Below are 54,486 nucleotides of genomic sequence, written 5' to 3'. Positions count from 1 at the left end.
GAACTGCCGCCGGGGCGAGCGGCGGCGCCGCACCCGCCTCGCCCGCCCCCGAAGCGCCCCGCCCCGAAGCGCCCCGCCCCGAACCTTCCGGCAGGACCCCCGACGGCACCCTGCTGGTCGCCGACTTCGGAGCCGACACCGTCACGTTCGTCGACCCGGACGCGGGACCGGTCGACTCGGTGAAGGTCGGCGAGGCACCCTACGGCCTCGTCGTGGGCGAGGACGGCCGCGCCTGGGTCGCCACCGCGGAGGGCGTCGCCGTCGTCGACACCCACCGCCGCGAACGCCTCGACCTCGTCCCGTACGAGACGGCGGGCCTCGGCCCGGTCACCGGCGGCGAGTACCGGGGCGGCGGCATGGGCATCGCCCTCGCCCCCGACGGCCGGCACGTGTACGTCGGGGTCAACGTGCCCTCCGGCAACGGGACCCTGGAGACCATCGACACCGGGACCCGCGAGGTCACCGCCACGACCGCCGTGGGCCGCCGCCCCTTCGACGTGGACGTCTCGCGGGACGGCCGCGAGGTCTACGCGACCGGCCACGACTCCTTCGACGTCACCGTCGTCGACACGCGCACCCAGGACACCCGCCGTATCGAGGTCGCGCCGTACGGGACCGAGGGCGGTCTCGGCTCGTGGCTGAAACCGCACTACGCGGCCGTCCGGCCCTCGGACGGCAGGCTGCTGCTGCCGTTCGAGGGGGAGAGGCTCGTCGTGCTCGACCCGGAGACCGGCCGGTCGGCCGTCGAGCGGATGACGGCCGACACCCACCAGCACGGCGTCACCGCCACCCCCGACGGCACCCTGCTGGTCGTCGGCACCGGCCCGATCGACCCCTCCGAGGACGCGGGGCCGTCGCTGACCGTCCGCACGAAGGACGGGCAGGAGAGGGTGATCCCGCTGGACGGGCCGCACGAGGACGTCGCCGTCTCCCCGGACGGGCGCACCGCCTATGTCACCGGCGGCTTCACGCGTGACGGCTACTGGAACGGCATCAGCGTCGTGGACCTCGCCACCGGTGACACCCGGCGGCTCCCCGCCGGGGAACGGCCGCTGGGCGTCGCCGTGCTCCGCTCGCCGTAGCGCGTGCCTCAGGCAAGGCCCAGCTTCCGGAACTCCTCGCGTACCACCGGGGCCAGCGCCCGGGCGTAGGACTCCGCCACATGGCTCTCGTCGCGGTAGACGAAGGTGTCCGCGACGACCGTGGGGCATCCGCCCCGGGGCGGGCACAGCCAAGGCCGCGGGTCGATAACCTCGGCGCCGGCCCGGCGGGCCGCCGTCTCGCCGGCCTTCCGGAGGGTGGGCGACCTGATCGCGTCCCGCTGGTCGGCCTCGCACTCGCCCAGCCGCATTGGATGCCGCGCCGCGCACTCCACGGCGTCGCCCTTGGGCCACGGACTGTCGAGCAGCACCGCGACCGCGCCCGCGTCACGGGCCAGCCGCCGGTACACGCGCTCGTATCCCCGCGTCCACTCCCGCGACGGGTCCGACATCCGGTGCATCGGCTCCGCCGCCTCGGAGGAGGCGGCCACCACGAGCATCGGCCGCAGCTCCATGATCCGCCGCAGCGCCTCCTCCCGCCAGGTGTCGCAGGACGTGTACGCGCTGCCGCCGGAGCGGGTCGTGATGTCGGCGGTCTTGCACGACGCCTTCGTCAGCGACACCAGTTTCCACCCGTTGTCGCGGCTCACCCGGTCGAGTGCCGGGAACCACTGCGCCGCGTGCGAGTCGCCGAAAAGGACGACGACCTCCCGGGAGGTCGGGTCCCCGTAGACGCAGTCGGGCGAGCGGGTGGCACCGTAACCGACGTGGCAGCCGTCCCGGTAGACCGCCGACCGCTGCTTCTTGACGTCCGGCAGCGCCGGGGACAGGTTGGCGGGCAACCGGGTCCCGGCCGTGGAGACCAGCCGGGCGAGCCGGTCACCGGGATCGCGCGCCGCCGCGAGGCTCTCGGCCAGCGCCGGGGAGCGCACCCCGGAGCTGATCGTCGGCGGGAAGGACGCCGCGACCAGGCAGAAGCACACGACGCCGGAGGTCAGACCGAGGCCGAGCCCCAGCGCCGCCCCGGGCCTGTCCCGCAGCGACGTGCGAAAGCGCACCGGATTCTCCACCAGACGCAGCGACGCCCAGGCCGGCAGCAGCGCCACCGCGCTCACTTGGAGGGACAGGGGGAGTGTGGCCGTGCGGTTCAGCGCGGCGGGGACGAGCACCAGCAGCGGCCAGTGCCACAGGTACCAGCCGTACGAGACGTCTCCCACCCAGGTCGCGGGACGCAGCCCGAGCAGCCGTGAGGCACCGGACGGAGACGGCCGGCAGCCGCCCGCGATCACCAGCAGGGCGCCGAGGACGGGCAGGCCGGCGGCGTGGCCGGGGAACGGTGTGTCGGCGTCGTACACCACGGCCGACGCGAGGATCGCGGACAGCCCGAGCCACGACCCGGCCGCGGCGACGGCACGCGGCAGCCGGGCCGGCGCCGCGGCACACAGGGCCAGCAGGCCACCGGCGCCCAGCTCCCACAGCCGGGTGTGCAGGCCGAAGTACGCCCAGGACGGCGAGACGGCGGTCGTCCGCACGCTCAGGACGTACGACACGAGACAGAGCACGGCCGGCGGCAGCACCCTCAGCCACGGGCGCCGCACCGCCTTCCAGGTCACCAGGAGGAGCGCGGGCCACAGCAGGTAGAACTGCTCCTCCACGGACAGCGACCACAAGTGCTGGAACGGCGAGGGCGCGCCGCCCTCCTGGAGGTAGTCGGTCCCCGAGACCGCCAGGTCCACGTTCATGGCGTACAGGCCGCCCGCCAGCGCGTCGTGCAGGAACTCCTCGTAGCGGATCTTCGAGGCGAAGAGCCGGCAGCCGACCAGGGTGCAGACGCAGACCAGGGACGCCGCCGGGAGGATGCGCAGCGCGCGTGCGGCGTAGAACCGCCGCAAGGACGCGGAACCGTTCCGCTCGGCCTCCCGCAGCAGGCCGGAGGTGATGACGAAGCCGGAGATGACGAAGAAGACGTCGACACCGACGTAGCCGCCGGCGAGCCAGGGCAGTCCGGCGTGCCCGAGCACCACGAGGGTGACGGCCAGACCGCGCAGCCCCTGGATGTCACGTCGGTGCGGGCGGAGCGTCGGGACGGGCCGCTTCGGTGCCGCCGCCCGTATCGGGCGGGAGAGGTCGGAGGTGCGTGTCACACTCCGGACTGTCCGCACACCCGGGGCGATTACCGTGTCCCCGGTCACATGACGGGTCGGCATCCTCCGGCCACCGAACGGTATGACGCACGTCACTGACACGCCTCCCGTCCCGCGGACAGTCACAGACGTGGAGCACTCACTGCGCGACCGTGTCCGAGCCGGGGACCCCGAGGCCTTCGGGCGACTCTTCGACACCTTCGCCCCGACCGTCCACCGGCACGCCGTACGGGTCACGGGCAACTGGTCGACGGCCGAGGACGTCGTGTCGCTGACCTTCCTCGAGGCCTGGCGGCTGCGTGAGCGGGTGCTGGCGGAGGGGGAGAGTCTGCGTCCGTGGCTGCTCGGCATAGCGACGAACGTCATGCGCAACATGACGCGCGCGGCCCGCCGGCACCGGGACGCCCTCGCCCGGCTCCCTCCCGCCGCACCGGTCCCGGACTTCGCCGACGAGGTGACCCAGCGGCTGGCCGACCAGGAGGAACTGGTCGCCGCCCAGCGGGCGTTGAGCGGAATGCGGCGCGCCGAGCGGGAGGTCTTCACCCTGTGTGTCTGGGAGGGGCTCGACACCGCCGAGGCCGCGGAGGCCCTGGGGGTGACGGCCGGGACGGTGCGGGTGCGGCTCTCACGGGCCAGGAAGCGACTGCGGGCGCTGACCGACGCGGAGCGCGCGCGGATGCCCGCGGCGGCCCGGCACCCGTCGGTCGGCGTGCCGACGCTCGCACGGCACACCGGAGAGGACCGGTGCGCAGTGGACCAGTGCGCGGAGGAGAGAAGACGATGATCCCGGAGCGGCCCCGCGGGACCGAGTACGACGAACTGGCCGAGTTGCTGCCCGCCCCCGGCGATCCGGCGCTGAACCCGGAGCGGCGCCGGGTGCTCAGACAGCACCTGCTGCGGGAGATAGGGAGGAAGCGGGCGGCCGCATCCGGGTCTCCGCGCGGCCGGCGCCTGGTCGTCTGGGCGGCGGCACCGCTGGCCCTGGCGGCCACCGTGGTGACGGGGACGGTCGTCGTCACCGGGCTGCGCGGCGGGCACGAGGTCGTGCAGAGCCCGGGCGCGGTCGCGACGACGGTCGGCAGGCCGCCGGTGATCGAGATGAAGGACGGCCAGTTCCTGTACGAACGCCGCGTGATGACGGGGGAGTACACGGCCTACCGCGGTGACACGAGGGTGGTCCAGCGCGAGGACTGGCTCGCCGTGGCCGGCAGCCGGGAGGGGCTCGCCCTCACCGGGCCGCGACCCGCCGCCGCGGCCCGTCTCGACCCGGAGGCACCGACCACGGAGCACATGGCCATGTCCGGCGGCGCGGACCACCGCGAACTGCGGGAACTGCCCACCGACCCGCGGCAACTGCTCGCGCACCTCTACCGGGAGACGGAAGGACAGGGACCGACCCACGAGGAGGCGGTGTTCGAGTACATCTCCGGCGTGCTGGAACCGGCCGTCCTGGTCCCCGGCCTCAGCGAGGCCCTCTACCGGGCCGCGCGCCGGATACCCGGCGTCGTCGTCGAGACCGGGGTCCGGGACCGGATCGGGCGGACGGGCACCGGGCTGGCACTGTCGACGTCCGGCACGACGCGCCCCGCCCTGGTGTTCGACGCGTCGAGCTTCGTCTTCCTCGGCGTGGAGGGCACGACCGCGCTGCTGGAGATCGGCGTGGCCGACCGGGCCGGTGAGCCGCCGGTCGACTCCTGGAACCTCGGCACCGGATGACGCGGGCCGGACGGCGGCGCCGTCCGGCCCGTTAATTCGCTGGCACGGTCTCCGGGGGCGTGGTTACTCTGGCGATGCTCCGTCGACCTGCTCTGGGCGCAACAGCGCCCTGGAAAAGAGATGTTTATGCCCCGGCCCGCGCTGAGCGCGCCTCGCCGTACCGCCTGACCGTCCGACCCCGCGCCGCTCCCGGCCGGACCGGACGCGTTCCGGGCTGTTCCGCTCCTGCCCCTCACCGTCGTGCCCGCATGCGTGCCGCGGCCGGGGCGGGTCCGTTCGCCGAGGCCGCTCGGCCTGCTCTTGCTGTCCTCACAGACCGACTCAGCAAGGAGCACACCGGGTGTCCCACCCCAAGAAGGCTCACCCCAGCACGTCCCACACCGTCCTCACCGGCACCTTCGTCTGCGCGTGGTGCGGCCTGACCGTGTCCGCCGCCGCCGGCGACGGTACCCGGCGCAATCACTGCCCGTCCTGCCTGCACTCGCAGCACGTCCTCGACCACGTCGAGGGCGGACCGAGCGACTGCCACGGCCGGATGTCGCCGATCTCCATCGCCGTACTGCGCACCGGCGACTGGATGGTCGTCCACCGCTGTGTGCGCTGCGACGAACTGACCTCCAACCCCGTCTGCGCGGACGACAACCAGCTCATCCTGATGCGCATGGCCGTGCGGCCCCTGGCCCAACCGCCCTTCCCGCTCGAAGTGTTCGGCGAGCTGTGAGCCGGGGGAGGAGAGCGACCATGCCCGGACGAGGCAGACCGAACAGACGGACCCGGTCCACCCGACGGCCGCAGCGGAGCAAGGACGTCCTGCACGGTCGGGGAGGGCACGGGGCGAACGCCTTCCGGTGCGTGGGCTGCCGGACGGAGGTGTCACCGGAGGCGCCCGGCACCACGCACCGCAATCACTGCCCGAACTGTCTGTCCAGCCTGCACGTCGACCGACGGGTCCCGGGCGACCGGGCCGCGGACTGCCGGGGCCGGATGGAGGCGCTGAGCATGTCGGTACGGCCCGACGGTGAATGGATGATCATCCACCACTGTGTGGCCTGCGGCGAGCTGAGCGCCAACCGGATCGCGGGCGACGACAACGCGCTGGTGCTCGTGCGCCTCGCGCTCAAGCCCTTGAGGGACACCAGCATCGCCCATCGGGTGCTGCTGACCCTGTGACGGCGAACGGCACCTTCACGCCGGCCGGGCCGGCTCGGCCACGAGTTCCCGCAACTCGTGGCCGAGCCGCGCCGAGCGGAAACCGCCCGCAGCTCGAAGAGCGGAGCCAAGCGGTCGCCGCCGCCGCTGATGACATAAAAAACTGTCGAGACGGGCATGTGACAGCTAATCTTGTCGCATGAGCGATGAGAACGGAATTCCGACCCCCGACCAGAACGACGGGCATTTCTGGGCCACCGTCACCACGCTGGTCGAGCCGCCCTGGAACGAGCCCACCACGGAGGACTCGTTCGCCATGGACGACAGGGTCCATGAAGCGGCCCGTGCCCTCGCCGAACGGATCTCGACCCGGGCGCTCGCCTACCGCGCTGCGGGCAAGCCCCTCGACCCCGCGCTCATGGCCGCCCCCGACCTGCAGTTGGCGCTGCTCCGGGCGCTGTACGAGACCAAGCAGTCCGTCGACCGGCTGGCGGAGAGCGCCGCCACCGTCGCCGGCCGCGGCGGGGCCAGCTACGCCCAACTCGGGGCCGCCTGGGGCGGTATCAAGCGTCAGTCCGCCCGTCTCAAGTGGCCCCACGCGGTCGTCGGGAGGTCCACCCGGGAATCCATCCCGCTGCACTACGCGGGCGGCAGCGCCGTCGTCCACCACGACGCGGATGCCGACGCCTGGTGGTACAGCGCCACCGCCGCGGACCAGGAGGAGAAGGAGTCCGAGGCCGTCCACGGCACCTACGCCGAGGCGATCGCGGGCGCCACCGAGTTCCTCCTGGCGCACGCCCTGCCCGACCGGGACGAGCCCGCGTGACCCGGCTGCGCCCGGGGGACCGCGCGCTTCCTACGCGGCCGACGGGAGCAGAGCCGAGGAGTCCGGTTCCGGGCCGGTGCCGAAGCCGCCGATGACGGAGAAGCGGTCGAGGTCGACCACGGCGACGGAGTCGGTGTCCAGTTGGGACACATAGGCGAGGGGCCGGCGGGGGTGGAAGGAGACGGCGGCCGGGATGCCCTCCAGCCGCAGCGAACGGATGCGGCGCAGCGTCGTGCTGTACAGGGTGAGGGTGCGGCCGACGATGTCCGTCACCAGCAGTCGGTCGTCGTCGACGGTGTACACCCGCAGCGGGTCCCCGTCCACCGTCCGGCTCCGCACCACCTTCATCGTGCGCGCATCGACGGCGACGAGGGCGGAACTCCTGCGGGCTCCGACGTACAGGGTCCTCTCGTCACGGCTGAGGCAACTGCTCTCGGGCAGTTGGCCGGGGGTCACCACCAGCGGAGGTACGGAGGCGTCGTGAGGGCGCACGAGGCTGACCGAGTGCGACAGCAGGCCCGTGACGAAGGCCCGTTCACCGTCCCGGCTGAGCGCGAACAGGTGGGTCTTGAGCCCGTGTGCGGGCACCGCCCTCGTCGGGGCCTGATCGGTGGCGGGCGTGTCGAAGCCGAGCAGCACCGCCTTCTCCTCGCTCAGGGCGTAGAGCCGGTCGCGGTCGTCGATGCCCATGCCGTGGATGCGGTTGAACGGCCGCGTGTCGATCGTCCGGACCAGGGAACGCTCGGCGAGGTCGATGACGAAGACGGCCGAGCCGCCCTCACCGACGCTCGCGGACATGCGTACTCCGTAGTGCCCGACGTAGGCGAAGCGCCTGCGGGAGTCGACGACCATCTCGTGCGGGTACTGCGGCAGTGCCACCCGCCGCGACAGCCGGCCTGACGACACGTCGTAGAAACCGACCGCGTGACCGCTCTTCTCCACGACCACCAGCACGTCCGAACCGGCGGCCCCGGCGGTGCCGGAGGCCGTCGCCGTGAGGCCGGACGTCAACGGTCCGGCGCCGGCGGCCATGAGCACGGTGCGTCGTGTCACCACTGTCCCTCACCTCGGTCTCGCGGTCGTCCGTCGTCTCCTGCGCGAGGTGGCACGGTCGCCTCACGTCCACTCCCGAGACTCATGCCTGTCCGTGGGGCCCGGCAAACCGGCGCGCCCGCGCGCGGTGTCCGGGACGGCGGGCCTCCGGCATCCACCGGGCGGGACGGCCGGTGATGCGCCATCATGCAGCGGTAGCGACGGCATCGTCGGAATGGGGGGAATGCCGATGGGCGGGGCGACTCTGGCGCTGGTGGCGGCCGTGGTCGGTGGCCTGGTCTCGCTGGTCTCGGTGTGGTTCACGCAGCGCTCCGCACGGCGGATGCGCGAGTTGGAGTTGGCGCACACCGAGCGTCACCGGCAGGAGGACCGGGAACAGGCTCGGCGGGACCGGCTGTTCGCGGAACGGCACGCCGGTTACATCCGGTTCAGCGCGGCCACCCGGGCGGTCCGGGACGTACTGGCCGCCTGTCTGCACGACTTCCGGCGTGACGGGGCGCTCACGGAGGCGCGGCGTTCGGACCTCGCCGAGCGCTGGAACGCGTACGTCGTCCAGCACGCGGAGGCGCACATCATCGTCTCCAACGAGGTTCTGGAGGCAGTGGGCAGGGTCAACGGCGCGCTGCGGCGGACCTACGGGCTGGTGCAGCGGCTGGACGCCGGTCCCGCGGGCCCGGACGTGACGACGGAGGCGTTGCGGAGGCGGCTGGACGATCTCTGGGAGCCGCTGGAGTACCTGCGGGAGACGATGCGGGGAGACCTCGGGCTCGACGAGCCCGCCCTGCCGGCGGCGGTGACCGATGACTCCCGCACCTCCGGCGCCCGCGCGCCCGACGCCTGAGCGCCGACCGCGCGAGTGGACTTCGTCGGACGCGGGTCGGCGGGCCGGTCACGAGACGCGGGGCTGCGGCTTCGGACGGGCCGTCAGGACGCGGGGCGGGGACCGCCGGGCCGGAACCGCTCCACCCCGACGATGTGCCGCACCTTCACCGGACGCACGATCACCGCGACCCGCTGCTCCCCCGGCATGGTCCACTCGAACCGTTCGCTGCCCAGGTACTTGTGGGCCAGCCGGTCCATCCGGTCGTGCGCCTCCGGTCCCTCGATGAAGCGGGTCACCACTCCGCTGATCTGCACGCGGTCGAAGGGGTCGGTGGCGTCCGCGTGCGAGAGGTAGACACGGGGATCGCGACGCAGGTTCTCCTCCTTCACCCGCCCCACCGACGTGTTGAACGACAGCTCGTGCTCTCCTTCCAGATCCACCCACATGGGGCTGACCTGCGGGGCTCCGTCGGCGAACACGGTACCGACGTACCAGATGTGGGGGGCTCGCAGGCGGGCACGGACGGCATCGTCGAAGGTCGCAGTCATCCCGCGAGGCTACCAACCATGATCGACGGTAGTTCTCGGCCCCATGAGACCCCATGACACCCATGAGATCCCATGAGAGGTGATGCGCCGAAAGGCGCGCCCGCTCTCCATGCCGCAACGGGGCTCCGGGGCGCCGCCCACCGGCGCCCCGGAGTCCCGGCGCCTCAACTCGTGGGGAACTGGTCGGCGGTGCTGATACGGCTCTTGATCAGCGCGCCGGACTCGGTCAGCACGCCACTGCTGCTGTAGTCGGTGCCGCCGCAGGTGCCGGGCCTGAACGCCGCGCTGCCCTCGGGGGCGTCGGAGTACGTCCAGTTGGCATAGCTGATCTTCAACCGGTCGAGCAGATCCAGCCACGCGACGCTGCTCGTCCGGTCCACCGCACCGCCGCCGGTGGCACTGACCGTCCCGAACTCGGAGACGAAGAGCGGCAGTCGCGCCGCCGCCCGGCTCAGCGTGGCACGGTAGTTGTCCTTGTGGGTCGCCGCGTAGAAGTGGAACGCGTACATGATGTTCGTCGCGTTCACCGGATCGGCGACCACCTCGCTCTCGTCGGAGCCGTCCGAGACGCCGAGCGAGGACCAGCCGCGGGTACCGACGATGACGACCGCGTCCGGGTCGGCGGCCCGGATCACCGGGATGACCTGCTCGGCGTAGCTCTTGATGGCCGCCCAGCTCACCCCGTTGGGTTCGTTGGCGATCTCGTAGATCACGTTCTTCTTGTCCGCGTTGCGGGCGGCGACGGAGGAGAAGAAGGTCTTGGCGCGGTCCAGGTTGAAGTTCGGGTCGCCCGGCGTCAGCGTGTGGAAGTCGATGATCGCGTACATGCCGCGCTTCTCGGCCATGTCGACCAGGCTGTTCACCCGGCCGGTGAAGCCCGCCGGGTCGGTCTCGTAACCCTCTTCCTGCACGTACATGGCGACGCGGAACAGGTCCGACTTCCAGTCGTTTGCCAGCGCGTCCAGGGACGCGTCGTCGTAGCACTGGCCGAACCACTGGATGCCGTGCGTGCTCATGCCGCGCAGCTGGACGGGGCGGTCGTACTGGTTGCACAGATGCACACCGCAGACGCGCAGTTGCCCGTTGACGGCGACCGGGGTGCCGGTCGCGGGCGGATCGGTCGGAGGGTCGGTCGGCGGATCGGTGACGGACCCCGTACAGGTCACGCCATTGAGCGTGAAGGACGTGGGTGCCGGGTTGGCTCCGGTGAAGGAGCCCACGAAGCCCAGGTCGGCGGAGGCGCCGGTGGCCAGGGTGCGGTTCCAGTCGACGCCGCGCGCGGTGACCGTGGAACCGGCCTGCGACCAGGTCGCGTTCCAGCCCTGGACGACCTTCTGTCCGGCGTCCGGCATCGTGAACCCGAGCGTCCAACCGTCCACGGCGTCACCCAGGTTCGTGATCTTCACGCCGGCCTGGAAGCCGCCCTCCCACTGGCTGGTGACGCGGTATTCGGCCCTGCAGCCCGTCGCCGCCTGGGCCGGGGGCCCGGCGAGCGCTGTCAGGCCGACGGTCGATGCGCCGGCCACGAGCAAGGCCAAGAGGCGTTTCAATGCGTTCCTCCTCGAACGAAGCGGACACGACACAATGGGAGCGCTCCCAAAGCCCATCGGCCCGAGACCGTACACCCGTGTGCCGCCGCGCGACAGATGTCGGACGGCCGATCCGCGCCCGGTTCACCGTCGCCGTGGAAGCCGCAGTGAGGCGACGGACCGGGTGCCTCCTTGCCCGAGGAGGACGGCTCCTGCCGGCGTCACATGCCGTCGGCGGGCGCGTGACGGTCCAGCTCGGTGGCCAGCCGTCGCATGACCGTGCGGTTGGCCCGCCGCATCGTCGCCCGGACGACGGGGGCCAGCAGCCGGTCGGCGAGCGGGGCGCGCTCCCAGGCGTACGTGAAGGAGACGCGGGCCCCGCCGGCGGGCAGCGGTTCGACGGTGTAGGTCCCGTGGGCCAGGCGCCGCCCGCCCGCGCTGACGTTGCGCTCGACGATGCGGCGCGGGGCGTCCGCCTCGACGACCTCGATGGCGACGCCGGTCTTCGTGCCGCCCAGCGCCGCGGTGACGGTGGCGCGCGCGCCGACGCCGCGGGCGGGGCCGCCGCGACGCCAGTCGGACAGGTAGTGGTCGGTGAATCGCTCGTGGTGCGCCATGACGTCGAGGAAGTCGTAGACCTGCTCGGGCGTCTGCGGTACGCCGATCGACACGGTGACGGGCTTCATGTACCGAACGGTACATGGGGGTTGTACCGATTGGTACAGTCGCGGCATGACGGCGACGGGCGATGCGCGGCGGGCGTCGGTTCCGCCCGGGGGACGCCGGGAGGACCGGCGCGCACAGCTGGTGGAGGCGGCCGTCGACCATGTCGCGGCCCACGGCATCGCGGACCTGAGCCTGCGTCGTCTGGGTGCCGCGACAGGCGTGAGTCACCGCATGCTGATCCACTACTTCGGCACCAAGGAACAGCTGCTCGTCGAGATCGTCCGGACGTCGGAGCGGCGCCGGCGCGCGTCGCTGTCCCGGCTTCGCGCGGAGCCCGGCCGCTCGCCCGCCGATGTCGCGCGGCTGCTGTGGCGGCAGCTGGCCGATCCCGGTGCCGCCGGTGAGGAGCGGCTCTTCTTCGAGATCTGCGGACACGCGCTGCGGGGGCGCCCCGAAGCGGCACCGGTGCTCGAAGGGCTGGTGGAGGACTGGCTCGAGCCACTGGTGGCCGCCGAGATCGAGGCCGGGGCGACACCCGCCGAGGCCCGCAACCGGGCCAGGGTCGGCCTCGCCACCGTCCGCGGGCTGCTGCTCGACCTGCTCGCCACCGGTGACCGTGCCGGCGTCGACGCGGCGATGGAGGAGTTCCTCCGGCTCTACTTCGGCTCCGAGTGACCCAGTCGCCGCGTGCTCGCGGCGGGCGAGCGACGGCCGGCTGCGCGGTTCACTCGAATGCCACGTACCCGCGGATGTGAAGAACCGTTACTCCGATCGTGACCAAGAACAGCGGCGAAACGGTTCCCGGGCCCCGCGGGACCCCCGCCCCGCGGGGCGGAGAGCGCCCCTTGCGACTGCCACGACGGACCACCACAGACCACAGGGCCGGGTAATCCACTCCCTCATGCACCGTGAACCGAGCACACCCCACGCACACCACGGCCAGGGGCCGTTCGACCGGCGACCGGGTCCGGACGGCACGGGCCGGCACCGGGCACCCGACGCGGAGTTCCTCCTGCCCGCCGATGTCTTCGGCGTCCCCTACGCCCCTGACACGGTCGGCGAACTGCTGACGCCGCCACCACCCGACTGGGACCCCGCCGAAGAGCTGGCCTCCTACCTCCACGAGGCGTGGGGCGACCCCGCCGCCGTCCACGAGGAGGAGCACCGCGCACCGGCGCCGGTGACGGGGACGCCACCGCCGGATCCCCGGCAGCTGACCGCGGACGAGCCTCCGCCGCGCCCCCGGCGCCGCTCCCGCCGCCGGAACCGCCGGCAGCCCATCGGCGGACTGCGGGCCGTCAGCCTGGGCATCGCCGCCTCGGCGGCCCTCATCGCGGCGTCCGTGAGCCTCTTCAGCGGGGTGGCCGCCTACGAGCCGCTGCGGCTGACGGCCGACCCCAGGTCCTCGCCGGGCGTCCTGGCCTGGTGGCCGCTCCTGGTGTACGGCCCGTGGCTGGTGGCATCGCTGTCCGTGCTGCGGGCGGCACTGCACCGGCGCCGCGCGGTGCACTCGTGGGCCGTCGTCCTGCTGTTCTCGCACATCGCGATGGTGCTGTGCGTCATGCAGGCACCCAGAACGCTGACGGACGCCGCGGCGGCCGCACTGCCCGGCCTGGCGTCGCTGATCTGCTTCCAGCAGGTCGTCCGGCAGATCACACTCAGCCGGCCGCCCCGGCGTGCCGAGCCCCGCCACCGCCAGGCTCCGGAGGCCCGACCGGACACCACGGGCGGTGCCGCCACTCGGGTGCGCGGGAGCGGGACGGCACCCGCGCACCCGTCCCGCACGCCGACGTCGGCCCCGGAGCGCGATGCTCGTGGCGGCGCCCCGAACCGGGCTTTGCGGGAAGTACGCCCGCCCCGCCAGGCCACACCCGCTCCCGGGGCGGCGGTCAGGAGAAGTCCGGGGCGGTGATGCCGACGGGCGCCCCGGGGAGGTCGTCGGCCCGCCCTGTCCGACAGCGGTCGGGGTCGGTGAGCCCCGAGTCAGGCGGTCTCTTCGGGGCGGCGCACCCGGTAGCGGAGGTGGGTGACGTCGCGGTCGGCGAGGCGTCGGACGAGGTCGAGTTCGATGTGGTCGGCCCCGAGGTGGTCGAACAGCCGTCTGCCCTCGCCGAGGAGCACCGGAACGAGGTGGATCTCCATCTCGTCCATGAGCCCGGCGCGCAGGAGCGCCTGGGCCGCGCCCGCGCCGTGGACCATGACCGGGCGGCCCCCGGCGGCCGCCCGTGCCTGCCGGGCACACTCCTCGACGTCGGTGACGAACCGCGCGTGACCGGGGGGCACGTCCCCGTCGTCCACCCGGTGGGTGAGGACGAAGATCGGCACCCCGTCGTGGTGATCGCCCTGCCAGCGCCCGGCGAGTTCGAAGGTCCGACGGCCGGAGATCACCGCGCCGGTCGCCAGCGCCTCGCGGTAGACCTGGCCGCTCGGGCCGTCGGACTCCCGGTCGTCGAGCCAACGGAAGAGCCGGCCACCGGCGCGTCCGAGCTCCTGCCCCGGCCGGTCGTCGGGACCGGCGACGAAACCGTCGAGCGACATCGACATGTACAGCCGAATCGGATTCTCCATGCCGGCCTCCTGGTCCGCTGCGGGCGGGAACATCACAGGGGTGACTTCCGGCGGCCGGCGAATTCATCGGTCCGCGGGTGTTTCGCCGGTCGGCGATGAGTTCCCCGGTCGCGTGCAGTCGACATGAAGGAGACCCGGCGAGCACGAGGAGACCCGTGATGGGCAAGGTGTTCACCCATATGACGATGTCGCTGGACGGCTTCGTCGCGGATCCGCATGACCGGATCGGGGAACTGTTCGAGTGGTACGAGGCGGGGGAGGTGACCGTGCCGAACCCGAACGAGACCGTGGAGTTCCGGGTCGACGCCGCCGGCGCGCGGGTGCTGCGGGAACTGACCGAGAACTGCGGCGCGGTCGTCGCCGGCCGGCGTCTGTTCGACATCGCGGACGGCTGGGGCGACAAGCACCCGGCGGGCGCCCCCGTCGTCGTGGTCACCCACCGGGCACCCGAGGGCGCCGCCGAGAGGTGGCCGACGACGACGTTCGTCAGTGGGGTCGAAGCCGCGATCACCCGGGCCCGTGGGATCGCCGGCGATCAGGACGTCTCCCTCGCGAGCAGCACCATCGCCCAGCAGGCGCTCGATCTCGGACTGGTGGACGAGGTGTGCGTCAGCCTCGTGCCCGTGCTGTTCGGCGAGGGCGTTCCCTACTTCACGAAGCCGGCGGCAGGGCACCTGCTCCTGGACGATCCGATCGTCGTCCAAGGGCGCCGTGCCCTCCACCTGCGCTATCCGGTGAGGCGCTAGTCCCGCGCCGTCGGCAGCGTCGCCAGCTCCCCGAGGACCCGGGCCGCCGGTGCCGGGTCGACCAGCCACTTCAGGTGGCTGCCGCCGAGGGTGCGGACGTCGTACGGGTTGTCCGGCGTGAGCGCGTCGCCCTCGCGGATCAGCCGGTCCTGCATGGCGAGGGGCATGCTCGCGTCGTCGGTGAGCCGTACGAAGGTCTTCGGGACGGTGCCCCAGGTCGCCGCCTGCGCCCGGTCGGCGGAGGTGCCCACGTCGAGGTTCTCGTCCGGCTGGAAGGTGTTGAGGAAGGTCAGGAACTCCTCCTCCGTGCCGTCGGCGAGGAAGGCTGCCTTGAACGCGGCGAGGGCGTCACGGTCGGCGGTGCGGAAGTTGACGCGCAGCAGACCGAGTTCGGCCGGGTTCCCGGCCATCGCCAGGCCCAGGGAAGCGGCGTCTACGGTGGCCATCTCCGGCTCGGCGTAGTAGTCGTTGACGTCCAGGTCGACGGGGCACCAGGCGGCGACGTAGACGATGCGGTCGATGAGGTCCGGGCGGGCGTTGGCCGTGGCGGTGGCCGTGAAGCCGCCGCGGCTGTGCGCGACGAGGATCACCGGCCCGTTCTCCTTGGCCCGTTCCAGGATGCCGACGAGGTGTGCGACGTTGTCGGCGAGCGTGACTCCCTTGATCGAGCCCGGAGCGGTGGCGAGCCCATCGAGGTCCTGCGGTGCCTGGTAGGCGCGCGTGTAGGTCGCCCCGAACCCGTGGCCCGGGAGGTCGACGGCGACCGAGCGGTGTCCGAGAAGGCCGAGTTCGGCCTGGAGCGGCGCGAAGGAGAAGGAGTTCGCGAAAGCTCCGTGTACCAGTACGAACGTCGGCTGCATGTGTCTGCTCACTCCCTGGCCCCCGTGGGCGCCGAACGGCTGCCCGATACGCGAGGGAGCGTACGTAGCCGGAGATCATCGGTGCAACCGTTTCCGGGGAATCGGCGTCCAGCCCGAGGGACGTGATGGGGGTGTCGTGGAATCTGCCGATGGTGCGTGGTGGGTGATCATCGTCGTGGCCGCCGTGGTGACCGTGGTCCTGGGCCTGATCCTGGTGTCCGTGGTGGCCGCGGTCGCCCTCGGGGCGGGTCGGGTGAAGCGTCGGCGCGCGGCCCGGAGGGCGGAGTGCGATCAGGAACTTCCACGGGGATGAGGCTGCGGTGATGCGGGAATCGGCACGGGTGCGCTTCGTCGAGCTGTCCGGCGGGGTGATGTCCGCTCTGTTGGCCGGTGACCTGTCCGGAGCGGGCAGGGCGGCCGGGGTTTCCCTGACCGAGTACTTCACGACGGACGCGGCGCGGTGGCTGTGGCGGTTCCGGCTCGACCAGATGGCCGCCGACCCGGAGCGTGCGCGATGGATGGTGCGGCAGGCGGTCGTCGGCGAAGAGGGTCAGGTCGTCGGACACGCCGGATTCCACGGACCGCCCGACGACGTCGGCATGGTGGAGATCGGCTACTCCGTCGACCCCGCCTTCCGTCGTCGGGGATACGCCAGAGCCACGCTGACCGAGTTGCTCCGCCGGGCGGCCGCGGAACCGGGGGTCACCACCGTGCGGGCGGCGATCGGCCCGGACAACGTGGCCTCCCTCGCCACGATCGCGGGCTTCGGTTTCGTACAGGTCGGGGAGCAGTGGGACGAGGAGGACGGCCTCGAACTCGTCTTCGAGGTCCCGGTGGACCCTGCCCGCTGACGCGGTGGTCCCCGGCCGGTACGTCGAAGCGGCACCGTGCCCCGCTACGGCTAGTGTCGATGACATGAGCGCACACTCGGAACGTTCCGTCGTCGTGGAACGCACCAGCAGCGGCCAGTTCGTAGCGACCAACGCCCGTGGCGGATCGATCAGTTTCGGTACGGCCTCGGAGGGCGACCAGGCCACCGGCTTCACTCCCGTCGAGCTGTTCCTGGCCGCGATCGGCGGCTGCTCGGCCGTGGACGTCGACATCGCCACCGGGCGTCACGCGGAGCCCACCCGGTTCTCCGTCACGGTCACCGGAGACAAGGTCAGCGACGACCTCGGCAACCGCCTGACGAACCTCAAGGCCACCTTCACCGTGGAGTTCCCGGACGACGAAGGAGCGGAGCGCGCCCGCGCGATCCTGCCCCGGGCGGTCCAGGCGTCCCACGACCGTCTCTGCACGGTCAGCAGAACCGTCGAGGTCGGCACACCCGTGGCGACGACCGTCAGCGACACCTGACCGGGGGCCTGGGCAGGCGTCTGACCCGACCGCCCGGTCAGACGCCTGACCACGGCGTCCAGCCTCCCCGGACCGTGCGAGGGGGGTACGGATAATGTGCGGGCATGGCGACGACGGGGAAGCGACGGGTCCTGTACCGGCAGGGCAGCGGGTTCTGGCGGATGACGGCGAAGTGGGCCGTGGTCTTCGGGGCCCTCTACCTGCTGGACGGCGGCCTGGTGCGGTCGTGGGGCGACGCTCTGGTCTGGCCGCTGATCGGGGTGCTGCTGTGGGTGCCGTTCGGGGTCGGCGTGGTCTGGTACCCGAGGAAGGACCAGCGCGTCGAGCTGACGACGCGTGAACTGCGGGTGCGCCGCAAGCGGTTGCCGATGGAGACGGTGAACCTGCTGTATGCGGCCCGTCTGTGGCTGGACGGGCGCTCGACCGCCGACGACCGGCCGGTGCGGGAGTGGCCCCGGAGCGAACGGGTGGTCTGGGTGCCGCTGCGGGACGGCCGGGCGTTCGGAGTGGAGTTCCGCGATCCGGCGGCGTTCGCGCGGGTCTTCGGCGCGTTCGCGGTCGAAGCGTGCGGCGGGCCCGACATCGTCCGCGCGAGGGCCGCGACGGAGAGCTGTCCGGAACCGCTCCCGATGCGGTCCCGCCCCGCCGCCGACGGCGGCTCGGCGCTGGACGTCCTCGACATCTTCGACTGACCGTCCGCACGGCAAGCGGTCGGGCAGCGCGGCGCCGGTGTGACCGGGGTCCGCACGGGCGGCCGGACCGCCGCACCGCCCCACGGTGTCGGGCAGTGACCCGCTCACCACCATCGGTCCGGCCGACCGGCACCGAGGGCGCCGAACACCCCGCACCGCCGTCCGTGCTCCGCACCCAGCGGCTCGCCGATCCGGCCGATCGACACGCTCACGATCAGGCGGTGTCCCCGAACATCGCGGAGGCCGATGCCTCCGGCCGAGAGGGGTCCGGTAAGTTGCCCGTATGCCTGATCTCAGTTGGTCCTCGCCCGCCGAGGCATACGCCGCACTGCTGCAAGGGAACGAGCGCTTCGTCCGGGGTGACCGGCTGCACCCCAACCAGGATGCCGACCGCCGCGCGGAGCTGGCACCGCGCCAGCGCCCGTTCGCCGTGCTCTTCGGATGTTCGGACTCCCGGCTCGCGGCCGAGATCATCTTCGACCGGGGCCTGGGTGACTTCTTCGTCGTCCGCACCGCCGGCCACGTCTCCAGCGCCGAGGTGCTCGGCAGCGTCGAGTACGGGGTCAACGTGTTGGGCGCCCCGCTCGTGGTGGTGCTCGGACACGACTCCTGCGGCGCCGTCACCGCCGCGTCCGAAGCCGAGCGCAAGGGCGTGGCGCCGGCCGGTTACATCGGAGACGTGGTGGAGCGGGTGATGCCGAGCGTGCTCGCGGCGCGCAGCCAGGGGTACACCGAGGTCGACGAGTTCGTGGACGAGCACATCCGGCGCACCGTCGACGCGCTGGTGGGGCGCTCCGCGACCCTGGCCGACGAGGTGTCCGCCGGCCGGTGCGCGGTCGTCGGTCTGTCCTACCGACTCGCCGACGGAACCGTGAACCAAGTGGCCGCCCTCGGACTCGGCGACTAGAGGTCGACGGAGACCACACCCACGACGCGGAGCCCTGCCCCGGCAGGGAACACCGCCGGGTCCGGTGACGATCGTCCGGCGATCGCCAGAAGTCGTGCCACTGCCGATCCGACCTCATCGGCCCGCAACGCGCGCGGCCGGGTCCCGCACGCGCCGATGTACGCGAGCCTTTTCTCAACATCTCCGGAGAGCGTCCGGGGCCCCGCGCGGGCCTGCCGGCCACCCCCTCCCGAATGACGGAGCCCACCGACCGGCCGCTGTGAGCGGCCGGTCGACGTCTGCTCGTCGCGGCGGGATCGTATTTCGGCCTTTCCCGGTGAGACGGCCCGTAGCGCGCCGCCGGCCCGCCGGGACGACCCTATGCTTCTACTCGTTTGTAGAAACAAGCCTCGGGGTGGTCCGGGCCGGTGCGGAAGCGGACGCCACCCCCTGGAAGGCACGCACATACAAGGAGTGGACGCCACGATGGTGTTCAAGCGACTTCTGGGCTCGCTCGGTGTGGGCGCCCCCACGATCGACACGGTCCTGGAACCGGCGCCGGTGGTACCCGGCGGCGCACTCGGCGGGCAGGTGCATCTCAAGGGCGGACAGGCCGACTTCGACATCGAGCACATCACGCTCGACCTCGTGGCCCGGGTCGAGGCCGAGCACGCGGAAGGGGAGAGCGAGGGCACCGTCGTCTTCGACCGGTTCACCGTCGGCGGCGGGTTCCGGCTGGCCGCCGGGGAATCACGCAGCGTGCCGTTCGGCGTCACCCTGCCCTGGGAGACACCCGTCACCGAGCTGTACGGCCAGCCGCTGGGCATCGTGCTCGGCGTGCGCACCGAGGTCGCGGTCGCCGGAGCGAAGGACCAGGGCGACCTGGACCCGCTCACCGTCACTCCGCTGCCCGCGCAGGAAGCGATCCTGGAGGCCTTCGGGCAGCTCGGCTTCGGCTTCAAGTCCGCCGACCTGGAGTACGGGCACATCGGTGGCACGGGGCAGCGTCTGCCCTTCTACCAGGAGATCGAGCTGCACCCCGCGCCCCAGTACGCGCACCAGGTCAACGAGGTCGAGCTGACCTTCCTGGCCGGCCCCGGGGGACTGGAGGTGGTCCTGGAGGCCGACAAGCGCGGCGGCCTCCTCTCCTCCGGCCATGACACGCTCACCCGTGTCACCGTCGGCCACCACGACACCCGCGACTGGACCACGGAGGTCGACGGTTGGATCCGCCGGCTCCTGGAGAACCGGTCGAAGTACGGGGCACCCGCGTACGGGCACGCCGCCCCGTACGCGAACCACGAGCACCACGGTTCCGGCGAGCACCGTCACCACGAGGAGCACCACCGCTCCGGCCCCGGCGTGGGCACGGCCATCGCGGCCGGCGCGGCCGGGCTGGCGGTCGGTGTCGTCGGCGGCATGGTCGCCGCCGAAGTCGTCGACGAGGTGGGGGACTTCTTCGAGGGCGACGAGGACGAGGGCTGAGCGGTACGGTCCCTGACCGGCGATGGACCGGGGCCACCCGCCGGGGCAGGATCTGTGGTCATGGAGTTCTTCTGCTACCACCGAGACCGCCCCGGCTCCCTCGCGCTGCGCGAGGAGTTGCTGGAGGAGCACTGGTCCTACATGGACCGGTACACCAAGGAACTGATCGCCCGCGGCCCGACCTTCGCCGACGACGGTGAGACACCCACCGGCAGCGTGCACATCGTCGACCTGCCCGACCCGGCCGCCGCCCGCGCGTTCGCCTTCGACGAGCCCACCTACCAGGCCGGGGCCTACCGGGACGTGCTGGTGCGGCGGTGGCGCAACCTGCTGGGACGCTCCATGTGGGACTACCCCGGCGGGCGGACCGGTGGGAACCGGTATCTGGTGCTCGGTTTCGGCGAGGGGCCGGCCGCCGACCTCGCCCTGCCGTCCGACCGGGACCGACTGATCGCGTACGGGCCGCTGCTGTCCGACGACGCGACCACCTGGCTGGGTACGGCGGCGCTGATCGAGGCCCCCGATCCGGACGCCGCACGTGCCGTCCTGGACGCGGACCGCTACGCGGACATCGAGGTCCACGACTGGGAGTTCGGCGGCCGCCGGTGAGCCACGCGGGCGTCGGCCGCACCGGGTCCCGCCCCGCGCGTTCCCCGTCCCTGTCGGACCCGGCACCTACGCTGTCCCCACCAGAGCTGATCAAGGAGCGGGACAGTGCGGACAGAGCGTCATCAGGTGGGTGCGGCCGTCGTGTCGGCCGCGCGCGAGGACTTCACGAACCGGATCGGGGGACTGGTGCGGTCGATGTCGCGGGCCGGCCGGATGACCACCTACGAGTGGCAGTCGATAGCCGGGGAGTTCATCGACTACCTGGGCGCCCTCTCGGTCGACACGCCCGGCCTCGACACGTCGGAGGCCAGAGCGGCGCTGAAGGACGCCGCCGAGGCCGCGGCCGGCGCCGTCGCCTACGCCGCGTACCACCCGCACTGCAGCTTCCAGGTCTTCCTGGAGTACGTGAACTTCGGCATGAGCTACGACCCGGGCGACGACGCCCCGCAGGAGAGCGTCACACCGGGGGAGTGGATCGACGCGCTGTGCCTGAACGCCCTCCGGGACCGGGCCAAGTGGCACGGCGAGGCGTTCCACTTCGCCCGGCAGAAGTTCGCCGAGCGGGCACAGGGGACGCCGGTCGGCGAACTGGCCACAGGACTGACGGCCGTGGTCCTGGACGACACCGGCGACGACGAGGAGTACCCGCCGAGCGCGCAGGCCAGGCTCGCCGCCGTCGACGCGGCCCTGGACCGGATCCGCGTCCGCGCCGAGGAGACCGGCGAGCCGCTGCTGGACCGGCCGCACAGCGCGGCACTGCGCACGCTGCGCGCCCTGGCCGCCGAGGACCGGGACGCCTTCGACGCCGGATTGTCCGACCTCCTGGTCAGACACTCCGCCCTCCAGGGCCCCTCGGCCTCCCCGAGCAGCCTGATCCCGCTGGTTCCCCTCGCTCTCGCCGCGCTCGCGTACCGGACCCTGGGCTGGGCGCCCGCCGTCCGCACCGACTACCTCCCGCACGCCCTGGTCACCGGCTACGAGAGCCGGGGCCCCAGGGTCCGGGGGTTCGGCCGGAACCGGCGACCGGACGCGGTCGCCGCACTCACCGCCGGGCCGCTGACGGTGGAGCGGCCGGACGGCGAGTGGACCGTGCACCCCCAAACCGAGGCCATGTACGAGGAGGATCTCCGCGAGGCGATCACCCCCACCGACGGGAAGCCCCTCGACCTTTCGCGGCTGGAGTGGGCCATGGGCGATCAGGAGCGCCTGTTCAAGTGGCGCGCGGGCGACCCCGGCGGCGTCTCGGAGCCCCTGCTCACCCACCTCCGGCTGGCCTCCCGGATGGGCGCGGCCCTGTTCCGCGTGGCCCTGGCGCAGCCGGGCACCGAGGCCGAGGTGACGATCGACGGCCGCACGCTGCGCTACCGCGCCGAGCGGGGCGAGGCGGCCGGCGCCCACAACTGGCACACGGCCACCCTCCTGGCCCTGATCACAGGCGTCCCCGAGGACCTGGCTCCGCTGGTCCTCACCGGGCCCGCCTTCGCCCGCCCGGACGGCTCCGCCTTCGCCCCCTACCGCGAGGCCCTGCACGCCTACTTGGCGGGTACCGACCCGGAGTCGGCCGCCCGGCGGGCACTGGAGCAGGACGAGAAGGCGAAGGACTGGGGCTTCGCCATGCCGCCGGCGGTGCTGCTGTCGCAACTGGTGGAGGGCGACGAGGAGAGTTTCAATCTGGCCCTCGCCGACGCGCTCGAAGCCCACCGCGCCCACTACGAGGTCGCCGACCGCGCGAGCGACGCGGACGCCGCCCTCAACCTCGACGCGCTCGCCCTCGCGTGCCACGCCCGCCGCCGGGGCTGGGCCGTGCGCGTCGTCTCCCCCTACCTCCCGCAGGGCCTCCTCCAGGCGGCCGAGCCCTTCTAGCGCCGGTCAGGACGGCTGGACCTGGTCGAAGAGGGCGAGCGCTTCGGCCGGGTCCGCACTCACCAGGCGTTCGAGGCCGGCCGTCGTGAGCTGCGCCCACCTGCCGGCCCGCGCCCACATCCGTTCCTCGAAGGCGCGGACGGCGTCGTCCGGATCCGCGGGACCGGCGACGACGGCCTCGGCGAGTTCGGCGCCCTCCAGCAGCGCGAGGTTCGCGCCGGCCCCCAGCGGGGGCATCAGATGGGCGGCGTCGCCCAGGAGGGTCACCCCGCGTACATGGGGCCAGGTGTGGGAGACGGGCAGGACGTGGAGCGGGCGCCGGACGAAAGCGGTGCCGCGGCGGAGGAGGTCGAGGACCGGATCGGCCCAGCCGTCGAAGAGGGCCAGCAGACCCGATCGCACGGTCTCGACGTCGGCCGGGGCCGCCGTCGCCTGCCGGTCCAGCGGCGCGCGGAACTGCGCGTACACCTTGAGGTGGCCGCCGCTGCTGCGCTGGGCGACGAGAGCGCGGTTCACGCCGTACACGGCCAGGGAACCGTCACCGACCAGCCGGGCGAGGTCGGGGTGGGCCGTGTCGACGTCGTCGAGCGAGGTCTCGACCATGGTGACGCCGGTGTAGCGCGGCGACACCGGTGACACCGCCGGGCGGACCCGGGACCAGGCGCCGTCCGCGCCGACCACGAGGTCGAACGTCTCCTGCCGCCCGTCCGCGCAGTGGACCCGTACGCCGTCCCGGTTCCCCGGCACCACCTGCGTCACCTCCCGGCCCCACTGGACGTCGAGCGGGCCCAGGAGCAGGTCACGGAGCTGTCCGCGGTCGATCTCGGGATTGGCGCGGTCGTCCGGGCGGGGCCGCCAGTCGCGCAGGACGGTCCCGTCCGGGTCCAGGATGCGCATCGCCTGCCCCTCCGGGCGGGACAGGGCCCGGAACTCCGCCAGCAGCCCCGCCTTGTCCAACGCGCGCTGTCCCAGACCCTCGTGCAGGTCCAGCGTGCCGCCCTGGGAGCGGGCGTCGGGGGCGGTGTCGCGTTCGAGGACGGTGACCGGGTGGCCGTGGCGGTGCAGAACGCGGGCGAAGGCGAGGCCGGCGGGGCCGCTCCCCACCACGGCGATACGACGTCTCATGGCGATACACTGTATTGCCACGCTACGGTGTATCACAAGGATGGTGTGCTCATGACCGTGTGGGACCGGCCGGAACCACCGGCTCGCCCGGTGCCGCTCGACCGGGAACGGATCGTCGCCACCGCCGTCGCGCTGGCCGACGAGGGCGGCCTGGAGGCGGTGTCGTTGCGCAAGGTCGCCGCCCGGCTGAACGCCGGCCCGATGCGGCTGTACGGATACATCGCCACCAAGGAGGAGCTGTTCGACCTCATGGTGGACGAGGTACAGGCGGAGATCCTTCCCGAGGAGCCGGCCGACGACTGGCGGGAGGCGCTGAGCGGCCTGGCCCACCGCACCAGGCGGACCGCTCTCCGGCACGAATGGCTGGCCGACCTGCTGGGCGGCCGACCGGCCCTGGGCCCGAACGGCCTCGCCGTGTCCGAGTCCACACTGGCCGCCCTCGACGGCGTCGCCGACGTCGACACCGCCATGCGCGCCGTGGAGACCGTCAGCGCCTACTTCATCGGCGCGATCCGGCGCGAGATCGCGAACCTGCGGGCCGAGCGCGCCACGGGCCTGACCGAGCAGGACTGGCAGCGCGCCCGCGGGCCGTACCTCACGGGGATGCTGGCCACGGGCCGCTACCCGGCGCTGGCCAAGGCCGTGCACGAGGGCACGCACGTGGACGCCGACACGTCCTTCGCGACCGGTCTGGACTGGGTCCTCGACGCCGTGGCCGTCAGGTTCACCCGGCCGCCGGTGTGACACCGGCTCCGCGATCCGCTCGGCGACCGTCCGCGCCGCCCTCGTAGGATGCACGGATGCCGAAGCCCTTACCGTCCGGCCGCCGCGCACGGTTCGCCGTGTGGGCGGTGCTGTGCGCGGCCGGTGCCGCCGCCGTCGCCGCACTGAACGTGAACGCCTCCCCGGCCCCCGGCCCCCGGCCGGAAGAGCGCGAAAGGCCCGTCAGCGCCGAGTGTGCCGCGTACATCGCGGACATCGAGGCACAGTTGGCGGAGGCCGGGGCGGAGCACGAGGACGGCGGCGTGCTGTCCTTCACCCGCAGGGGGATCGGCGCGGAGGACTGCGGCGACGAGGTCCTCGACCACTTCGGCGGCGACCGGTCGACCGCACCGCCGCGGGTCTACTCCTCGTGCCTGGCGGTCGACACCGAGCCGGTGCCCGCGGGCGGCGACCCGTGCGGCGGTCCTTGAGCGGCACGGTGGCCGCCGACTGCCGACGGTCAGGCCGCGGGCTCCCGCCCGGGGCCGGCGGCATCGAGGCGGGAACGGAGGGTGGCGGCGAAGTCCTCGGCGCGGGACAGCTGGACGCGCAGTTCCTCGATCTTGCGGGCGGCGTCCTGCTCGTAGGCCCTCACCCGCTCCAGGAGGGCGTCGCGCTCCGCTGCGTCGGCCGACTCGGCGTCGTCCAGTCGGTCGGTGGCGTCGAGCAGGTCGCGCATCTGGTCCAGGGAGAACCCGAGGGGCTTCATACGGCGGATGACCATGAGCCGCTGCACGTCGGACTCCGTGTAGAGGCGGAATCCTCCCTGGGAACGGGCTGACGGGATGACCAGACCCGTCTCCTCGTAGTGCCGGATGGTGCGCAGGGACAGCTCCGTCCGCGCGGCGACCTCGCCGATCTGCATGTGCTTGTCGTCCACGCCGCTTGTCCAGGCCCTTCTCTTCCCGAGGCGGGCCGCGTCCGCTGCGACCTCGCCGTCTCTACTCTAACGTTAGGGTAGAGTTGTGGACGGTGAGGGTGGCTCGGCCTCCCCTCCGCTGCCGTTTCCGGGGCCGACGACGCCCCCGGCGAGGATCCGATTTCCGCAGGAGAGAGCGTGCGCGAGCCCATGTCGCCGACCGCCGCTGCCTGCCCGCCGTGACCCTTCGCCTCCGGGTGTGAGCCGCGGGGCCGTCCGTGCACGTCCCGTCTCGCGCCCCCTTCGGACTTCCGGCCCGCCTCGCGGGCCGTCGCGCGGGAGCCGGCCCGGCCCCCGCGTGTCCTTCCCGCACGCCCCGGCCCGCCGACCGGGCGTGCCCGAGCACGACAGGTACGCATCTCCTTGTCCTCCGCCGCTGTGACTCCCGCCGCGCGCCTGCGTGGCCTCAAGCCCGACTGGCTGCACGACCCCAAGGTCTGGCGCACCGAGATCCTGGGTGGTCTGGTCGTCGCCCTGGCCCTGATCCCCGAGGCCATCTCCTTCTCGATCATCGCCGGTGTCGACCCGGCGGTCGGCCTGTTCGCCTCGTTCACCATGGCCGTGGTCATCTCGATCGTCGGCGGCCGACGGGCGATGATCTCCGCCGCCACCGGCGCCGTCGCCCTCGTCATCGCCCCGCTGAACCGTGAGCACGGCCTCGGTCATCTGGTCGCCGCGGTCATCCTGGCAGGCGTCTTCCAGATCGTCCTCGGTGCCCTCGGAGTGGCGAAGCTGATGCGCTTCGTGCCGCGCTCGGTGATGGTCGGCTTCGTCAACGCCCTGGCCATCCTGATCTTCATGGCCCAGGTGCCCGAGATGCGCGACGTGCCCTGGGCGGTGTACCCCCTGATCATCGGCGGCCTCGCGCTCATGGTGTTCTTCCCGAAGCTCACCAAGGTGATCCCGGCCCCGCTGGTCTCGATCGTCGTCCTCACCGTCATCACGGTCGCGGCCGGCATCGCGGTGCCGACCGTGGGGGACAAGGGCGCCCTGCCGTCGTCCCTGCCGGTCCCCGGCCTGCCGGACGTGCCGTTCACCCTGGACACCTTGACGACGATCGCCCCGTACGCGTTCGCGATGGCGCTGGTCGGCCTGATGGAGTCGCTGATGACCGCCAAGCTGGTCGACGACATCACCGACACCCACTCCTCCAAGACCCGTGAGTCCATCGGTCAGGGCGTCGCCAACATCGTCACCGGCTTCTTCGGCGGCATGGGCGGCTGCGCCATGATCGGCCAGACCATGATCAACGTGAAGGTGTCCGGCGCCCGCACCCGCCTGTCCACCTTCCTCGCCGGCGGCTTCCTGATGGTCCTGTGCATCGTCTTCGGCCCGGTCGTCTCCGACATCCCCATGGCCGCCCTGGTCGCCGTCATGGTCATGGTGTCCTTCGCGACCTTCGACTGGCACTCCATCGCGCCCAAGACCCTGAAGCGGATGCCCGCCGGGGAGATCACCGTCATGGTCGTCACCGTGACCGTGGTGGTCGCCACCCACAACCTCGCCATCGGCGTCGTCGTCGGCACCCTCACCGCCATGGTCGTCTTCGCCAAGCGCGTCGCCCACCTCGCGCAGGTCACCGCCGTCACCGATCCCGACGGCCGCACCGTGGTCTACCGGGTCAGCGGCGAGCTGTTCTTCGCCTCCTCCAACGACCTCGTCGGCCAGTTCGACTACGCGGGCGACCCGGAGAAGGTCGTCATCGACCTCTCCTCCGCCCACGTCTGGGACGCCTCGTCCGTCGCCGCCCTCGACGCGATCGAGACCAAGTACGCGCAGCGCGGCAAGCGCGTCGAGATCACGGGCCTGAACGACCCCAGCGCAGACCTCCACGGCAAGCTCACCGGCGAACTCTCCGGCAGCCACTGACTTCCGCGCCCGCCGACCCGTACCGCGGCGACGGCGAAGGGGCGGCGTCGCGACGTCAGCGCTTCATCAGCGCGAAGACCCCCCAGCCGAGGTACTCACGCCCGTAGCGGGCGTAGCGGGCGGGTTCGGTGGAGAGTTCCTCCCTCACCCGGGGCGCCAGTTCGTCGTCCGGGTGCGCGTCGAGCCAGCGGCGCATGCCGAGCCACTGGGCCGCCGTGTAGCGGTCCCAGCTGTCCTGGTCGGCCAGTGTCATCTCCACCACGTCGCACCCGAGATCCTGGAACTGCCCGATCAGTTCCGGGAGGAGCAGGAAGTCGCCGGCGGAGGTGGCGTGGCAGGCCTTGACGGTCTCCTCGTCCGGAGGGGGCTGCCGCCAGTACGGTTCGCCGATCAGCATCAGACCTCCGGGGCGGAGGCTGCGGTCGAGCAACTCGACCGTTCCGGCTACGCCGTTGCCGATCCAGGTGGCACCGACGCAGGCGGCCAGGTCGACCGGCTCGTCCGCGACATGGCCGACGGCGTCGCCGTGGACGAACTGCACCCGGTCGGCGACGCCGAGTGCGCGGGCGCGGGCCCGGGCCCGCTCGGTGAAGACGGTGCTGATGTCCACTCCGGTGCCCGTGAAGCCCAGGTCGCGTGCCCAGGTGCACAGCATCTCGCCCGAGCCGCTGGCGAGATCGAGCACCCGTGTCCCGGGGGCGAGACGGAGCGACGCGCCGAGGGCGGCGAGTTTGGCCTCGGTCAGCGGGTTGTGGATGCGGTGGTCGCCCTCGCGGATGGTGAAGATGCGGGGGAGGTCCATGGCCGGGTTCCTTTCCGTCATGCCTGGAAGGCGGGGGAGTGCTCGAGGGCGCGTCGGCTCCGTGTGCATCGGTTCCCGCAGCCGTTCCTCGGTCCAGTCCGGCTCGGCCCCCGGGCGGCGAGCGGTTCACCGCCGCCCACCCGTGAGGAACCGGGGCACTTCGAGGATCCCGGCCCACCGGGCCTCACCCGGTCGGCAGGTGCGACGCGGATCGATCCGCCCCGGTGCCCGGGTCGGTGCTGGCCCGCACGACCAGGCGGTGCGGGACGGTCAGGTCCAGGGCGGGCACCTGGTTCTCGGGGCTGTAGATCCGGTCGGCCAGGCACTGCAGGGCGCGTTCGGCGATCTGCCCCTTGTCGGGGGAGACGGTGGTCAGCGTCGGGTGGCTGAAGCACCCGTCCTCGATGTCGTCGAAGCCGACGAGCGCGAGGTCCTCGGGGACGCGCACGCCACGCGTGTGCGCCATGTGCAGTGCGCCCAGCGCCAGTTCGTCGGTGAACGCGAACACCGCGTCCGGGCGGGACTCGCCGTCGAGCAGTTCGGCCATGGCCCGTGCGCCGTCCTGCCGGTGCAGCGAGGCGACCGGGCGTTCCCACCGAGGGCTCGGCGTGATCCCCGCTCGCCGCAGCGCCCTCCGGTACCCTTCGGCGCGCTGCTCCGCCGTGCCGTTGTGCAGATGCGGTTGCAGGCCGATCGCGGCGACGCGGCGGCGCCCGAGTGCCAGCAGGTGGCTGGTCGCGTCGTCCGCCGCCGCCACGTTGTCCACGGCCACCCGGTCCGCCAGGCCCTGTGGGCTGCGCTCGCCGAGCAGCACCACGGGCAACGGGCGCGCCGTGGACGCCACCTCCTGCGCCTCCAGTGCCCACGGGCTGATGATGAGCCCGTCCATGGCCCGGCCGCTGTCACCGGTCAGCAGCCGCCGCTCCGCCTCCGCGTCCCCGTGCGTCTGGTCGATGACCACCGTCCACGACCGCCGGCGAGCCGCGTCGACCAGCAGGCCGGCGAGTTCGCCGAAGTAGGGCGAGTGCAGTTCCGGGATGGCCAGACCGATGACTCCGGTGCGGCCCGCCCGCAGGTTGCGGGCAGCGAGATTGGGGCGGTACCCCAGCTCGTCGATCGCCTCCTGGACCCGCTGCCGGGTCTGTGCGGACACCCGGGCGGAACCGTTGACCACGTTCGACACGGTGCGCGCCGAGACCCCGGCGCGGGCGGCTACGTCTTTCAGGCTGCTGCTCACCCGCACATCGTGGCATGCCGTGGACAGCCCCGAGCAAGATCCCTCCCGACAGCTATTGCCACGTTGAATTCAACGATGCAACATGAGGCGGACCGTTCCACCGCAGATGTGCGAGGAGGCACATATGAGTCCGCACGCCTACCCCGGCGTCTCCACGGCCGACCTGGACCTGGACGTGACGGCCGACGTCGAAGCCCTGTACGCGGACGGGATCACCGCCCGCAAGGGGGCCTTCACCCCGGCCTGGGCCGACCGGCTCCGCGAGGACATCGACGCGGCCTTCCGGGAGGCGCTGGCCCGGCCCGGCGGCGCCGTCGGACGCGGACCCCACCGCTACTACGTGGAGATCCACCCCGAGCAGCTGCGTGGCTTCGTCGACCTGGTCGACCACCCCTGGGTGCGGTCCGTCTGCACGGCCGTCCTCGGTCCGGAGTACCGCATCGTCGAGCTGGGCTTCGACGTGCCGCTGGAAGGGGCCGTCAACCAGCCCTGGCACCGGGACTTCCCCATGCCGGAGGAGACGCGGACCGAGCGGCGGCTGACCTCCCTGGCCTTCAACGTGACCGCCGTCGACACGGAGGAGGACATGGGCCCCTTCGAGATCGCGCCGGGCACCCAGTGGGACGACAGCCCGGAGTTCGGGCACGGCATGTTCCCGCCCCGCCCGCACTACCCGCGCTACGAGGAGCGGGCCGTGCGCAAGTACCCGCGACGGGGTGACATCTCGGCGCGCACGGCGCTGACCATCCACCGCGGTACGAAGAACGACTCCGCGAAATCCCGTCCGGTGCTGGTCCTGGGCGTAGACGGCCCCGAGGCCACCAACAGCGAGCGGCACGACACGGCGGTGACCCGCCCCTACTGGGAGTCCCTGCCCGAGCGGGTCCGGCGCCACCTCGACTGCCCGATCGTCGACGAACTGCGGCCGATCACGCAGAAGCACACCATCGAGGGTCTGGTCATGGGCGATGCCTGAGCTGACCGCCGCGACCGGGAGCACCGGCACACCCGCCGGAGAGCGGCACGGGGCCCCGGCCATGGTCTACGCGGTCGCGGGCGTGTCCGCCCTGGGCGGCCTGCTGTTCGGCTACGACACCGGCATCATCTCCGGCGCGCTGCTGCACCTGCGGGACGACATGGACCTGTCCTCCCGAGAGCAGGAGGTGGTCGTCAGCGTGATCCTGCTCGGCGCGATGGCCGGGGCCCTGCTCGCGGGGCGCCTGGCCGTGCGGCACGGACGCCGCAAGGTCGTCATCGCGGTCGCCGTGGTCTTCGCCCTCGGGGCCGCGGCCGCCGCGGCGGCCCCCGGGGTGGGCGCTCTGATCGCCGCGCGCTTCGTGCTCGGACTGGCCGTCGGCGGGGCCTCCAACATGGTGCCGGTCTACATCGCCGAGGCCGCTCCCGCCGGGATCCGCGGGCGGCTCATGGTGCTGTTCCAACTGATGGTCGCCTGCGGACAGCTCATCGCCTACCTGTGCGGCTGGGCGCTGTCCGAGGGCGGTGACTGGCGCACGATGTTCGCCCTGGCGGTGCTTCCCGCCGTGGCCCTGGGCGTCGGCATGCTGTTCCTGCCCGAGAGTCCGCGCTGGCTCGTCGAGCGGGGCCGGCGGGAGGCGGCGGCGGGGGTACTGGCCCGGCTCCGGCCGGCGGGCACCGATGTGCACCGGGAGATCGACGAGATCGCCGAGGTCGCCGCCGCCACCCCGGTGGGGGGCTGGCGCGACCTGCGACAGCGATGGATGCGCCCCGCCCTGCTGATCGCCGTCGGCATCGCGGCCTTCTCCCAGCTCACCGGCATCAACGCGGTCGTCTACTACGCACCGACGATCCTCGTCGACGCAGGGTTCGGGGACTCCGCCGCCCTGCTCACCGGGGTCGGTATCGGCGTGATGCTGGTGGTCGCCGGGGTGGTCGGCGCCCTCGCCGTGGACCGGGTGGGCCGTCGTCGGACGATGCTGTGGTTCCTGCCGGGGTCCGGCATCGCCATGGCGGTCATGGCGCTGGCCTTCCTCGGCCCGGAGGGCTCGGCTGCGCAGCGGTGGACGGTCATCGTGGCGCTGTTCGCGTACATCCTGTTCAACGGGATCGGCATCCAGGCGGTGGTCTGGCTCATCGGCCCGGAGATCGTGCCGTTGAGCGTGCGGGGCCCGGCGACCAGCCTGGCCACGGTCACCCTCTGGGGAGTGGACCTGCTGATCGCGGTGACCGCCCTGACCGCGATCCAGGCGATCGGCCGTTCCGGCACGTTCTTCTTCTACGCGTTGATGAACGGCGTGTGCGTCGCCTTCGTGGTGGCCAAAGTGCCGGAGACGCGGGGCCGCTCGCTGGAGAGCATCGAGCGTGCCCTGCACCGCGGCGGTTCCTTCCGGAAGGCGCTGCAGAAGTCCTGAACGGCCCGTCGGCGGCGAGCCGGTCCGTCGTGTCGGCATGAAGTCGAGCGAAGACGGCGACGGCGGGCGCCGACCGGTGACGAGGCGGTCCGCCCCGCGGCATCACCGGTCAGCGAAGAGAGGTGCCCCACCCCCGGGCCGCGCGGAGCCGATTCCACTGCCCGGGGGTAGGGGTGAGGACGCGCGGTGCCCTGGCATCGACGGCGGGAGAGGTCCCCAGGCCCCCGGTGCGTCTTCGCATCGACGGTCTCACCGTCACCGCGCTCGCGCAGTCCCCCTCGCGGGTGATCTCCGCGTCGGCGGCGATCACATCACGTATGTGCCACGAATTGCACACACTGTGTTCACAAGTGGCACGGCGGCTTCACAATGACGCGTGCGCCATCACTGTCCTTGGGGGGATCATGCACACCAGAGCCACCGCCGTCGCCGCTGTCGTCGCCGCCGTCCTCACGGCCACCCTCAGCGCCTGCGGATCGGACGAGTCGAAGCAGGGCACGGCGGAACGCGCCACCGCGGCCGCCGAGAGCGCGCCGGCCTCCAGCACACCCGACTGCGGGGACGGTGATCTCTCGCAGGCCGACTGGATGGAGGACTGCGCCGACGACGGCCCGGAGAAGGGGGACCAGCCCGAGACCGAACTGGCGGTGGGTGACACCTTCGCCTACACCGACGGGCTCAAGGTGAAGGTGGACAGCATCACCACCATCACCGAGTGGGGGGAGTACGACACCGAGCCGGAGGCCGGCCAGACTCCGTTCCGCGTCACCTGGACCCTCACCAACGGCACGAAGAAGCCGTACGACCTGGACGAGTTCGGCTACCAGGCGCAGGGGGCCACCACCGGAGGCGAGACCGAGAGCCTCGACGTGGAACTCGGCTCGAAGCAGATGACCGGCCGCCTCGCCGCCGGCCGCAGCGGCACCTTCACCTCCGAGTACTCCCTGGCGAAGACCGACGGCAAGGACGTCCTGTTCACCATGACCCGCATGGACGAACAGTGGCTGGAGGACGGCAGCTTCCTCGGCGAGGACCCCCACTGGACCGGCACCATCAAGTAGCCGACAGCTTCCGACACCGGCTCACAGCCGCCTGGACGAGGGGAAGTGCCTGCCGCGCTCTGATGGGCTGTGGGATCGTCGGGTGCCGAGCGAGGCACCGGGCGTCCCGGTGTGTCGCCGGGACAGTCGATCGACAGGCGAAGGACACCAGGGAACATGGCCGAGGTTCTGCTCTACCATCACGTCCAGGGTTTGACCGACGGGGTCCGGGCGTTCGCCGACGACCTGCGGCAGTCGGGTCACACCGTGCACACTCCGGATCTGTTCGAGGGCCGCACCTTCGGCAGTCTCGAGCAGGGCATGGCGTACGTGCGGGAGACCGGGTTCGACGTCCTCGGGGAACGCGGTGCGGCAGCGGTCGGGGACCTGCGCCCGGAGCTGGTCCACGTCGGTCTGTCGTTCGGTGTCACGATCGCCCAGAAGCTGGCGCAGACACGGCCCGGCGCACGCGGAGCGCTGCTGTTGCACGCCTGCATCCCCGTCACCGAGTACGGGGAGTCCTGGCCCGAGAGCGTGCCGGTGCAGATCCACGGCAAGGAAGACGACGAGTACTTCGACGAAGACCTGCCCGCCGCGCGCGAACTGGCCGCGTCCGCACGGTCCGCGGAGCTGTTCCTCTACCCCGGCGACCAGCACCTGTTCACCGACTCCTCTCTCGACGCCTTCGACGCCGAGGCGACCGAGCTGCTGCTTGAGCGCGTGCGGACGTTCCTCGCCGCGGTCGGCTGAGCGGGGAGATCGGCGGCACCCGCCTCTCCGGCACCCGCCTCTCCGGCACCCGCCTCTCCGGCACCCGCCCTGTTCCCGCCGAAGCCCTTGCCGCGTGCGCTGCGGTCGGTGCGCGGCGACGGCCACAGCGTGATCACCTCCGTGGGTGGTGACTGCTCCGGTGGATACTGGAGGAGGCAGGGTGGAGGCGAACATGCTGACGGAACTGCGCGGGCACCTGGGTCAGTCCCTGTTCGAGCGGGTGGCGGGCCCGGACGGAGCCGCCAACCGGGCGCGTATCCACGACACACCCGGGCCGCGCTGGTTCGGTCCGGACCGTCCCATACGCAGGGTCCACGGCGATGCCTCGATGTTCATCGGCGGCATCAGCGCCCTGCTGCTGCAGTCCTTGCACCCCCTGGCGATGGCGGCCGTCGCCGCCCACTCCGGCTACCGCGGGGACCCGTGGGGCCGACTCCAGCGCACCAGCACCTTCCTCGCGGTGACCACCTACGGGACCGCCGAGGACGCCCAGCGCGCCGTCGACCAGGTCCGTGCCATCCACCAGGGGATCCGGGGCAGGACGGCGGAGGGCCTGACCTACCACGCGGCCGATCCGCACCTGCTCGGGTGGGTCCACGCCGCCGAGACCGACAGCTTCCTCCGCGCGCATCAGCGCTACGGGGCACATCCGCTCGACGCCGCCGGCTGCGACGCCTACGTCGCCGACACCGCCCGGGTCGCCGAGGCGCTGGGAGTGATCGATCCGCCCCGCGACCGTCGCGCCCTCTCCCGGCGCCTGTCCGCCTACCGGCCCGAACTGCGTGCCACGGCCGAGGCCGCCGCCGCGGCACGCTTTCTGCTGTTGCAGCCGCCGATTCCCCTCGTGGCACGCCCCTTCTACGCCGGGCTCGCGGCGAACGGCGTGGCCGTGCTGCCGTACTGGGCCCGGGCCCTGCTGAGGCTGCCACGGCTGCCGGTCGTCGAGGACGTCGCCGTGCGGCCGGCGGGCCGCGCACTGACCCATGTCATCCGCTGGGCCATGAGTCCGTGACCTCATGAGTCCGTGAGTCCGTGGCTCCGTGAGCCCGCCACGGGGAGGAGTGCTCCGTTCCGTGCGCCGGACGCCCTCATGCCGTACCGCGGCCCTCGCTCACGGGGCAACTGCCGGGCAGGGGGCGAGAGTTTGCTGACGTTCGGCACATGTGATTCGGCCGCGCCGGGCAACTGGATGGAGAGCGAAGGAGTACAAGGCGCAGAACTTCGACTCTTCTGGAGAAACCATGTCGACCTACAGCAGAACGGGTGCGCGGAACTCGAGCAAGACCAACGGGCTGGCGATCGCGGGGCTGGTCTGTGGAATCGTCGGCCTGCTCTTCCTGCCCATCATCCTCGGCCCGTTGGCGATCATCTTCGGTGCCGTGTCGCTGCGGCAGACCGGCTCCGCGATGGCCAAGTGGGCGATCGGTCTGGGCATCGTCGACATCCTGCTCATGATCCTGCTGTTCGCGCTCGCCGCCAACAATGGCGGCAGCTTCACCTGGCACTTCGGCTGACCGTTTCGGTCCGGGCCGTGCACGGCGCCCGCGTGGCGGAACCTCGCCCGCGCGGGCGCCGACCTGTGCCGCCCGCCGCTCGGGGCGGGCGGCCTGTCCAACCCGAGCGGCCAGGTGCCGCCCTGTGACCCGCCCCTCCGGCGTCAGCCCGCCGTGCCAGGCGCGGGCGGGATGTGAACCGTCATGATCAGGTGGCACGTCCCGGTCCCCGAACCCCGGTACGTGTGGGGGACGTCCCCGTCGAAGGCGGCGGTCTGGCCGGCCTCGACCGGATGCTCGGCGCCGTCGACGACGAGGACCATCTGCCCGGCCGTGACGTTGACCGTCTCGACGACACCGCTCTGATGCGGGTGGCTGCGGTACTCCTCGCCGGGTTCCAGCTTCCAGCGCCAGACCTCGACGGGGGCCGGTCCCGAGGTGGTCAGCACGAGCCGGGCTTCGCCGCCCTGCTCCCCGGACCACAAGGGCATGACGGCGTCGGCGGACACGACCCGCACGCGTCCTTCCGACGGCCCTTCCAGCAGCGCGGACACCGAGACCCCGAGCGTGTCGGCGAGGCGGACCAGGGTGGCGAAATTGGGGTTGCCCTGTGCCTTCTCCAGGGCGACCAGGGCGCCCTTGCTGACTTTGGCGCGCCGGCCGAGTTCGTCCAGGGACAGTCCGGCGCGGGTGCGGGCCGTACGGACGTTGTGCGCGAGCGTGCGCAACGCCGCCTCGGTCTCGGCCATCGCTATCACCCCTTGGGGTACGGGTCGGTGCACTGGACCGGGCGGTCGTTCGGTTGACGATCGGTGGTCGGTGCGTTGTACGGTGTGGTCGTTCTGTTGATGGTAAGGGATGGGCACCACCTGTGATCGCTCCGTCCGCTGTCGGCCGCTGGGCGGCTCACGCCGTCGCCGTGATCACCGCCCGGTACGCGGCCGGCGGCATCCTCGCTACCAACTGACCGCCCGCCCAACCGCCTTCCTCGAAACGGACTGTCCGATGCCGCTGTTCCGCATCAGCCCCGCCGTCGCCGACGCCTTCCCCGACACCCTCATCGCCGTCGTCACCGCCTCCGGTCTGCGCGGTGACGAGCCCTGGCCGGCCACCGCCGCCGCCCTCGACGAGCTGGAGGCCCGGCTCGCCGGCGACGCCTGGCGGCCCGCCGACGAGAACGACCCCCGCGTCGAGGCATGGCACGCCGCCTACCGCTCCTTCGGCACCAACCCCCGCCGCATCCGCCCCAGCGTCGACGCCCTGGGCCGACGCATGGCCAAGAAGGGCACCCTGCCCCGGATCAACCCGGCCGTCGACTCCTACAACTGCGTCTCCGTCCGCCACGGCCTGCCCGCCGGGGCCTTCGACCTCGACCACGTCACCGGCGACGTCGAGATCCGCCACGCCGACGGCAGCGAGACCTTCACCCCGCTCGGCGAACCCGACACCGTGGAGAACCCCAAGCCCGGGGAGGTCGTCTACGCGGACACCACCGACGTGCTCACCCGGCACTGGAACCACCGCGACGCCCACCGCACCCGTGTCACCGAAGCCTCCACCCACGTCGCCTTCGTCCTGGAGACCGTCGCGGCCACCCGCGACGGGCACCTGCTCAAGGCCGCGGCCGACGAACTGCGGGCCCTGCTCCAGCCGCACTGCCGGCAGAGCACCGTGCGCTACCTCGGCCCGGCACACCCCGAGGCCACCGCCTGACCACCCACTCCTGGAGGTTCGACTTGTTCACCGGTCTGAGCGCCTTCCCGCTCACACCCGTCCCCGGCAACGGCGACGTCGACGAGAAGGTGTTCGCCGCGCTGGTCGAACGGCTCGCCGCCGCCGGCGTCGACTCGATCGGGGCACTGGGCTCCACCGGTTCCTACGCCTACCTGACCCGCGAGGAACGCGCCCGGGTCGCCCGCATCTCGGTCGAGCACGCCGACGGGGTGCCGGTCATCGTCGGCATCGGAGCCCTGCGCACCCGCCAGGTGCTCCAGGCCGCCGAGGACGCCCAGAACGCCGGCGCCGCCGGGGTGTTGCTGGCACCGGTGTCCTACCAACCGCTGACCGACGACGACGTCTTCGGCCTGTTCGAAGAGGTCACCGCCAACCTGTCGATCCCCCTGGTGATCTACGACAACCCCGGCACCACCCACTTCGCCTTCACCGACGAGCTGTACGCGCGCCTGGCCCGGCTGCCGCGGGTGGCGTCCCTCAAGATCCCCCCGCTTCCCGCCGACCCCGCCCGGGCCCGGGCCCGTGTCGAGCACCTGCGTCGGCTCCTGCCCGCCGCGGTGACGATCGGCACCAGTGGCGACGCGGCCGCCGCCCGGGGTCTGAACGCCGGATGCGACGCCTGGTACTCCGTGATCGGCGGCACCTTCCCCGAGCCGGCCCTCGCGCTCACCCGCGCCGCCCAGGCCGGCATGCACCGGCAGGCCCTCGAGGAGTCCCGGCGTCTTGAGCCCTTGTGGGACCTGTTCGCCCGGCACGGCTCCCTGCGGGTCGTCGCCGCGGCCGCCGCGCACCTAGGTCTGACGGCCCGGCGCAACCTCCCCCTGCCGCTGCGCGGCCTGAACGCCGAGGAACGCGCGCGTCTCGTCACGGTCGTCGAGCAGCTCCGGCTCCACACCTGACGGTTTTCGCGGGGTGCTCGGGGTGCTGGCCCCTCCGGGCCGGACGCGCGCGAGCGACCGGCGCGATCCTCAGGGCGCGGGCGCGGTCAGGTACCGCTGGATCGTCGGTGCCAGCCATGCGACGATCTCCTCCCGTGCCAGCCCCACCGCCGGCGGCAACCGCAGTACGTACCGGGTGAGCGCCAGCCCCAGCAGCTGTGAAGCCATGAGTGCCGCCCGCGTCGGGACCTGCTCGGGGTCGGGGCACACCTGCTGGGCGACCGGCAGCAGCTGATCGCGCAGGATGCCCTGCATGCGCTCCGCCCCGGCCTGGTTGGTCGCACCGACCCGCAGCAGGGCGGTGAGCACCTCGTTGTCCTCCCACAGGTCGAGGAAGTGCTCGACGAGGATCCGTCCCGCGTCGGGCCGGCGGTCCGCCCCGCTCACGTCCGGCAGGCGGAGGTCGATGGCGACGGCCGCCGCGAACAGGCCCTCCTTGTTCCGGAAGTACCGCATCACCATCGACGGGTCGATGTGCGCGTCCTTGGCAATGGCGCGGATGGTGGCTCGCTCGTAGCCGTCCGCCGCGAAGCGCTCGCGGGCCGCCGCGAGGATCGCGCCGCGGGTGGCGTCGGAGCGTCGGGGGGCGCTGGAGCCGGAAACCGTGGAGGTGCTGTCGCTGCCGTTCACGGGAACGAGCGTAGGCCAACGAGCGTAGGTCAACAACTGTTCGCCAACATGTGTGTGCCAACGGTTGTTGACGTCGGCTGCGGCGTCTCGGTATCTTCGTCAACAAGCGTTGGTCAACGCGTGTTGGTCAACAGCTGTTGGTCAACGAGCGATGGCAAGCACACATCGGGCAAGCACGCGTCGGCAAGGACGCGTCGGCAACAGGAGGCCCCATGAACGGCACCGCCGGCACCGCCACCCACCGCACCGTGATCGTCGTAGGCTCCGGCCCCACCGGCCTCCTCCTCGCCGGTGACCTCGCCACGGCCGGCGTCGCCGTGACCCTCGTCGAGAAGCGCCCGCGCGGCATCAGCAACCTCTCCCGAGCCTTCGGGGTGCACGCCCGCACCCTGGAGCAGCTCGACGCCCGCGGCCTCGCCGACGAACTCCTCACCACCGGCGACACCCTCACCGGCCTGCGCCTCTTCCGTCACCTCTCCCTCGATCTGAGCACGCTGCCCTCGCGCTTCCCCTTCCTGCTCGTCACCCCGCAGTACGAGGTCGAGCGGCTCCTGGAGCGGCGGGCCCGGGACGCCGGGGTCGAGTTCGCGTACGAGAGCGAGGTCGTGGGGCTGCGGCAGGACGACGAGGGCGTCGACCTCGATCTGCGCGGCGCGGACGGGACGGTCGTCACACGCCGGGCGGCCTATGTCGTCGGCGCCGACGGTCACCGCAGCGCCGTGCGGGAGGCCATCGGCCTGGACTTCCCCGGTGTCTCCGTCATCAAGTCGCTGATCCTGGCCGACGTCCGACTCGCACGGAAGCCCGAGGGGGTCCTCACCGTCGACGGGCGTGGCGACACCTTCGCGATGATCGCCTCCTTCGGCGACGGCTGGTACCGGGTCATGGGCTGGAACCGCCGCAACGAGGTCTCCGACGACGCCCCGCTCGACCTGGACGAGGTCAGGGAGATCACCCGCCGTGCCCTGGGCACCGACTACGGCATGCACGACGCTCGCTGGCTCTCCCGTTTCCACAGTGACGAACGCCAGGCACCGCGCTACCGGGTCGGACGGGTCTTCCTCGCCGGCGACGCCGCGCACATCCACTCCCCGGCCGGTGGGCAGGGCATGAACACCGGCCTCCAGGACGCCGCCAACCTGAGCTGGAAGCTCGCCGCCGTCGTCCAGGGGCGGGCGGCCGAACGGCTCCTCGACAGCTACGAGTCCGAACGCCACCCGGTCGGCCGGGCCGTGCTGCGCAGCAGTGGGGGACTGGTCCGGCTGGCCCGTGCGCGCAACCCCCTGCTGCGCGCCGTACGCACCCTGGTCGCCGCGTTCGTCGACCTGGTCCCGCCCGTCCGGCGCAAGGCCCTGGGGCAGCTCACCGGGATCGGTTACGCCTACCCCGCCCCTCGCGGCGCCCACCGCCTCACCGGCACCCGCGTCCCCGACGTCGCCCTGCGGGACGGCCGGCTCCACGAGGCGCTGCGCGGCGGCCGGTTCGTGCTCATCACACCCTGCGCCTACGAGGGTCCCGGTGCCCATGACGGCCGGCTGACCGTGGGGCGCTGGGCGGGTGACCGCCGGACGACCGTCCTGGTACGGCCCGACGGATACGTGGCCTGGGCGGCGGAGAGGGCGGACACGGCGGACATCGACGAGGCGGTGGTCCGGGCGCTGACCGGACGTACCGCGGCTCGCCGCGGCACCCCGTCACGATCGTGGTGATGCGAGGTCACCTGTGCCGTTCCGGCGCTCCGTCGGCCTCGGGCACCCGGCCGAGCGCCGGCCGCAGGAGCGGTGCGTGGCGGGCCAGGAAGTCCCACAGCTGGTCGGCGACCGGCCCGTGCGGCCGGTCGCGCCGGCGAGCCGCCGACAGTTCCTCGACCACACCGGGGAAGTGCCGTCCGGCGATGGACAGCAGGGTTCCGTCACGCAACTCGCTCTCGATCAGGAACCGCGGGAGGTGCCCCCACGCCATGCCGTGCAGGATCAGCTCCTTCTTCATCAGGTGGTCCGGCACGGAACTCCGGGGCGCGCCCTCGACCAGGAAATGGCCCTGCTCGGCCGGGTGCCGCGCCGAATCCCGGACCACGCACTGGGTGAAGGCCTGCATCCGCTGCGGTGTGATGTCGGTGTCCGCGGGGAAGGGCAGGAAACCGGGCGCCACGACGGGGACCAGCGCGACGCGGCCGAGATCGATCCACTCCATCCGCACGTCGCTCTTGGGAACCCGGTGCACGATCAGGTCGGCTTCGTCCTCCAGCAGCCGCTCCCAGGGGCCGGTGACCGTCTCGAACTGCAGGTGCAGCCGAGTCTGCGGGCGCGGCGCGAAAAAACGGCTCAGCAGCTCCAGCACCGGTGGAAGCGGGCACAGGTCGCCGAGCACCACGCGCAGTTCGGCCTCCTCGCCCATCGCCAACTGCGCGGCGTAGGTCCGCAGTTCCTCGGCCTCGTGCAGCAGCAGGCGGACCTTGCGGTGGAAGGCCCGCCCCGCCTCGGTGAGCCCGACCCGGTAGCCCGAGCGGTCCAGCAGGACCAGCCCCAGCTGGCGCTCCAGCTTGGCGACGGCCGCGAAGACGGAGGGGTGCGAGCGGTGCAGCCGCTCGGCGGCCGCCTGGAAACCGCCGTGGACCACAACGGCGTTGAAGCACTGCAACTCATGGAGCGTGAAGTTCGACATCGTCCGCAGAAGCTACAAGGTTCTTCCGATCTTTGTAATGGAACCCTGCGAGCGCCGTTCCTAGGCTGAGCGCACAAGCCGCTGGATCACGGGAGACGACATGACTTCTCAGACCCCCACCGCCATCACCACCGGCGACGGCGTCCGCATCGCCTACCGCTTCGACGGTGACGAGACCAAGCCGGTGCTGCTGCTCTCGAACTCCATCGGCACCGACCTCCACATGTGGGACGGTCAGGTGCCGGCGCTGACCGAGCACTTCCGTCTGCTGCGCTACGACGCCCGCGGCCACGGCGCGTCCGACGTCCCGAACGGCCCGTACTCCCTGGACCGGCTGGGGCGCGACGTGGTGGAGCTGCTGGACGCCCTGGGCCTGGAGCGGGTGCACGTGCTCGGCCTGTCGCTGGGGGGAATCGTCGCGCAGTGGCTGGGGATACACGTCCCGGAGCGCGTGGACCGCCTGGTGCTCTCCAACACCGCCGCGCACCTCGGCCCGGCGCGTCAGTGGGACCGGCCGATCGCCGAACTGCTCGAAGCACCCGACATGCGGGCCACCGCGGAGAAATTCCTGCACAACTGGTTCCCGGCCCGCATGCTGCGGGGCGACGACGAGATCGTCGAGGGCTTCCGCCGCACCCTGCTCGCCACGCGGCGCGAGGGCGTGGCCGGAAGCTGGGCCGCGGTGCGCGACTACGACCTGCGCCGCACCGCCGCACTCATCCTCAGCCCGACCCTGGTCATCGCGGGCGAGCACGACACCGTCACGTCCGCCGACCACGGCAGGGAACTCGCCGCCACCGTCCCCGGCGCTCGCCTCACCGTCCTGCCCACGGTGCACATGGCCAACGTAGAAGCCCAGGCGGAGTTCCTGGACGCCGTGGTGGCGTTCCTCACGCAACGGTCGGGCTCCGAGCACGCGATGGGATGATGGCCGACGACAAAGGCGACGGCGGAACGAGGAAGCCGGTGTGAATCCGGCGCGGTCCCGCCACTGTGATCGGCGAGCGAGTCCCGACAGGTCACTGCCCGGCAGCGGGTGGGAAGACCGGGACGAGCATCGACCCGAGAGCCAGGAGACTCACGCGGTCGCCTCCTCGACGGACCACCGGGGCGGATCTCCCCGGAGAGAGGGACGGCACCCCATGCACGCAACGCCGACCGGACGAACGGCGGACTGCGCGACGACCGGAACGCCGACGGACGACGCGACGACGGGAACGCCGACGGACGACGCGACGACCGGAACGCAGGCGGACCCCGTGCCGTGCCGCATCGTCGTGTGCCGCGACTGCTGCTGCGGCAGCCCCAAGGTGACCGGAGTCGACCACGCGGCCCAGATCGAACGCCTGCGCACGGCGGCGCCGGTCCGCGTCTCCGACTGCCTGGACGTCTGCGACCACGCCAACGTCGTCGTCGTGCAGCCTTCCGCCGAGCACCGCGCCGCGGGTGCCCGCCCCGTCTGGCTCGGACTGGTCAACGACCCGGACGCGACCGAGGACATCACCGCCTGGGTACGCGCCGGCGGACCGGGGGCGGCACCGTTGCCGGACATCCTCGACCTGTACTCCATCGCACCACCGAGGCGGCGCCGGGTCCCCTGACCGCACGGATGAAGCCTCGGGACGGCCGGACGGGGAGCAGTCGCACGTCAGTTGACCGCGACCGTGCCCAGGAAGCGGATGTGCGGCCGGTCGTCGGGGCCGGGACGGGTGACCTCGGCGCGCACGCCGTAGACGTCGGCGATCAGGGACTCGGTGAGCGTGTCGCCCGGGGGACCGGCGGCGACCACCCGGCCCTGCCGGAGCACGACGACCTGGTCGCAGTACATGGCCGCCAGGTTCAGGTCGTGCAGGGCGACGACGCTGGTGACGGGCAGCTCGGCGATGAGGTTCAGCAGTTCGAGCTGGTGCTGGACGTCCAGGTGGTTGGTGGGTTCGTCCAGCAGCAGCTCGCGTGGCTCCTGGGCCAGGGCGCGGGCGATCTGCACGCGTTGGCGCTCGCCACCGGAGAGCGTGTGCCAGAACCGGTCCGCGCGATCGGTGAGACCGGTGCGCTTCAACGCCGTGCGCACGGCGTCCTCGTCGGCGTCGCCGGCGGACGCCCATGCGCGTCGGTGCGGGATGCGCCCGAGGCGTACGACGTCGAGAACGGTCAGCTCGACGAGGGTGTCGGCATGCTGCTCGACGACGGCCACGCGCCGGGCCACGGCACGGCGTCCCCAGTCGCCGAGGGGACGCCCGTCGAGGGTGACGACGCCGGACGCGGGGGCGAGGACGCCGGACAGCAGCCGCAGCAGCGTCGACTTCCCCGAGCCGTTGGGGCCGAGCAGGCCGGTCACGGAGCCGGGCCGTGGGGCGAGGCTGACGCCGTCGAGGATCAGCCGGCCGTCGAAGGCCCGGCTCACACGGTCGGCGACGAGGGTGGGCCGCCCGGTGTGCGAGGCGCCGTCGGGTGCCTGGGCCGCGGCTGCCGGTCCGGGGCGCGGCGGCCGGGCACCGTCGTCGCGCCGCGCCGTACGGGACTTCATCGCACCCTCCTCGTGCGGTACAGGACCAGGACGAACGCCGGCACCCCGACCAGCGAGGTCACCACTCCCACCGGCACCTCCTGGGGGTCGAGCACGGTACGGGCCAGGGTGTCGGCCCAGACGAGGAACACCGCGCCGGCGAGCGCGGTGACCGGCAGCAGCCGGGCGTGCCCCGGGCCGACGAGGGCGCGCGCGGCGTGCGGAAGCACCAGACCGACGAAGCCGATCGCGCCCGCCGAGCTGACCAGCGCGGCGGTCAGCAGCGCGGTGACGCACAGCAGCACCAGCCGGGTCCGGGCCACCGAGACCCCGAGCGCCGCCGCGGCGTCCTGGCCGAAGGCGAACGCGTCCAGGGTGCGGGCGTGGGCCAGGCACACCACGAGGGCGAGCGCCAGGACGGCCGTGCACAGTCCCACCTCGGTCCAACCGGCCCCGCTGAGCGAGCCGAGCAGCCAGAACAGCACGCCCCGGGTGGTCTCCGCGTCGGCCGCCGTCGTGACGACGAACGACGTCAGGGCGGAGAACAGCTGCATCGCCGCCACTCCGGAGAGCACCACGCGGTCCGTCGTCCCGCCGAGCGTATGGCTGAGGAGTAGCACCAGCGCGAACGAGCCCAGGGCACCCACGAAGGCGCCGCCGGAGACGGACAGGACACCGCCGCCGGCGCCGAGCACGATCACGGCCACCGCGCCGGTCGACGCCCCGGAGGAGACGCCCAGGACGAAGGGGTCGGCGAGCGGATTGCGCAGCAGGGACTGCATCACCGCGCCGCACACCGCGAGTCCGGCCCCGCACACCGCCGCGAGGAGGGTGCGCGGCAGCCGGAGATTCCAGACGATGCCCTCGCGGATCGGTGTGAGATCGGTCGTGGCCCAGCCCAGACGGGAGGCGACCACGGACCAGGCGTCGCCCACTCCGATGTCGGCCGGGCCGATGGTGACGGCCACGGCGACGGACACGGCGAGCACCGCCAGCCCGCTGCCGAGGCCGGCCGCGAGGCGCAGCCCACCCGCCGCGCCGCACGCCGGGCGGACCGGGGAGGACCGCAGGGGAGTGGTCATCGGTCGAGCCCGTACCGGCGCAGTGCCGTGGCCACCTTCTCCACGCCCTCCACGGTGCGGATCGTCGGATTCATGGCCTGCCCGCTGAGCAGCACGTACCGCTTCTCCCGCACGGCCGTCATGTTCCTCGTCACGGGATTCGACTCCAGGAAGGCGATCTTCTTCGCGGCGGACTCGGCGGTCTGCGACTTGCGGGTGAGGTCACCGAGGACCAGGACATCGGGGTCGCGGTCGGCCACGGTCTCCCAGTTGATCTGCGGCCATTCCCGCGTGCTGTCGTCGAAGACGTTCTCGGCGCCGAGCGCGCGGGTGACGATGCCGGGCGCGCCGCAGCAGCCCGCCATGTAGGGGGACTCCTGGTTCGCGAACCAGTACAGGACGGTGGTGTTCCCGGCGCGGATCCCGGACGTGGCCTTCGCGACCCGGCTCTTCAGCCCGGAGACCAGCTTCTCACCGCGGTCCTCCACCCCGAAGACCCGGGCGAGTTCCCGCACCTCGCGGTAGACCGTCTCCATGGTCAGCGGCGCCGTCCGCGAGCCGTCACCGTCGCCGCTGTTGTCCTTGCCCTCGCAGTCGGAGGGCGACAGGTACGTCGGCACGCCGAGCTTCTCGAACTGCTCGCGGGTGGCCACTCCGCCCTTGCCCAGGGTGGAGGCGAAGGAGGCGGCCACGAAGTCCGGCTCGCTGTCGAGGACCCGCTCGAACGACGGCTGGTCGTCGGCGAGCCGGGGGACCTTCGCGTCGGCCCCCCGCAGTCCGTCCATGACCGGGTCGGTCCAGGTGGCGGTCCCGGCCATGCGGTCGGCCAGGCCGAGGGAGAGGAGGATCTCGGTGGTGCCCTGGTTCAGGGACACGGCACGCCTCGGTGGAGCCGCGACCGTCACCTCGCGCCCGCAGTTGTCGAACGTGACGGCCCCCGCCCCGTCGGCGGCGGACTCGCCCGGCGAGCCGGTGCCGGAACCGCACGCGGTGAGCAGCAGCAGCCCGGTCAGGAGCAGAAGGGAACGGCGAGAGGGACGTGACAGGCGCACAGTGCCGGCTTTCTCAACGTCGGGACCCATACGCGGGGTCCGTGCGGACGGTCGGGTGCCAGCAGGTCTTCGGACTCGGGGTCACCCGGACGAGGCGCCTTCCCGGACCCCGGCCGTGACCGTCGTCCAGTGGCTGCTGCCCCGCCCGTCGCCCTCACCGCTGCGCGTCAGTTCCGGACTCTCACCGGATTCCCTGACCCGTGCACGCGTCGCCGCGTTCACGAGTTCGACTGGCGTCTGGAAGCTACCACGACGTACGGGGACGGTCCGGAGGTGCCCCGATGAGTTTTCGGGGCGGGACCGGTCTGCACAGGTATGAAGACCCACACACTCGAGACCGCCGGCGCGGACCTCGTCCACGACGTCCGCGGACCGCTGCCGACCACGGACGGACGTCCGCCGTTGTTCATGATCGGGCAGCCCATGGACGCCACCGGCTTCGCCGCACTCGCCGCACGCTTCCCCGAGCGGACCGTGGTCACGTACGACCCGCGCGGCCTCGGCCGCAGCACGCGCAGGGACGGGCGGGTCGACCACACGCCGCAGACCCAAGCCGCCGACGTGCACGCCGTCGTCGAGGCGCTGGGAGCCGGGCCGGTGGAGATGTTCGCCAGCAGCGGCGGAGCGGTCACCGCGCTCGCGGTCGTGGAGAGGTACCCCGAGGACGTGACCACACTGGTCGCGCACGAACCGCCGCTCATCACCCTGACACCGGACCGTTCGGCGGCCGAGCGGGCGCGGGCCGGGGTCCGGGAGACCTACGAGAAGCGGGGGTGGGGCGCCGGGATGGCCGCGTTCGTGGCCATGACCTCCTGGCGGGGCGAGTTCACCGACGCGTACTTCGCCCAGGCGGAGGCGGATCCCGCCGCGATCGGGATGCCCGTCGAGGACGACGGCTCGCGCGACGATCCGCTGCTGTCCGACCGGTCGTGGGCGGTCAGCGGCTACCGGCCGGACACCGACGCGATCGCCGCCGCGCCCACCCGCGTCGTGATCGCCGTGGGCGAGGAGACCGGCGACACGCTGACCGGACGCACCTCCGTCGCGATCGCCGAGCTGCTCGGGCAGCGGGTGACGGTGTTCCCGAGCCATCACGGCGGTTTCTGCGACGGGGAGTTCGGCTATCCCGGGAAGCCGGACGAGTTCGCGCATCGACTGCGCCAGGTCCTCGACGGAGCCTCGTGAGCCACCGCTGACCGGCGACACGGCAGCGGGGCAGGGCGATGCAGGGGGGCGGGGGCCAGGGGGGGGGCACCGTGCTCGGGCGATACGCTCTGGGGGTGACCCAGCCATCCCCGCCCGACGAGCGACGGCCCGCCAATGACGGGCCCCGGGTCGCCGCGCGCAACCGGGCCGCCCTCGTCGCCGCCGCGCGCGAGATCTACGCCGAGCACGGCCTCGACGCACCCATGTCCGCGATCGCGCGCCGGGCCGGCGTGGGACAGGGGGTTCTCTACCGGCACTTTCCCGACCGGGCGGCCGTCGCCACGGCGGTCCTGGACGAGAACGTCCGTCAGATCGAACAGGCGGCGGCGGCGCCGGACATGGACATCGCCCAGCTCCTCGGTGTCCTGACCTGGCACCAGACCGAGTCGGCGGCCTTCATCAGTCTGCTGCACGCCGACGGAGCGGCCGGTGGTTCCGCCGTCCCCGAGTACGCCGCGGGCCTGGCGGCCCGGGTCGAGCGGGCGCTGCGGGCGCGGTTGCCGGACGGCCACCGCCTGGCCACGGCGAAGGACGACCTCATGATCGCCGTCGCCATGGTCTCGGGTGCCGTCATCGGCCCCACCCGTGAGCTGCGGGAACGCCGGGCGATGGCGGCCTGGCGACTCCTCGGTGTCGAGGTGGGACCGGTGCGCCCCTTCGGCGAGTGAACAGCGCGGTCAGCCGCCGTTGGACTGACGGACGCCTTCCGCCGGCGCGTCGAAGGAGTACAGGTACCCTCCGGCCGGCCCGCTGACGGTCATGTACGCCTTGGTCCCTCCGGGCGTGATGGCCACGTTGGTCGCCGATTCGAGCCCGTCGGCGGCGCGGGCGGGGACCTCGACGGTCGCCAGGCGTTCCCCGTGGCGGTCGTACACCGCCATGGCGGGCCGGCCGTGCAGGGCCTGGTAGAGGTTGCCGTCCGCGTCGACGGCGATCGAGTCGGTCTGGGCGATGCCGCCGTCCACCCGGATGGCCGTGTGCTGTGAGGCGACACCGCCTCGGTCGTCGAGCAGCAGGTAGGACACACGGTTCTGGGTGAGTTCGCTGACCCACAGGCCGCGGTACTCGGAGTCGAACGAGATGCCGTTCGGGGCCGCCAGTCCACCCGCCAGGACGGTGGCGTTCCTCCCCTCGCGGTCGATGCGCACCACGCGCCCGACTGCTTCTCCCTCCGACATGCCGCGCGAGTCGCTGATGTACAGGTCGCCGTCCTGGTCGAAGGCGAGGTCGTCGGGGTTCATCGGGGCTCCGTCGACCCGGCCGGAGAAGAAGGTCCGCGGGTCGCTCCCGTCGGGTGCCAGGCTGACGATCTCGCCGTGGGAGAAGTCGGTGAGGTAGATGCGCCCGTCGTAGGGGCTGTACTGGGCCGAGGTGTAGGCGCCGCGATCGTCGGTGTGGAGCGGGCGCGAGGTCTTCTTCCTCACGTCGACGCGCAGCACCTTGGGCTTGCCGGCCGGAGCCGTGACGTCGACGACGACCAGTGCGCCGTTCGCGTCGAAGGTGGGGCCCTCGAGCAGGGTCATGCCCGTCTCGGGGTGCGCCTCGGTCAGCCGCATCACCTCCTGGGCGCGGATGGTCCGGCCCGCGCCGGTGGCGGCGGCGTCATGCGGGCCGCCGGCGCGGGTGTCCCCGCCGCAGCCGGTGACGGCCAGCAGGCCGATCGCGGCGAGGCCGGTGAGGGATCGGATCGGGAGTCGTCGCATGGGGGTCACTCTTCCTGTCCGAAAATTTGCGGAAGCTGTCCGCATCGCATCCGGACAGTGCTGTCCGGTTGTTGCTACGGTAGTGCACGCTGGCTCAAGTCCGCAGTACCGCCGTGCTTTTGCCGGACCGAGCGCGACTCCCTCGCACCGAACCGGAAGGACAGAGGTCCCCCCACATGACGTATCCGGATGCAACTTCCCCCGAGGCGCCGGCCGAGTTGAGGCGGCGCTACCGGGTGGAGAGGGAGCGGCGCGTACGCCCCGACGGCACTCGGCAGTACCTCGCCGCCGACGCCGAGTACGGCTACTACGCCGACGATCCGTATGCGGTGGCGACAGAAGCGCGCGAACCCCTGCGGGACGACGTGGACGTCGCCGTCGTCGGTGGGGGATTCGGCGGCATCCTGGCGGGCGCGCGGTTGCGTCAGCAGGGCGTACGGCGGGTCCGGATCGTGGAGAAGGGCGGTGACTTCGGCGGAACCTGGTACTGGAACCGGTACCCGGGCATCCACTGCGACATCGAGTCCCACGTGTATCTGCCGATGCTCGACGAGACCGGCTACGTCCCGGAGTGGAAGTACGCCCCCGGGGAGGAGATCCGCCGCCACGCGGTACGGATCGCGGAGAAGTTCGACCTCGGCGCCGACGCCCTCTTCTCGACGTCCGTGACGTCCTTGACCTGGGACGACAACGCGCGGAACTGGCTCGTGACGACCGACCGCGGCGACGAGTTCCGCGCCACGTACGTCATCACGGCGACCGGCACCCTCACCGAGCTGAAACTCCCCGGCATCCCCGGCATCGAGAACTTCCAGGGGCACACCTTCCACACGTCGCGCTGGGACTACGGCTACACCGGCGGGACCCCGGACGGAGGTCTGACCGGCCTGGCGGACAAACGCGTCGGCGTCGTCGGCACGGGCGCCACCGGCGTCCAGGTCATCCCGAAGCTCGCCGAGGACGCGGGGCACGTCTACGTCTTCCAGCGCACCCCCTCCACCGTGGACGTGCGCGCCAACCGGCGTACCACCGCGCGGGACGTGGGCGCCGATCACGACGGCTGGGCGCGCGAACGCCGCGACAACTTCCTGCGCATCGTCTCCGGCGAGACCGTGGAGCACGACCTGGTGGCGGACCGGTGGACCGAGACGGCCGGCCTGCTGGAGAAACTCCTGCCGAGCTTCCGCCGCCCCGCGGACCGGCAGGCGTACGAAGCGGCCTACGAGGTCGCGGACGCGCGGAAGATGAACGAGGTCCGCGCCCGCGTCGAGCGGATCGTCGCCGACGCGGACACCGCGGAGAAGCTCAAGCCCTGGTACCGGTACGCCTGCAAGCGCCCCACGTTCTCCGACACCTATCTGCAGACGTTCAACCGCGACAACGTCACCCTGGTCGACACCGCGGACACGCACGGCATCGAGCGGATGACCGAGCACGGTGTCGTGGTGGGCGACACCGAGTACGCACTCGACTGCCTGGTCTTCGCCACCGGCTTCTCGGTCGGAGTCTCCGGCGTCCACTCCGGGAAGCTGCCGGTCCGTGGCCGCGACGGCGTCCACTTGCTGGACGCGCTGAAGCGACGCGGGCCGCGGTCCCTGCACGGCCTCACCAGCAACGGATTCCCGAACCTGATCCAGCTGGGGGCCACCCAGAGCGCGAGCAGCGTCAACTTCACGCACGTGCTGGACGAGCACGCGGCGCACGCGGCGGCCCTCGTCGCGGCGGCCGAAGCCCGGGGCGCGGTCATCGAACCGTCCCGCGAGGCCGAGGACGCCTGGCTCGCGGTCCTGGCCGAGGGCGCGCCCGACCACGAGTGGTTCCACGCCGAGTGCACACCCGGGTACTACAACGGTGAGGGACGTGGCCGGCCGAACGCCCCGATCGCCTACCCGCACGGCGCGGCTGCCTTCCACGATCTCCTGAGGCACTGGCGCGAGACGTCCATGTCCGACGTACTCCATACCGAGCGGCCCTGTTGAGCCCGGCGCGCCCGCGCCACGGGAGCCGACGGGTACAGACACCGGGGCCCGAACCGCTTCCTCCGCGACGGCCACCCCACACCGGCGCCGGTCACGGCCGGGCCGTTGTCAGTGGTGCCCCGTAACGTCCTGGGCATGGCAACGGTGACGTTCGTCGACGAGACGACATCAGGGGACAGGGGCGCGGCCTTCGGACTGGAGATCGCGGAGGAGCGGCTCACGGCACGCGAGTTGATCCGACGGCGGGTCTTCCAGGAGGTCGCGGAGTTCAACGCGCGCACGGAGCCGCAGCTCTTCCAGGGCCTGGTGCAGCCGCAGGACACGGAGCGCGTGCTGAACGGGTACGCGCTGCGCACCCCGCGCCGCATCGATCCGGAGGCCCAGGCGGAGCGCGCCCTGGCCGCGTTCGCGGGGAACGGCTTCCTGGTGTTCGTCGGGGACCGGCAGGTCACGGACCCGGACGAGGAGATAGAGCTGCCGCTCGGCGTCGAGGTCACGTTCCTGAAGCTCGTGCCGCTGGTGGGTGGCTGACATGGATCTGCTGAGCAACCTGGAGAAGATGCGGGGCCACGCGGCCGCGGGCGAGGCCGGTCCGCTCGCCCGCGAGGCGCTGGACGTGGCGACGGCCCGGACCGTCCGGAGGGGGGACCAGTGGGCCCAGATGATCGAGTGGCTGCGCAGCCTCGATCCCGCGCTCCGCGCCGCGGTGGCGGCGGAGTCGGTCCGTCAGTACGCCGACTTCGACTCCGACGAGGGCGCGTGGGTGAAGACGGTGCGGCTGCTGCAGACCGTGGGCGCGGACCTGCCGGGTGATCCGCTCGCGGCCGAGCGGACCGCCGAGCTGGAGAAGCTCGGCACGGAGGTCTCCCTCTGGTGGGACGGCGAGGTGCAGTCGGTCGCCGAGCACGAACTGGCGGCCGGCCGACCGCTGTCGGCCCCCGTCGTGGCGTTCCTGCGCCGGTGCGCCCTGGAGGCGTACCGGCGCCCGGAGATGGCGGCCCTGGCCCAGAAGCTGACGGAGCCCGTGCTGAACGTGGGAGAGGCGTGGGCCGAGCGGGCGATGGACGAAGCCGCCGAGGGGCCTTGGCGCGCCCTGCTCGTCCACGCCGCGACCGCCACGTCGGCCAGGCCCACGGCCCAGTGGGACAAGACCGCGCTCACCCTCGTCGAACCCCTCGGCGCCGACACCGTGCGTGCGGCGGTGCTCGGCTGGCTCCCGCTCGTCGGCAGGCCCCGCACCTTCGCGTTCACCAGTGTGCGCTCCGGGCCCGACGCGAACCTCGCCTTCGACCCGTTCAACGCCAACGCCCTGCGCGGCCTCACCTGGATCCTCGCCCTGCTGCCCGCCCACCCGGACACGGCCCGCGCTCTCGGCACGCTGGTCGAGACCTCCCTGAAGAAGGTCCCCGGCCTCGGGCCGGTCAACCCCAAGGTCGCCAACGCCGCGGTCACCGCCCTCGCCCGGATCCACAGCGAGGCCGCACTCGCCGAGCTCGCCCGGCTCGCCAGCCGCGTCACCTACAAGGGCACGCTCAAGCTGCTCAACGCCGCCCTCGACACCCGCGCGGAAGCCCTCGGCCTCAGCCGCGAGGAGGTCGAGGAACTGGCCGTGCCCGCCTACGGGCTGACCGAGGTGGGCCGCCGCGCGACACGACTCGGCGACTTCACCGCCCTGCTGGAGATCCAGGGCGGCAAGGCCGTCCTGCGCTGGCACTCCGCCGCCGGCAAGGCGGTCAAGTCCGTCCCCGCCGCGGTCCGGCGGGACCACCCCGAGGCGCTGAAGGAGCTGAAGACCGCCGTCAAGGACATCGACAAGATGCTCGGCGCCCAGGCCGAGCGCCTGGACCGGCAGTTCCTCGCCCGCCGCACCTGGCCCTACGCCGCCTGGCGCGAGCGCTGTCTCGACCACCCCCTCGTCGGCACCCTCGCCCGCCGCCTGCTGTGGACGGTCGACGGCACCCCGGTCGGCTTCGCCGACGGTGCCCTGCGCACCCTCACCGACGACCCGGTCGAGCACGGCACGGAGGTCACCCTCTGGCACACCGTCGGGCGTGAGGCCGCCGAAGTGGTCGCCTGGCGGGACTGGCTGGAGCGGCACGCGATCACCCAGCCCTTCAAACAGGCCCACCGCGAGGTGTACCTGCTCACCGACGCCGAGCGCGTGACGAGGACGTACTCGAACCGGTTCGCGGCGCACATCGTCCGCCAGCACCAGTTCCACTCCCTCGCCGCCGTCCGCGGCTGGCGCAACAAACTGCGGCTCTGCGTCGACGACGAGGCGCCGCCCGCCACCCGTGAACTCCCCGAGTGGGGCCTGCGAGCCGAGTACTGGATCGAGGGCGACGGCGAGGAGTACGGCGTCGACACCACCGACTCGGGCAGCTACCTGAGGCTCCGTACCGACCAGGTGCGCTTCTACCCGATCGACGCACCGGCCAACTCGGCGCACTGCTACGGCGGCGCGTACACCATGCGGCTGCGCGACGGCGCGGAGCCGGTCGAGCCGTTGCCGCTCGCCGACGTCCCGCCGCTCGTCCTCTCCGAAGTCCTGCGGGACGTGGACCTGTTCGTCGGCGTCGCCAGCGTGGGCAACGACCCGACCTGGCAGGACGGCGGTCCCGGCGGCCGTTTCCGCGACTACTGGACGTCGTACGGCTTCGGCGAGCTGAACCAGAGCGCCGAGACCCGCCGCGCCCTCCTCGAACGCCTGGTGCCGCGCCTCGCGATCGCCGATCGGTGCACGCTCGAGGGCCGGTTCCTGCACGTGAAGGGCGAACTGCGGACGTACAAGATCCATCTCGGCTCGGGCAACATCCTGATGACGCCGAACGACGAATACCTCTGCATCGTCCCCAAGTCGTCCACGGCAACCGCCGCGCAGACCGGTTACCTGCCCTTCGAGGGCGACCGGACCCTGGCCGTCGTGCTGAGCAAGGCGTTGCTGCTCGCCAGGGACACCGAGATCACCGACCCGACGATCGTCAGCCAGATACGCCGCTCACGCCGCTGATGGGGAAGCGGTGTCGGCGCGGACCCGTGCTCGCCCCGGTGAAGGCGGCGCGTCGCTCCACCTTCATCCGGGCACGCTCCCTTCGCCTCTGAGCGGAGTGGCGTCCGGGGCGAACGGGCGGTGGAAGGTGAAGGCGTGCGGCGCGGGGTCGTGCTCGCCGAGGTGTTCCAGCCGGGAGACCCCGTCCTGCCAGGTGGGAGTCACGCCCTCGGGCACCCACCAGAAGACGTGAGCCGGGTGCCCCGTCCTCTCGAACCAGTCGTAGCGCCTGTTCAGCGCCTCACGGTGCAGACCGGTGTAGACGGCGTCGAAGGCGGGGCGCAGGGCGGTCCACAGCGAGAGGGTGGTGGCCAGGGCGGTGGTCTCCGCCGTACGACCCTTGGTGTACCAGGTCGGCACGGCGAACTCGCCCCAGTCACCCCAGTCCGCCTCGAAGAACACGCCCCGGCCGCCTTCCGCCGCCTCCGCGTGGCCGAGGTATCCGGGGTGCCGACCGATCTTCCGGTAGACGGCCTCACCGATGTCGTAGAACTCGCGGGTGAGCGGTCCGGGATCGGCGAGAGGCGTCTTCAGGACGCCGAAGGTGTACAGAGCGAGATGGGGCATGCGACTCTCCCTGGTCGAGGGTGCATGGAGACTCCCGTGCGACCGTGACCGATCGCCGAGGACCAGGCGAAGGTAGCCGCCCCAGCGGGCCCTGTCGAAGTTGCGTTTTCCCCGTCCGAATGGCCTCCGGGACCGTCACACGAGGGGGGTGGGAGGACACATCGCAGGCTCGTGACGCCGGCCGGGGCTCCGGAGCGGGGAAGACATCGTCGACGGTGTTCGGACGCGGCCTCGCGGGGGTTCCACGGTGGGCCGTCGTCGTCCTCTCCGAGGGACGGTCACGCCCGTAGAGGTCCGTGTCCGCCCGGTGTGCGGTGTGTCGGGCGCGGGAGGATGATGGCAGGGCCCGGGAGTTCGGCACCTCACGACCGGGCGGTGGGCGAAGGAGGGTCGGCGTGAATCGGTACAACGCCGGGACCGGACCTGTGGG

The 54,486-nt window shown here is 72.3% G+C and carries 57 protein-coding genes and 2 riboswitches (2 of these 59 cut by a window edge); of the genes, 38 read left to right on the top strand and 19 right to left on the bottom strand.

Annotated elements, in window-relative coordinates; translation table 11 throughout:
• Positions 1-1,082 carry the 3' portion of a YncE family protein gene (locus ACFZP7_RS02425; RefSeq protein WP_385633727.1) on the top strand. The gene continues 118 nt to the left of window position 1, outside the view, so 1,082 of the gene's 1,200 nt are visible here — the last part of the coding sequence; its start codon lies off the left edge, out of view; its stop codon occupies positions 1,080-1,082.
• An 8-nt stretch (positions 1,083-1,090) separates the two neighbouring features.
• Here ACFZP7_RS02425 and ACFZP7_RS02420 read toward each other — a convergent pair whose 3' ends face one another.
• Positions 1,091-3,184, bottom strand: coding sequence for an acyltransferase family protein (locus ACFZP7_RS02420; protein WP_385633726.1), 2,094 nt, complete (start codon positions 3,182-3,184; stop codon positions 1,091-1,093).
• 130 nt (positions 3,185-3,314) lie between these two features.
• Between ACFZP7_RS02420 and ACFZP7_RS02415 the strand changes: the two genes are divergently transcribed.
• The 5 genes from ACFZP7_RS02415 (at position 3,315) to ACFZP7_RS02395 (ending at position 6,875) form a co-directional block, all read left to right on the top strand.
• Positions 3,315-3,968 (top strand): RNA polymerase sigma factor, encoded by a 654-nt coding sequence (locus ACFZP7_RS02415; protein WP_086875278.1) that lies wholly within the window; start codon positions 3,315-3,317, stop codon positions 3,966-3,968.
• On the top strand, positions 3,965-4,900 hold the full coding sequence (locus tag ACFZP7_RS02410) for a CU044_5270 family protein (protein WP_385633725.1): 936 nt from the start codon (positions 3,965-3,967) through the stop codon (positions 4,898-4,900). Before ACFZP7_RS02415 ends, ACFZP7_RS02410 begins: the two co-directional genes overlap by 4 nt.
• A gap of 340 nt (positions 4,901-5,240) precedes the next feature.
• A complete protein-coding gene (locus tag ACFZP7_RS02405; RefSeq protein WP_385633724.1) occupies positions 5,241-5,621 on the top strand; it encodes an RNHCP domain-containing protein in 381 nt (126 codons plus the stop codon).
• Between the two features lie 20 nt (positions 5,622-5,641).
• Positions 5,642-6,070 carry an RNHCP domain-containing protein gene (locus ACFZP7_RS02400; protein ID WP_062136922.1) on the top strand — a complete coding sequence of 143 codons (429 nt, stop codon included), beginning with the start codon at positions 5,642-5,644 and terminating at the stop codon, positions 6,068-6,070.
• A gap of 178 nt (positions 6,071-6,248) precedes the next feature.
• Complete coding sequence (locus ACFZP7_RS02395) at positions 6,249-6,875, top strand: hypothetical protein (protein ID WP_385633723.1); 627 nt, start codon at positions 6,249-6,251, stop codon at positions 6,873-6,875.
• 30 nt (positions 6,876-6,905) lie between these two features.
• Here the strand turns inward: ACFZP7_RS02395 and ACFZP7_RS02390 are convergent, their stop codons facing one another.
• Positions 6,906-7,928, bottom strand: a complete 1,023-nt coding sequence (locus ACFZP7_RS02390) for a YncE family protein (protein WP_385633722.1) — start codon at positions 7,926-7,928, stop codon at positions 6,906-6,908.
• A gap of 229 nt (positions 7,929-8,157) precedes the next feature.
• Here ACFZP7_RS02390 and ACFZP7_RS02385 point away from each other — a divergent pair, with 229 nt between their 5' ends.
• Positions 8,158-8,769 (top strand): hypothetical protein, encoded by a 612-nt coding sequence (locus ACFZP7_RS02385; protein ID WP_030969783.1) that lies wholly within the window; start codon positions 8,158-8,160, stop codon positions 8,767-8,769.
• Positions 8,770-8,852: 83 nt separating this feature from the next.
• Here the strand turns inward: ACFZP7_RS02385 and ACFZP7_RS02380 are convergent, their stop codons facing one another.
• The 3 genes from ACFZP7_RS02380 to ACFZP7_RS02370 form a co-directional block, all read right to left on the bottom strand.
• Complete coding sequence (locus ACFZP7_RS02380; protein ID WP_127441888.1) at positions 8,853-9,299, bottom strand: PPOX class F420-dependent oxidoreductase; 447 nt, start codon at positions 9,297-9,299, stop codon at positions 8,853-8,855.
• A gap of 164 nt (positions 9,300-9,463) precedes the next feature.
• Complete coding sequence (locus ACFZP7_RS02375) at positions 9,464-10,849, bottom strand: cellulase family glycosylhydrolase (protein WP_385633721.1); 1,386 nt, start codon at positions 10,847-10,849, stop codon at positions 9,464-9,466.
• A 200-nt stretch (positions 10,850-11,049) separates the two neighbouring features.
• The gene (locus ACFZP7_RS02370) at positions 11,050-11,514 is read right to left on the bottom strand and encodes an SRPBCC family protein (RefSeq protein ID WP_385633720.1); all 465 of its coding nucleotides are present in this window, start codon (positions 11,512-11,514) and stop codon (positions 11,050-11,052) included.
• 46 nt (positions 11,515-11,560) lie between these two features.
• Between ACFZP7_RS02370 and ACFZP7_RS02365 the strand changes: the two genes are divergently transcribed.
• Both ACFZP7_RS02365 and ACFZP7_RS02360 read left to right on the top strand, forming a co-directional pair.
• The gene (locus tag ACFZP7_RS02365; protein WP_127444609.1) at positions 11,561-12,169 is read left to right on the top strand and encodes a TetR/AcrR family transcriptional regulator; all 609 of its coding nucleotides are present in this window, start codon (positions 11,561-11,563) and stop codon (positions 12,167-12,169) included.
• A gap of 226 nt (positions 12,170-12,395) precedes the next feature.
• Complete coding sequence (locus tag ACFZP7_RS02360) at positions 12,396-13,406, top strand: DUF2637 domain-containing protein (RefSeq protein WP_385633719.1); 1,011 nt, start codon at positions 12,396-12,398, stop codon at positions 13,404-13,406.
• A gap of 71 nt (positions 13,407-13,477) precedes the next feature.
• On the opposite strand, the gene ACFZP7_RS02355 is transcribed toward ACFZP7_RS02360, so the two are convergent.
• Positions 13,478-14,062: a dihydrofolate reductase family protein gene (locus tag ACFZP7_RS02355; protein ID WP_359419306.1), complete on the bottom strand. Its 585-nt coding sequence runs from the start codon at positions 14,060-14,062 to the stop codon at positions 13,478-13,480.
• Positions 14,063-14,220: 158 nt separating this feature from the next.
• Here ACFZP7_RS02355 and ACFZP7_RS02350 point away from each other — a divergent pair, with 158 nt between their 5' ends.
• The gene (locus ACFZP7_RS02350; RefSeq protein ID WP_385633718.1) at positions 14,221-14,808 is read left to right on the top strand and encodes a dihydrofolate reductase family protein; all 588 of its coding nucleotides are present in this window, start codon (positions 14,221-14,223) and stop codon (positions 14,806-14,808) included.
• Here the strand turns inward: ACFZP7_RS02350 and ACFZP7_RS02345 are convergent.
• Entirely contained in the window at positions 14,805-15,668 is an 864-nt protein-coding gene (locus ACFZP7_RS02345; protein WP_385633717.1) for an alpha/beta hydrolase, read from the bottom strand. The genes ACFZP7_RS02350 and ACFZP7_RS02345 overlap by 4 nt on opposite strands.
• 136 nt (positions 15,669-15,804) lie before the next feature.
• Between ACFZP7_RS02345 and ACFZP7_RS02340 the strand changes: the two genes are divergently transcribed.
• The 8 genes from ACFZP7_RS02340 to ACFZP7_RS02305 all read left to right on the top strand — a co-directional run bounded on the left by ACFZP7_RS02340 (position 15,805) and on the right by ACFZP7_RS02305 (position 22,559).
• Positions 15,805-15,981, top strand: a complete 177-nt coding sequence (locus ACFZP7_RS02340) for a hypothetical protein (RefSeq protein ID WP_164287036.1) — start codon at positions 15,805-15,807, stop codon at positions 15,979-15,981.
• A 10-nt stretch (positions 15,982-15,991) separates the two neighbouring features.
• On the top strand, positions 15,992-16,519 hold the full coding sequence (locus ACFZP7_RS02335) for a GNAT family N-acetyltransferase (RefSeq protein ID WP_385633716.1): 528 nt from the start codon (positions 15,992-15,994) through the stop codon (positions 16,517-16,519).
• 64 nt (positions 16,520-16,583) lie between these two features.
• On the top strand, positions 16,584-17,024 hold the full coding sequence (locus ACFZP7_RS02330; RefSeq protein WP_125769577.1) for an OsmC family protein: 441 nt from the start codon (positions 16,584-16,586) through the stop codon (positions 17,022-17,024).
• Between the two features lie 104 nt (positions 17,025-17,128).
• Positions 17,129-17,716: a hypothetical protein gene (locus ACFZP7_RS02325; protein WP_109203650.1), complete on the top strand. Its 588-nt coding sequence runs from the start codon at positions 17,129-17,131 to the stop codon at positions 17,714-17,716.
• A gap of 283 nt (positions 17,717-17,999) precedes the next feature.
• Complete coding sequence (locus ACFZP7_RS02320; protein WP_019324367.1) at positions 18,000-18,623, top strand: carbonic anhydrase; 624 nt, start codon at positions 18,000-18,002, stop codon at positions 18,621-18,623.
• A gap of 465 nt (positions 18,624-19,088) precedes the next feature.
• Complete coding sequence (locus ACFZP7_RS02315; protein WP_385633715.1) at positions 19,089-20,087, top strand: sporulation protein; 999 nt, start codon at positions 19,089-19,091, stop codon at positions 20,085-20,087.
• A gap of 60 nt (positions 20,088-20,147) precedes the next feature.
• Positions 20,148-20,696 carry a YciI family protein gene (locus tag ACFZP7_RS02310; protein WP_385633714.1) on the top strand — a complete coding sequence of 183 codons (549 nt, stop codon included), beginning with the start codon at positions 20,148-20,150 and terminating at the stop codon, positions 20,694-20,696.
• Positions 20,697-20,822: 126 nt separating this feature from the next.
• Positions 20,823-22,559: an Imm49 family immunity protein gene (locus ACFZP7_RS02305; RefSeq protein WP_385638307.1), complete on the top strand. Its 1,737-nt coding sequence runs from the start codon at positions 20,823-20,825 to the stop codon at positions 22,557-22,559.
• A gap of 6 nt (positions 22,560-22,565) precedes the next feature.
• Here the strand turns inward: ACFZP7_RS02305 and ACFZP7_RS02300 are convergent, their stop codons facing one another.
• Positions 22,566-23,684, bottom strand: a complete 1,119-nt coding sequence (locus ACFZP7_RS02300; RefSeq protein WP_385633713.1) for an FAD-dependent oxidoreductase — start codon at positions 23,682-23,684, stop codon at positions 22,566-22,568.
• Positions 23,685-23,735: 51 nt separating this feature from the next.
• Between ACFZP7_RS02300 and ACFZP7_RS02295 the strand changes: the two genes are divergently transcribed.
• Entirely contained in the window at positions 23,736-24,428 is a 693-nt protein-coding gene (locus tag ACFZP7_RS02295; RefSeq protein ID WP_210900495.1) for a TetR/AcrR family transcriptional regulator, read from the top strand.
• A gap of 56 nt (positions 24,429-24,484) precedes the next feature.
• The gene (locus tag ACFZP7_RS02290; protein WP_385633712.1) at positions 24,485-24,877 is read left to right on the top strand and encodes a hypothetical protein; all 393 of its coding nucleotides are present in this window, start codon (positions 24,485-24,487) and stop codon (positions 24,875-24,877) included.
• A 29-nt stretch (positions 24,878-24,906) separates the two neighbouring features.
• On the opposite strand, the gene ACFZP7_RS02285 is transcribed toward ACFZP7_RS02290, so the two are convergent.
• Positions 24,907-25,326 (bottom strand): MerR family transcriptional regulator, encoded by a 420-nt coding sequence (locus ACFZP7_RS02285; protein ID WP_185908283.1) that lies wholly within the window; start codon positions 25,324-25,326, stop codon positions 24,907-24,909.
• Between the two features lie 402 nt (positions 25,327-25,728).
• Here ACFZP7_RS02285 and ACFZP7_RS02280 point away from each other — a divergent pair, with 402 nt between their 5' ends.
• Entirely contained in the window at positions 25,729-27,234 is a 1,506-nt protein-coding gene (locus ACFZP7_RS02280) for a SulP family inorganic anion transporter (protein ID WP_029392983.1), read from the top strand.
• Between the two features lie 55 nt (positions 27,235-27,289).
• Here the strand turns inward: ACFZP7_RS02280 and ACFZP7_RS02275 are convergent, their stop codons facing one another.
• Complete coding sequence (locus ACFZP7_RS02275) at positions 27,290-28,036, bottom strand: cyclopropane-fatty-acyl-phospholipid synthase family protein (protein ID WP_282392285.1); 747 nt, start codon at positions 28,034-28,036, stop codon at positions 27,290-27,292.
• Positions 28,037-28,220: 184 nt separating this feature from the next.
• A complete protein-coding gene (locus tag ACFZP7_RS02270; RefSeq protein WP_385633711.1) occupies positions 28,221-29,273 on the bottom strand; it encodes a LacI family DNA-binding transcriptional regulator in 1,053 nt (350 codons plus the stop codon).
• Positions 29,274-29,397: 124 nt separating this feature from the next.
• Between ACFZP7_RS02270 and ACFZP7_RS02265 the strand changes: the two genes are divergently transcribed.
• From ACFZP7_RS02265 to ACFZP7_RS02240, 6 genes are all read left to right on the top strand, one after another.
• Positions 29,398-30,249 carry a phytanoyl-CoA dioxygenase family protein gene (locus ACFZP7_RS02265; RefSeq protein WP_046251620.1) on the top strand — a complete coding sequence of 284 codons (852 nt, stop codon included), beginning with the start codon at positions 29,398-29,400 and terminating at the stop codon, positions 30,247-30,249.
• Complete coding sequence (locus ACFZP7_RS02260; RefSeq protein WP_385633710.1) at positions 30,242-31,663, top strand: sugar porter family MFS transporter; 1,422 nt, start codon at positions 30,242-30,244, stop codon at positions 31,661-31,663. The genes ACFZP7_RS02265 and ACFZP7_RS02260 overlap by 8 nt, the downstream gene beginning before the upstream one ends.
• A 404-nt stretch (positions 31,664-32,067) precedes the next feature.
• Positions 32,068-32,724 carry a hypothetical protein gene (locus tag ACFZP7_RS02255; protein WP_385633709.1) on the top strand — a complete coding sequence of 219 codons (657 nt, stop codon included), beginning with the start codon at positions 32,068-32,070 and terminating at the stop codon, positions 32,722-32,724.
• A 156-nt stretch (positions 32,725-32,880) separates the two neighbouring features.
• A complete protein-coding gene (locus ACFZP7_RS02250; protein ID WP_385633708.1) occupies positions 32,881-33,453 on the top strand; it encodes a dienelactone hydrolase family protein in 573 nt (190 codons plus the stop codon).
• Between the two features lie 193 nt (positions 33,454-33,646).
• Positions 33,647-34,486 (top strand): oxygenase MpaB family protein, encoded by an 840-nt coding sequence (locus ACFZP7_RS02245; RefSeq protein WP_210900925.1) that lies wholly within the window; start codon positions 33,647-33,649, stop codon positions 34,484-34,486.
• Between the two features lie 229 nt (positions 34,487-34,715).
• Positions 34,716-34,988: a DUF4190 domain-containing protein gene (locus ACFZP7_RS02240; RefSeq protein ID WP_019324383.1), complete on the top strand. Its 273-nt coding sequence runs from the start codon at positions 34,716-34,718 to the stop codon at positions 34,986-34,988.
• A gap of 143 nt (positions 34,989-35,131) precedes the next feature.
• On the opposite strand, the gene ACFZP7_RS02235 is transcribed toward ACFZP7_RS02240, so the two are convergent.
• A complete protein-coding gene (locus ACFZP7_RS02235) occupies positions 35,132-35,716 on the bottom strand; it encodes a helix-turn-helix domain-containing protein (protein ID WP_019324384.1) in 585 nt (194 codons plus the stop codon).
• Between the two features lie 256 nt (positions 35,717-35,972).
• Here ACFZP7_RS02235 and ACFZP7_RS02230 point away from each other — a divergent pair, with 256 nt between their 5' ends.
• Both ACFZP7_RS02230 and ACFZP7_RS02225 read left to right on the top strand, forming a co-directional pair.
• Positions 35,973-36,680, top strand: coding sequence for a B3/4 domain-containing protein (locus ACFZP7_RS02230; RefSeq protein ID WP_385633707.1), 708 nt, complete (start codon positions 35,973-35,975; stop codon positions 36,678-36,680).
• Positions 36,681-36,703: 23 nt separating this feature from the next.
• Entirely contained in the window at positions 36,704-37,600 is an 897-nt protein-coding gene (locus ACFZP7_RS02225; protein WP_385633706.1) for a dihydrodipicolinate synthase family protein, read from the top strand.
• A 69-nt stretch (positions 37,601-37,669) separates the two neighbouring features.
• Here ACFZP7_RS02225 and ACFZP7_RS02220 read toward each other — a convergent pair whose 3' ends face one another.
• Entirely contained in the window at positions 37,670-38,269 is a 600-nt protein-coding gene (locus tag ACFZP7_RS02220) for a TetR family transcriptional regulator (RefSeq protein ID WP_385633705.1), read from the bottom strand.
• A gap of 212 nt (positions 38,270-38,481) precedes the next feature.
• Here ACFZP7_RS02220 and ACFZP7_RS02215 point away from each other — a divergent pair, with 212 nt between their 5' ends.
• Complete coding sequence (locus ACFZP7_RS02215; protein WP_385633704.1) at positions 38,482-39,978, top strand: FAD-dependent monooxygenase; 1,497 nt, start codon at positions 38,482-38,484, stop codon at positions 39,976-39,978.
• Between the two features lie 7 nt (positions 39,979-39,985).
• On the opposite strand, the gene ACFZP7_RS02210 is transcribed toward ACFZP7_RS02215, so the two are convergent.
• On the bottom strand, positions 39,986-40,933 hold the full coding sequence (locus tag ACFZP7_RS02210) for a LysR family transcriptional regulator (protein ID WP_127436211.1): 948 nt from the start codon (positions 40,931-40,933) through the stop codon (positions 39,986-39,988).
• Positions 40,934-41,033: 100 nt separating this feature from the next.
• On the opposite strand from ACFZP7_RS02210, the gene pcaD reads away from it, so the two are divergent.
• Positions 41,034-41,861 carry a 3-oxoadipate enol-lactonase gene (gene pcaD / locus ACFZP7_RS02205; RefSeq protein WP_385633703.1) on the top strand — a complete coding sequence of 276 codons (828 nt, stop codon included), beginning with the start codon at positions 41,034-41,036 and terminating at the stop codon, positions 41,859-41,861.
• Between the two features lie 25 nt (positions 41,862-41,886).
• Positions 41,887-42,013, top strand: a riboswitch (cobalamin riboswitch).
• Positions 42,014-42,075: 62 nt separating this feature from the next.
• Entirely contained in the window at positions 42,076-42,534 is a 459-nt protein-coding gene (locus tag ACFZP7_RS02200; RefSeq protein WP_385633702.1) for a hypothetical protein, read from the top strand.
• Positions 42,535-42,581: 47 nt separating this feature from the next.
• Here the strand turns inward: ACFZP7_RS02200 and ACFZP7_RS02195 are convergent, their stop codons facing one another.
• The 3 genes from ACFZP7_RS02195 to ACFZP7_RS02185 are packed head-to-tail and all read right to left on the bottom strand — an operon-like array spanning position 42,582 to position 45,552.
• Positions 42,582-43,460 carry an ABC transporter ATP-binding protein gene (locus tag ACFZP7_RS02195; RefSeq protein ID WP_385633701.1) on the bottom strand — a complete coding sequence of 293 codons (879 nt, stop codon included), beginning with the start codon at positions 43,458-43,460 and terminating at the stop codon, positions 42,582-42,584.
• A complete protein-coding gene (locus ACFZP7_RS02190) occupies positions 43,457-44,521 on the bottom strand; it encodes a FecCD family ABC transporter permease (RefSeq protein ID WP_385633700.1) in 1,065 nt (354 codons plus the stop codon). Before ACFZP7_RS02190 ends, ACFZP7_RS02195 begins: the two co-directional genes overlap by 4 nt.
• Positions 44,518-45,552 carry an ABC transporter substrate-binding protein gene (locus ACFZP7_RS02185; RefSeq protein ID WP_385633699.1) on the bottom strand — a complete coding sequence of 345 codons (1,035 nt, stop codon included), beginning with the start codon at positions 45,550-45,552 and terminating at the stop codon, positions 44,518-44,520. The genes ACFZP7_RS02190 and ACFZP7_RS02185 overlap by 4 nt, the downstream gene beginning before the upstream one ends.
• A 42-nt stretch (positions 45,553-45,594) precedes the next feature.
• Positions 45,595-45,802: riboswitch (cobalamin riboswitch) on the bottom strand.
• Between the two features lie 65 nt (positions 45,803-45,867).
• Between ACFZP7_RS02185 and ACFZP7_RS02180 the strand changes: the two genes are divergently transcribed.
• Together ACFZP7_RS02180 and ACFZP7_RS02175 are read left to right on the top strand one after the other, a co-directional pair.
• A complete protein-coding gene (locus tag ACFZP7_RS02180) occupies positions 45,868-46,737 on the top strand; it encodes an alpha/beta fold hydrolase (protein WP_385633698.1) in 870 nt (289 codons plus the stop codon).
• Between the two features lie 95 nt (positions 46,738-46,832).
• On the top strand, positions 46,833-47,426 hold the full coding sequence (locus ACFZP7_RS02175; RefSeq protein ID WP_385633697.1) for a TetR family transcriptional regulator: 594 nt from the start codon (positions 46,833-46,835) through the stop codon (positions 47,424-47,426).
• Positions 47,427-47,435: 9 nt separating this feature from the next.
• On the opposite strand, the gene ACFZP7_RS02170 is transcribed toward ACFZP7_RS02175, so the two are convergent.
• A complete protein-coding gene (locus ACFZP7_RS02170; protein WP_385633696.1) occupies positions 47,436-48,461 on the bottom strand; it encodes an SMP-30/gluconolactonase/LRE family protein in 1,026 nt (341 codons plus the stop codon).
• Positions 48,462-48,637: 176 nt separating this feature from the next.
• Between ACFZP7_RS02170 and ACFZP7_RS02165 the strand changes: the two genes are divergently transcribed.
• From ACFZP7_RS02165 to ACFZP7_RS02155, 3 genes are all read left to right on the top strand, one after another.
• Entirely contained in the window at positions 48,638-50,440 is a 1,803-nt protein-coding gene (locus ACFZP7_RS02165; RefSeq protein ID WP_385633695.1) for a flavin-containing monooxygenase, read from the top strand.
• Between the two features lie 135 nt (positions 50,441-50,575).
• Positions 50,576-50,971, top strand: coding sequence for a hypothetical protein (locus tag ACFZP7_RS02160; RefSeq protein ID WP_385633694.1), 396 nt, complete (start codon positions 50,576-50,578; stop codon positions 50,969-50,971).
• Position 50,972: 1 nt separating this feature from the next.
• Entirely contained in the window at positions 50,973-53,450 is a 2,478-nt protein-coding gene (locus tag ACFZP7_RS02155) for a DUF4132 domain-containing protein (RefSeq protein WP_385633693.1), read from the top strand.
• Positions 53,451-53,513: 63 nt separating this feature from the next.
• Here ACFZP7_RS02155 and ACFZP7_RS02150 read toward each other — a convergent pair whose 3' ends face one another.
• Positions 53,514-54,056, bottom strand: coding sequence for a DUF3291 domain-containing protein (locus ACFZP7_RS02150; protein ID WP_385633692.1), 543 nt, complete (start codon positions 54,054-54,056; stop codon positions 53,514-53,516).
• A 395-nt stretch (positions 54,057-54,451) separates the two neighbouring features.
• Here ACFZP7_RS02150 and ACFZP7_RS02145 point away from each other — a divergent pair, with 395 nt between their 5' ends.
• Positions 54,452-54,486, top strand: partial view of a SpoIIE family protein phosphatase gene (locus ACFZP7_RS02145; RefSeq protein ID WP_385633691.1) — the 5' end (the start) only. The gene runs 2,044 nt beyond the window's last position; the window shows 35 of its 2,079 coding nt (coding positions 1-35); its start codon is at positions 54,452-54,454; the stop codon falls past the right edge of the window.

The organism is Streptomyces sp. SudanB5_2050 (genome assembly GCF_964272335.1).
In the GTDB taxonomy this organism is placed as follows: domain Bacteria; phylum Actinomycetota; class Actinomycetes; order Streptomycetales; family Streptomycetaceae; genus Streptomyces; species Streptomyces rochei.
Note: the sequence above shows the minus strand (reverse complement) of the source record. Positions and strands in the feature narration are given on the sequence as shown.

Bases quoted from the DNA above. Each gene is read 5' to 3' on its own strand.
- ACFZP7_RS02410 (WP_385633725.1), top strand. From the start codon at position 3,965: ATGATCCCGGAGCGGCCCCGCGGGACCGAGTACGACGAACTGGCCGAG.
- ACFZP7_RS02400 (WP_062136922.1), top strand. From the start codon at position 5,642: ATGCCCGGACGAGGCAGACCGAACAGACGGACCCGGTCCACCCGACGG.
- ACFZP7_RS02395 (WP_385633723.1), top strand. From the start codon at position 6,249: ATGAGCGATGAGAACGGAATTCCGACCCCCGACCAGAACGACGGGCAT.
- ACFZP7_RS02385 (WP_030969783.1), top strand. From the start codon at position 8,158: ATGGGCGGGGCGACTCTGGCGCTGGTGGCGGCCGTGGTCGGTGGCCTG.
- ACFZP7_RS02380 (WP_127441888.1), bottom strand. From the start codon at position 9,299: ATGACTGCGACCTTCGACGATGCCGTCCGTGCCCGCCTGCGAGCCCCC.
- ACFZP7_RS02370 (WP_385633720.1), bottom strand. From the start codon at position 11,514: ATGAAGCCCGTCACCGTGTCGATCGGCGTACCGCAGACGCCCGAGCAG.
- ACFZP7_RS02365 (WP_127444609.1), top strand. From the start codon at position 11,561: ATGACGGCGACGGGCGATGCGCGGCGGGCGTCGGTTCCGCCCGGGGGA.
- ACFZP7_RS02360 (WP_385633719.1), top strand. From the start codon at position 12,396: ATGCACCGTGAACCGAGCACACCCCACGCACACCACGGCCAGGGGCCG.
- ACFZP7_RS02355 (WP_359419306.1), bottom strand. From the start codon at position 14,062: ATGGAGAATCCGATTCGGCTGTACATGTCGATGTCGCTCGACGGTTTC.
- ACFZP7_RS02350 (WP_385633718.1), top strand. From the start codon at position 14,221: ATGGGCAAGGTGTTCACCCATATGACGATGTCGCTGGACGGCTTCGTC.
- ACFZP7_RS02345 (WP_385633717.1), bottom strand. From the start codon at position 15,668: ATGCAGCCGACGTTCGTACTGGTACACGGAGCTTTCGCGAACTCCTTC.
- ACFZP7_RS02335 (WP_385633716.1), top strand. From the start codon at position 15,992: ATGCGGGAATCGGCACGGGTGCGCTTCGTCGAGCTGTCCGGCGGGGTG.
- ACFZP7_RS02330 (WP_125769577.1), top strand. From the start codon at position 16,584: ATGAGCGCACACTCGGAACGTTCCGTCGTCGTGGAACGCACCAGCAGC.
- ACFZP7_RS02325 (WP_109203650.1), top strand. From the start codon at position 17,129: ATGGCGACGACGGGGAAGCGACGGGTCCTGTACCGGCAGGGCAGCGGG.
- ACFZP7_RS02320 (WP_019324367.1), top strand. From the start codon at position 18,000: ATGCCTGATCTCAGTTGGTCCTCGCCCGCCGAGGCATACGCCGCACTG.
- ACFZP7_RS02315 (WP_385633715.1), top strand. From the start codon at position 19,089: ATGGTGTTCAAGCGACTTCTGGGCTCGCTCGGTGTGGGCGCCCCCACG.
- ACFZP7_RS02310 (WP_385633714.1), top strand. From the start codon at position 20,148: ATGGAGTTCTTCTGCTACCACCGAGACCGCCCCGGCTCCCTCGCGCTG.
- ACFZP7_RS02300 (WP_385633713.1), bottom strand. From the start codon at position 23,684: ATGAGACGTCGTATCGCCGTGGTGGGGAGCGGCCCCGCCGGCCTCGCC.
- ACFZP7_RS02295 (WP_210900495.1), top strand. From the start codon at position 23,736: ATGACCGTGTGGGACCGGCCGGAACCACCGGCTCGCCCGGTGCCGCTC.
- ACFZP7_RS02290 (WP_385633712.1), top strand. From the start codon at position 24,485: ATGCCGAAGCCCTTACCGTCCGGCCGCCGCGCACGGTTCGCCGTGTGG.
- ACFZP7_RS02275 (WP_282392285.1), bottom strand. From the start codon at position 28,036: ATGGACCTCCCCCGCATCTTCACCATCCGCGAGGGCGACCACCGCATC.
- ACFZP7_RS02265 (WP_046251620.1), top strand. From the start codon at position 29,398: ATGAGTCCGCACGCCTACCCCGGCGTCTCCACGGCCGACCTGGACCTG.
- ACFZP7_RS02260 (WP_385633710.1), top strand. From the start codon at position 30,242: ATGCCTGAGCTGACCGCCGCGACCGGGAGCACCGGCACACCCGCCGGA.
- ACFZP7_RS02255 (WP_385633709.1), top strand. From the start codon at position 32,068: ATGCACACCAGAGCCACCGCCGTCGCCGCTGTCGTCGCCGCCGTCCTC.
- ACFZP7_RS02250 (WP_385633708.1), top strand. From the start codon at position 32,881: ATGGCCGAGGTTCTGCTCTACCATCACGTCCAGGGTTTGACCGACGGG.
- ACFZP7_RS02245 (WP_210900925.1), top strand. From the start codon at position 33,647: ATGCTGACGGAACTGCGCGGGCACCTGGGTCAGTCCCTGTTCGAGCGG.
- ACFZP7_RS02240 (WP_019324383.1), top strand. From the start codon at position 34,716: ATGTCGACCTACAGCAGAACGGGTGCGCGGAACTCGAGCAAGACCAAC.
- ACFZP7_RS02235 (WP_019324384.1), bottom strand. From the start codon at position 35,716: ATGGCCGAGACCGAGGCGGCGTTGCGCACGCTCGCGCACAACGTCCGT.
- ACFZP7_RS02230 (WP_385633707.1), top strand. From the start codon at position 35,973: ATGCCGCTGTTCCGCATCAGCCCCGCCGTCGCCGACGCCTTCCCCGAC.
- ACFZP7_RS02215 (WP_385633704.1), top strand. From the start codon at position 38,482: ATGAACGGCACCGCCGGCACCGCCACCCACCGCACCGTGATCGTCGTA.
- ACFZP7_RS02210 (WP_127436211.1), bottom strand. From the start codon at position 40,933: ATGTCGAACTTCACGCTCCATGAGTTGCAGTGCTTCAACGCCGTTGTG.
- pcaD (WP_385633703.1), top strand. From the start codon at position 41,034: ATGACTTCTCAGACCCCCACCGCCATCACCACCGGCGACGGCGTCCGC.
- ACFZP7_RS02200 (WP_385633702.1), top strand. From the start codon at position 42,076: ATGCACGCAACGCCGACCGGACGAACGGCGGACTGCGCGACGACCGGA.
- ACFZP7_RS02195 (WP_385633701.1), bottom strand. From the start codon at position 43,460: ATGAAGTCCCGTACGGCGCGGCGCGACGACGGTGCCCGGCCGCCGCGC.
- ACFZP7_RS02190 (WP_385633700.1), bottom strand. From the start codon at position 44,521: ATGACCACTCCCCTGCGGTCCTCCCCGGTCCGCCCGGCGTGCGGCGCG.
- ACFZP7_RS02180 (WP_385633698.1), top strand. From the start codon at position 45,868: ATGAAGACCCACACACTCGAGACCGCCGGCGCGGACCTCGTCCACGAC.
- ACFZP7_RS02170 (WP_385633696.1), bottom strand. From the start codon at position 48,461: ATGCGACGACTCCCGATCCGATCCCTCACCGGCCTCGCCGCGATCGGC.
- ACFZP7_RS02165 (WP_385633695.1), top strand. From the start codon at position 48,638: ATGACGTATCCGGATGCAACTTCCCCCGAGGCGCCGGCCGAGTTGAGG.
- ACFZP7_RS02160 (WP_385633694.1), top strand. From the start codon at position 50,576: ATGGCAACGGTGACGTTCGTCGACGAGACGACATCAGGGGACAGGGGC.
- ACFZP7_RS02155 (WP_385633693.1), top strand. From the start codon at position 50,973: ATGGATCTGCTGAGCAACCTGGAGAAGATGCGGGGCCACGCGGCCGCG.
- ACFZP7_RS02150 (WP_385633692.1), bottom strand. From the start codon at position 54,056: ATGCCCCATCTCGCTCTGTACACCTTCGGCGTCCTGAAGACGCCTCTC.